The sequence below is a fragment of the Variovorax sp. 278MFTsu5.1 genome, assembly GCF_048305045.1.
In the GTDB taxonomy this organism is placed as follows: Bacteria; Pseudomonadota; Gammaproteobacteria; order Burkholderiales; family Burkholderiaceae_C; genus Variovorax; species Variovorax guangxiensis.
Genome location: NZ_CP157622.1, coordinates 6,657,119 through 6,713,197, shown reverse-complemented (window position 1 = coordinate 6,713,197; position 56,079 = coordinate 6,657,119). Strand labels below are relative to the sequence as shown.

52 protein-coding genes (1 of these 52 running past the window's edge) are annotated in these 56,079 nt (G+C 65.6%); 30 read left to right on the top strand and 22 right to left on the bottom strand.

Going from position 1 to position 56,079, the window contains the following annotated elements:
* Positions 1-13 precede the first annotated feature (13 nt).
* On the bottom strand, positions 14-499 hold the full coding sequence (locus ABL844_RS31350) for a MarR family winged helix-turn-helix transcriptional regulator (protein ID WP_126021025.1): 486 nt from the start codon (positions 497-499) through the stop codon (positions 14-16).
* Between the two features lie 146 nt (positions 500-645).
* On the opposite strand from ABL844_RS31350, the gene recA reads away from it, so the two are divergent.
* The 3 genes from recA to ABL844_RS31335 are packed head-to-tail and all read left to right on the top strand — an operon-like array spanning position 646 to position 2,668.
* Positions 646-1,749, top strand: a complete 1,104-nt coding sequence (recA, locus tag ABL844_RS31345) for a recombinase RecA (RefSeq protein WP_184639288.1) — start codon at positions 646-648, stop codon at positions 1,747-1,749.
* Between the two features lie 42 nt (positions 1,750-1,791).
* Entirely contained in the window at positions 1,792-2,256 is a 465-nt protein-coding gene (gene recX, locus ABL844_RS31340; RefSeq protein WP_126021027.1) for a recombination regulator RecX, read from the top strand.
* Entirely contained in the window at positions 2,234-2,668 is a 435-nt protein-coding gene (locus ABL844_RS31335) for an SRPBCC family protein (RefSeq protein ID WP_418118488.1), read from the top strand. The genes recX and ABL844_RS31335 overlap by 23 nt, the downstream gene beginning before the upstream one ends.
* A 33-nt stretch (positions 2,669-2,701) precedes the next feature.
* Here the strand turns inward: ABL844_RS31335 and ABL844_RS31330 are convergent, their stop codons facing one another.
* A complete protein-coding gene (locus ABL844_RS31330; protein WP_418130036.1) occupies positions 2,702-3,373 on the bottom strand; it encodes an RraA family protein in 672 nt (223 codons plus the stop codon).
* A 229-nt stretch (positions 3,374-3,602) separates the two neighbouring features.
* On the opposite strand from ABL844_RS31330, the gene ABL844_RS31325 reads away from it, so the two are divergent.
* Together ABL844_RS31325 and ABL844_RS31320 are read left to right on the top strand one after the other, a co-directional pair.
* On the top strand, positions 3,603-4,373 hold the full coding sequence (locus ABL844_RS31325; RefSeq protein WP_126021030.1) for an SDR family oxidoreductase: 771 nt from the start codon (positions 3,603-3,605) through the stop codon (positions 4,371-4,373).
* A 10-nt stretch (positions 4,374-4,383) separates the two neighbouring features.
* Positions 4,384-5,250 carry an IclR family transcriptional regulator gene (locus tag ABL844_RS31320; protein WP_418130035.1) on the top strand — a complete coding sequence of 289 codons (867 nt, stop codon included), beginning with the start codon at positions 4,384-4,386 and terminating at the stop codon, positions 5,248-5,250.
* A gap of 7 nt (positions 5,251-5,257) precedes the next feature.
* On the opposite strand, the gene yiaA is transcribed toward ABL844_RS31320, so the two are convergent.
* Positions 5,258-5,698, bottom strand: coding sequence for an inner membrane protein YiaA (gene yiaA, locus ABL844_RS31315; protein WP_126021032.1), 441 nt, complete (start codon positions 5,696-5,698; stop codon positions 5,258-5,260).
* 141 nt (positions 5,699-5,839) lie between these two features.
* On the opposite strand from yiaA, the gene ABL844_RS31310 reads away from it, so the two are divergent.
* The gene (locus ABL844_RS31310) at positions 5,840-6,583 is read left to right on the top strand and encodes a hypothetical protein (RefSeq protein WP_418118485.1); all 744 of its coding nucleotides are present in this window, start codon (positions 5,840-5,842) and stop codon (positions 6,581-6,583) included.
* 31 nt (positions 6,584-6,614) lie between these two features.
* Here ABL844_RS31310 and argC read toward each other — a convergent pair whose 3' ends face one another.
* A complete protein-coding gene (argC, locus tag ABL844_RS31305; RefSeq protein ID WP_418130034.1) occupies positions 6,615-7,538 on the bottom strand; it encodes an N-acetyl-gamma-glutamyl-phosphate reductase in 924 nt (307 codons plus the stop codon).
* Between the two features lie 217 nt (positions 7,539-7,755).
* Here argC and sucC point away from each other — a divergent pair, with 217 nt between their 5' ends.
* The 9 genes from sucC (at position 7,756) to ABL844_RS31260 (ending at position 17,218) form a co-directional block, all read left to right on the top strand.
* Positions 7,756-8,922: an ADP-forming succinate--CoA ligase subunit beta gene (gene sucC, locus ABL844_RS31300; protein ID WP_019653821.1), complete on the top strand. Its 1,167-nt coding sequence runs from the start codon at positions 7,756-7,758 to the stop codon at positions 8,920-8,922.
* Between the two features lie 10 nt (positions 8,923-8,932).
* On the top strand, positions 8,933-9,826 hold the full coding sequence (gene sucD / locus ABL844_RS31295; protein WP_126021035.1) for a succinate--CoA ligase subunit alpha: 894 nt from the start codon (positions 8,933-8,935) through the stop codon (positions 9,824-9,826).
* 120 nt (positions 9,827-9,946) lie between these two features.
* Complete coding sequence (locus ABL844_RS31290) at positions 9,947-10,633, top strand: TerC family protein (RefSeq protein WP_418130033.1); 687 nt, start codon at positions 9,947-9,949, stop codon at positions 10,631-10,633.
* Positions 10,634-10,661: 28 nt separating this feature from the next.
* Positions 10,662-11,471: a Stp1/IreP family PP2C-type Ser/Thr phosphatase gene (locus ABL844_RS31285; protein WP_418130032.1), complete on the top strand. Its 810-nt coding sequence runs from the start codon at positions 10,662-10,664 to the stop codon at positions 11,469-11,471.
* A gap of 72 nt (positions 11,472-11,543) precedes the next feature.
* Positions 11,544-12,197 carry an FHA domain-containing protein gene (locus ABL844_RS31280; RefSeq protein ID WP_126021038.1) on the top strand — a complete coding sequence of 218 codons (654 nt, stop codon included), beginning with the start codon at positions 11,544-11,546 and terminating at the stop codon, positions 12,195-12,197.
* Between the two features lie 51 nt (positions 12,198-12,248).
* Complete coding sequence (locus tag ABL844_RS31275) at positions 12,249-14,507, top strand: CHASE2 domain-containing protein (protein ID WP_418130031.1); 2,259 nt, start codon at positions 12,249-12,251, stop codon at positions 14,505-14,507.
* Between the two features lie 29 nt (positions 14,508-14,536).
* Positions 14,537-15,340 carry a 3',5'-cyclic-nucleotide phosphodiesterase gene (locus ABL844_RS31270; protein ID WP_184639304.1) on the top strand — a complete coding sequence of 268 codons (804 nt, stop codon included), beginning with the start codon at positions 14,537-14,539 and terminating at the stop codon, positions 15,338-15,340.
* Positions 15,341-15,552: 212 nt separating this feature from the next.
* Positions 15,553-16,053 carry a pilin gene (locus ABL844_RS31265; protein ID WP_418130030.1) on the top strand — a complete coding sequence of 167 codons (501 nt, stop codon included), beginning with the start codon at positions 15,553-15,555 and terminating at the stop codon, positions 16,051-16,053.
* A gap of 58 nt (positions 16,054-16,111) precedes the next feature.
* Positions 16,112-17,218 carry a hypothetical protein gene (locus ABL844_RS31260; RefSeq protein WP_418130029.1) on the top strand — a complete coding sequence of 369 codons (1,107 nt, stop codon included), beginning with the start codon at positions 16,112-16,114 and terminating at the stop codon, positions 17,216-17,218.
* A gap of 690 nt (positions 17,219-17,908) precedes the next feature.
* On the opposite strand, the gene ABL844_RS31255 is transcribed toward ABL844_RS31260, so the two are convergent.
* Positions 17,909-18,277: a hypothetical protein gene (locus tag ABL844_RS31255; RefSeq protein ID WP_418130028.1), complete on the bottom strand. Its 369-nt coding sequence runs from the start codon at positions 18,275-18,277 to the stop codon at positions 17,909-17,911.
* A 437-nt stretch (positions 18,278-18,714) separates the two neighbouring features.
* Here ABL844_RS31255 and ABL844_RS31250 point away from each other — a divergent pair, with 437 nt between their 5' ends.
* The 7 genes from ABL844_RS31250 (at position 18,715) to ABL844_RS31220 (ending at position 28,606) form a co-directional block, all read left to right on the top strand.
* Positions 18,715-19,203, top strand: a complete 489-nt coding sequence (locus ABL844_RS31250; protein ID WP_418130027.1) for a GspH/FimT family pseudopilin — start codon at positions 18,715-18,717, stop codon at positions 19,201-19,203.
* Positions 19,204-19,274: 71 nt separating this feature from the next.
* The gene (gene pilV, locus ABL844_RS31245) at positions 19,275-19,766 is read left to right on the top strand and encodes a type IV pilus modification protein PilV (protein ID WP_418130026.1); all 492 of its coding nucleotides are present in this window, start codon (positions 19,275-19,277) and stop codon (positions 19,764-19,766) included.
* Positions 19,767-19,770: 4 nt separating this feature from the next.
* Positions 19,771-20,628 carry a PilW family protein gene (locus ABL844_RS31240; protein WP_418130025.1) on the top strand — a complete coding sequence of 286 codons (858 nt, stop codon included), beginning with the start codon at positions 19,771-19,773 and terminating at the stop codon, positions 20,626-20,628.
* A gap of 68 nt (positions 20,629-20,696) precedes the next feature.
* The gene (locus tag ABL844_RS31235; protein ID WP_418130024.1) at positions 20,697-21,197 is read left to right on the top strand and encodes a pilus assembly PilX family protein; all 501 of its coding nucleotides are present in this window, start codon (positions 20,697-20,699) and stop codon (positions 21,195-21,197) included.
* 15 nt (positions 21,198-21,212) lie between these two features.
* Positions 21,213-26,195, top strand: a complete 4,983-nt coding sequence (locus ABL844_RS31230; RefSeq protein WP_418130023.1) for a PilC/PilY family type IV pilus protein — start codon at positions 21,213-21,215, stop codon at positions 26,193-26,195.
* A 104-nt stretch (positions 26,196-26,299) separates the two neighbouring features.
* Positions 26,300-26,725, top strand: a complete 426-nt coding sequence (locus ABL844_RS31225) for a type IV pilin protein (RefSeq protein ID WP_418130022.1) — start codon at positions 26,300-26,302, stop codon at positions 26,723-26,725.
* 552 nt (positions 26,726-27,277) lie between these two features.
* Positions 27,278-28,606 carry a PglL family O-oligosaccharyltransferase gene (locus ABL844_RS31220; protein ID WP_418130021.1) on the top strand — a complete coding sequence of 443 codons (1,329 nt, stop codon included), beginning with the start codon at positions 27,278-27,280 and terminating at the stop codon, positions 28,604-28,606.
* A 59-nt stretch (positions 28,607-28,665) separates the two neighbouring features.
* Here the strand turns inward: ABL844_RS31220 and ABL844_RS31215 are convergent, their stop codons facing one another.
* The 7 genes from ABL844_RS31215 to moaC all read right to left on the bottom strand — a co-directional run bounded on the left by ABL844_RS31215 (position 28,666) and on the right by moaC (position 37,294).
* Entirely contained in the window at positions 28,666-29,244 is a 579-nt protein-coding gene (locus ABL844_RS31215) for a GspH/FimT family pseudopilin (protein ID WP_418130020.1), read from the bottom strand.
* Positions 29,241-29,720, bottom strand: a complete 480-nt coding sequence (locus ABL844_RS31210; RefSeq protein ID WP_418130019.1) for a type IV pilin protein — start codon at positions 29,718-29,720, stop codon at positions 29,241-29,243. Before ABL844_RS31210 ends, ABL844_RS31215 begins: the two co-directional genes overlap by 4 nt.
* A 2-nt stretch (positions 29,721-29,722) precedes the next feature.
* Positions 29,723-34,090: a pilus assembly protein gene (locus tag ABL844_RS31205; protein ID WP_418130018.1), complete on the bottom strand. Its 4,368-nt coding sequence runs from the start codon at positions 34,088-34,090 to the stop codon at positions 29,723-29,725.
* Positions 34,091-34,105: 15 nt separating this feature from the next.
* Positions 34,106-34,720, bottom strand: coding sequence for a pilus assembly PilX family protein (locus tag ABL844_RS31200; RefSeq protein ID WP_418130017.1), 615 nt, complete (start codon positions 34,718-34,720; stop codon positions 34,106-34,108).
* The gene (locus tag ABL844_RS31195) at positions 34,721-35,749 is read right to left on the bottom strand and encodes a PilW family protein (protein ID WP_418130016.1); all 1,029 of its coding nucleotides are present in this window, start codon (positions 35,747-35,749) and stop codon (positions 34,721-34,723) included.
* The gene (pilV, locus tag ABL844_RS31190; protein ID WP_418130015.1) at positions 35,746-36,342 is read right to left on the bottom strand and encodes a type IV pilus modification protein PilV; all 597 of its coding nucleotides are present in this window, start codon (positions 36,340-36,342) and stop codon (positions 35,746-35,748) included. Before pilV (ABL844_RS31190) ends, ABL844_RS31195 begins: the two co-directional genes overlap by 4 nt.
* Before the next feature lie 460 nt (positions 36,343-36,802).
* Positions 36,803-37,294 carry a cyclic pyranopterin monophosphate synthase MoaC gene (gene moaC / locus ABL844_RS31185; RefSeq protein ID WP_126021053.1) on the bottom strand — a complete coding sequence of 164 codons (492 nt, stop codon included), beginning with the start codon at positions 37,292-37,294 and terminating at the stop codon, positions 36,803-36,805.
* Between the two features lie 54 nt (positions 37,295-37,348).
* Here moaC and ABL844_RS31180 point away from each other — a divergent pair, with 54 nt between their 5' ends.
* The gene (locus tag ABL844_RS31180; protein WP_418130014.1) at positions 37,349-38,914 is read left to right on the top strand and encodes a M48 family metalloprotease; all 1,566 of its coding nucleotides are present in this window, start codon (positions 37,349-37,351) and stop codon (positions 38,912-38,914) included.
* A gap of 19 nt (positions 38,915-38,933) precedes the next feature.
* Here the strand turns inward: ABL844_RS31180 and ABL844_RS31175 are convergent, their stop codons facing one another.
* From ABL844_RS31175 to ABL844_RS31165, 3 genes are all read right to left on the bottom strand, one after another.
* Complete coding sequence (locus tag ABL844_RS31175; RefSeq protein ID WP_126021055.1) at positions 38,934-39,287, bottom strand: phage holin family protein; 354 nt, start codon at positions 39,285-39,287, stop codon at positions 38,934-38,936.
* A 97-nt stretch (positions 39,288-39,384) separates the two neighbouring features.
* Positions 39,385-39,849, bottom strand: coding sequence for a hypothetical protein (locus ABL844_RS31170; protein ID WP_369660365.1), 465 nt, complete (start codon positions 39,847-39,849; stop codon positions 39,385-39,387).
* An 85-nt stretch (positions 39,850-39,934) separates the two neighbouring features.
* On the bottom strand, positions 39,935-40,684 hold the full coding sequence (locus ABL844_RS31165) for a TerC family protein (RefSeq protein WP_126021057.1): 750 nt from the start codon (positions 40,682-40,684) through the stop codon (positions 39,935-39,937).
* A gap of 499 nt (positions 40,685-41,183) precedes the next feature.
* Here ABL844_RS31165 and ABL844_RS31160 point away from each other — a divergent pair, with 499 nt between their 5' ends.
* Complete coding sequence (locus ABL844_RS31160) at positions 41,184-41,666, top strand: DUF3717 domain-containing protein (protein WP_184639356.1); 483 nt, start codon at positions 41,184-41,186, stop codon at positions 41,664-41,666.
* A 2-nt stretch (positions 41,667-41,668) separates the two neighbouring features.
* Positions 41,669-41,974 (top strand): putative signal transducing protein, encoded by a 306-nt coding sequence (locus tag ABL844_RS31155; protein WP_369660367.1) that lies wholly within the window; start codon positions 41,669-41,671, stop codon positions 41,972-41,974.
* 15 nt (positions 41,975-41,989) lie between these two features.
* On the opposite strand, the gene ABL844_RS31150 is transcribed toward ABL844_RS31155, so the two are convergent.
* The 4 genes from ABL844_RS31150 to purB all read right to left on the bottom strand — a co-directional run bounded on the left by ABL844_RS31150 (position 41,990) and on the right by purB (position 47,496).
* Entirely contained in the window at positions 41,990-42,550 is a 561-nt protein-coding gene (locus ABL844_RS31150; RefSeq protein ID WP_369660368.1) for a YaeQ family protein, read from the bottom strand.
* Positions 42,551-42,600: 50 nt separating this feature from the next.
* Positions 42,601-44,739: a TonB-dependent receptor family protein gene (locus tag ABL844_RS31145; protein WP_418130013.1), complete on the bottom strand. Its 2,139-nt coding sequence runs from the start codon at positions 44,737-44,739 to the stop codon at positions 42,601-42,603.
* A gap of 97 nt (positions 44,740-44,836) precedes the next feature.
* A complete protein-coding gene (locus tag ABL844_RS31140) occupies positions 44,837-45,985 on the bottom strand; it encodes a PepSY-associated TM helix domain-containing protein (protein ID WP_418130012.1) in 1,149 nt (382 codons plus the stop codon).
* Positions 45,986-46,116: 131 nt separating this feature from the next.
* Complete coding sequence (purB, locus tag ABL844_RS31135; protein ID WP_126021062.1) at positions 46,117-47,496, bottom strand: adenylosuccinate lyase; 1,380 nt, start codon at positions 47,494-47,496, stop codon at positions 46,117-46,119.
* Positions 47,497-47,626: 130 nt separating this feature from the next.
* On the opposite strand from purB, the gene ABL844_RS31130 reads away from it, so the two are divergent.
* Positions 47,627-48,238, top strand: coding sequence for a glutathione S-transferase N-terminal domain-containing protein (locus ABL844_RS31130; protein WP_126021063.1), 612 nt, complete (start codon positions 47,627-47,629; stop codon positions 48,236-48,238).
* Positions 48,239-48,764: 526 nt separating this feature from the next.
* On the opposite strand, the gene ABL844_RS31125 is transcribed toward ABL844_RS31130, so the two are convergent.
* Positions 48,765-49,379, bottom strand: a complete 615-nt coding sequence (locus ABL844_RS31125) for a glutathione peroxidase (protein ID WP_184639364.1) — start codon at positions 49,377-49,379, stop codon at positions 48,765-48,767.
* Positions 49,380-49,508: 129 nt separating this feature from the next.
* Here ABL844_RS31125 and ABL844_RS31120 point away from each other — a divergent pair, with 129 nt between their 5' ends.
* The 3 genes from ABL844_RS31120 to ABL844_RS31110 all read left to right on the top strand — a co-directional run bounded on the left by ABL844_RS31120 (position 49,509) and on the right by ABL844_RS31110 (position 51,903).
* Positions 49,509-50,366: a ferritin gene (locus tag ABL844_RS31120; RefSeq protein ID WP_093195975.1), complete on the top strand. Its 858-nt coding sequence runs from the start codon at positions 49,509-49,511 to the stop codon at positions 50,364-50,366.
* Positions 50,367-50,460: 94 nt separating this feature from the next.
* Entirely contained in the window at positions 50,461-51,351 is an 891-nt protein-coding gene (locus ABL844_RS31115; RefSeq protein WP_418130011.1) for an RNA polymerase sigma-70 factor, read from the top strand.
* Between the two features lie 90 nt (positions 51,352-51,441).
* The gene (locus ABL844_RS31110; RefSeq protein WP_126021066.1) at positions 51,442-51,903 is read left to right on the top strand and encodes a carboxymuconolactone decarboxylase family protein; all 462 of its coding nucleotides are present in this window, start codon (positions 51,442-51,444) and stop codon (positions 51,901-51,903) included.
* Positions 51,904-51,906: 3 nt separating this feature from the next.
* Here the strand turns inward: ABL844_RS31110 and ABL844_RS31105 are convergent, their stop codons facing one another.
* Entirely contained in the window at positions 51,907-53,070 is a 1,164-nt protein-coding gene (locus ABL844_RS31105; RefSeq protein ID WP_418130010.1) for a septal ring lytic transglycosylase RlpA family protein, read from the bottom strand.
* Positions 53,063-55,876, bottom strand: a complete 2,814-nt coding sequence (gene glnE / locus ABL844_RS31100) for a bifunctional [glutamate--ammonia ligase]-adenylyl-L-tyrosine phosphorylase/[glutamate--ammonia-ligase] adenylyltransferase (protein WP_418123362.1) — start codon at positions 55,874-55,876, stop codon at positions 53,063-53,065. Before glnE ends, ABL844_RS31105 begins: the two co-directional genes overlap by 8 nt.
* A gap of 25 nt (positions 55,877-55,901) precedes the next feature.
* On the opposite strand from glnE, the gene ABL844_RS31095 reads away from it, so the two are divergent.
* Positions 55,902-56,079, top strand: partial view of a YhdP family protein gene (locus tag ABL844_RS31095; protein ID WP_418130009.1) — the 5' end (the start) only. It continues 4,022 nt past the right edge of the window; only the first 178 of its 4,200 coding nucleotides appear in the window; it begins with the start codon at positions 55,902-55,904; its stop codon lies beyond the right edge, outside the window.

The following is a 56,079-nucleotide window of genomic DNA, read 5'->3' as shown; positions in this document are numbered from 1 at the left end:
TCTTCGCAGGAGTCTAGCCCGCCGTATAGGCTTCGAGTCCGATGGTTACCACGGTGGCGATCTCGTCGCCCACGCTGCTCCTGAACTCCTTCTCGGCCTGCGTCACCGCGCCGCGGAAGGCGTCCAACCAGGCGAGCCCGTCGGCGGTGAAGAGCACGCGCCGCGCCCGCGCGTCCAGCGGATCGGGCCCGCGCGTGACCAGCCCCCAGGCCTCGCACTGGTCGACCAGCGCGCCCATCGCCTGCTTGGTCATGCCGGCGCGCTCGGCCAGTTCGGTGAGGCGCGAGCCCTCGCGCGACAGGTGCCGCGTGATGTGGATGTGCGCCGCGCTCACCTGCGCGCGCGCCGCGAGGTTCGACAGGGCCAGCGGCACTTCGACGTCGTGCGCCATCAGCTCCAGCACGCGCTCGTCGAAGCGGCGCATGGCGTGGCCCAGCAGGCGGCCCAGGTGGGTCTGGCGCCAGGCGTCCTGGTCGGCGGGAAAGGGGGCTTCGGCCATGGCGCCGAATGGTAAAGCAAACTGACCAAAAAACAGGTTTACGCCGAGGAATCAGCCCCTACACTACTGTTCAAGCATCCAGCCTGTAGTTAAACGCAGATGGATGGTGTCACAGACAAGCCATTGATCTTCAAGGAGTTTTTCACATGGACGCAGCAGTCAAGGGTTCGAACATCGGCGCCAACAGCGAGAAGGCCAAAGCCCTGCAGGCCGCGCTGGCCCAGATCGAAAAGCAGTTCGGCAAGGGCACCATCATGCGGCTGGGCGAGGGCGAGGCGCTGGAGGACATCCAGGTGGTCTCTACCGGCTCGCTGGGCCTGGACATCGCCCTGGGCGTCGGCGGCCTGCCGCGCGGCCGCGTCGTCGAAATCTACGGCCCTGAATCCTCGGGCAAGACCACCCTCACGCTGCAGGTCATCGCCGCCATGCAGAAGCAGGCCGGCACCTGCGCCTTCGTCGACGCCGAACACGCCCTCGACGTGCAATACGCCCAGAAGCTCGGCGTGAACCTGTCGGACCTGCTGATCAGCCAGCCCGACACCGGCGAGCAGGCGCTCGAGATCGTCGATTCGCTGGTGCGCTCGGGCGCCGTCGACCTGATCGTGGTCGACTCGGTCGCCGCGCTCACGCCCAAGGCCGAAATCGAAGGCGAGATGGGCGACTCGCTGCCCGGCCTGCAGGCCCGCCTGATGAGCCAGGCGCTGCGCAAGCTCACCGCCACGATCAAGAAGACCAACTGCATGGTCATCTTCATCAACCAGATCCGCATGAAGATCGGCGTGATGTTCGGCTCGCCCGAAACCACCACCGGCGGCAACGCGCTGAAGTTCTACGCCTCGGTGCGCCTGGACATCCGCCGCATCGGCACCATCAAGAAGGGCGACGAGGCCATCGGCAACGAAACCAAGGTGAAGGTGGTGAAGAACAAGGTCTCGCCTCCGTTCAAGACGGCCGAGTTCGACATCCTGTTCGGCGAGGGCATCAGCCGCGAGGGCGAGATCATCGACATGGGCGTGAACGCCAAGATCATCGACAAGTCGGGCGCCTGGTACGCCTACAACGGCGAGAAGATCGGCCAGGGCCGCGACAACGCCCGCGAGTTCCTGCGCGAGAACCCCTCGCTGTCGCGCGAGATCGAGAACAAGGTGCGCGAGTCGCTGGGCGTGCCGCTGCTGGCCGCCGATGCCGACGACGTCGCCGAGAAGCCGCAGAAGGCGGCCAAGGCCGACAAGGCAGAGAAGGGCGAGTAACCAGTCAGGGCGCGGCTCTCGGGGCCGCGCCGGCGACCCCGCATGGCATTCGACGCCCCATCCCTCAAAGGCCGCGCGCTGCGCCTGCTGAGCCAGCGCGAGCATTCGCGCGCAGAGCTGGAGCGCAAGCTGGCGAAGCACGAGGAAGAGCCCGGCACGCTGGCGAAGGCGCTCGATGAACTGGAGGCCAAGGACTTCATCAGCGAGCCGCGCGTGGTGGCTTCGGTGCTGCACCAGCGCGCGGCCAGTTCGGGCGCGCTGCGGGTGAGGCAGGAACTGCAGGCCAGGGGTATCGCGCCCCAAGCCGTCGCCGAGGCGGTGGCCAGCCTGCAGGAAACAGAGGTCGAGCGCGCCACGGCCGTCTGGCGCCGCCGATTCGACGCTCCGCCCGCCGATGCGAAGGAGCGCGCGAAGCAGATGCGATTCCTGATGGCGCGCGGCTTCTCCGGCGCCGTCGTCTCCAAGGTGCTCAGGAGCGATTTCGATGAAGCAGCACAAGAACAGTGAAGAGGGCGCGGCGCAGTCCCGCGTCATCACGCAGCGCGTCGCTTGCGAGTGGCGTCGCGCCTATGTGCTGGCGGCCGATCCGAGGCGGCTTCCCGAATGGGCCAGTGGCCTCGCGAAAAGCGCGCTGGTACCGCACGGCGACCACTGGATCGTGCGCACGCCCGAGAGCGGCGAGGCCCGCATGCGCTTCGCGCCGCGCAACGACTTCGGCGTGCTCGACCACTGGGTGGCGCCCGAGGGCGTGCCCGAGGTCTACCTGCCGTTGCGCGTGATCGGCGTCGCGCCGGATGCCTGCGAGCTGCAGTTCACGCTGCTGCGCCAGCCGCACATGGACGACGCGGCCTTCGAGCGCGATGCGCAGTGGATCGCCCGCGACCTGCGGACCCTGCGCGACCTGCTCGAGGCAGATTGACTGTCCGATCGCAGGCGCGGCAGCCGGCGGCGCTCAGAACTTGCGGTATTTCAGGTAGGCCTCCTGCGGGTCGGTGCCCGCGAGGATGGCGGTGCGCACGAGGTTCTCGCGGCCCATCATGTGCTCGGCCTCGGCAATGATGGACTCGGCTTGCGCGAGCGGCAGGCGGATCACGCCATCGGTGTCGGCCAGCAGCAGGTCGCCCGGGTTCACCGTGACCTCGCCGATGCGCACCGGCACCTCCATCGCCTCGGGCAGCCAGTAGCCCACGATGTCGCGCGGCGTGAAGTAGCGGTGCCACACCTGGAAGCCCTGCCGGATGATGAATTCGGCGTCGCGCACGCCGCCGTCGGCGATCACGCCCAGCACGCCCTTGCGGCCCAGCGTCTCGGCCGAGAGTTCGCCCATGTGCGAGACGGTCGAGTCGTTCGGCTGGATCACCGCGATGTGGCCCGGCCTGGCGCGCGAGAGAAAGCCGGTCCACGCCATCAGCGTCTCGTGCGGATCGGCCGCGGGGTCGACGCGGCCGTTCACCGTGAAGGCCGGCCCGCAGAGTTTCTGGCCGGGGATCAGCGGACGCAGCGTGGGCGGCAGCGTGAAGTCGCGCAGCCCCGCGGCGCGCATCACGTCATGAAGGACGCCGGTGTAGCAGGCCTGCAGGCGGGCGAGCTGGGAGGCCGGCGGCGTGTCGGGAGTCTGGGCCATGTGTGAATCCTGTTTTCTTTATAAAAACACTTTTCACGAATGAGATTAACGATCGGGCCAATGGTAAAGGCTGGGGTTTGCGCGAGTTCGCGGGTAATCACTGAGTCAGGAGTCGGCGAATAGGGGTTGTGACGGGGACGGCGATGCACCCGACTCGCGTATATTTGATTTCATCAGTGAAATTCATATTTCACATGTACGCAGCAACTCCCAACCAAAGGACCTCCCAGTGACTTCACGCGTTCAAGGAAAGAACATCCTCGTTACCGCAGCCGGCAAGGGCATCGGACGCGCCAGCGCGCTGGCGCTGGCCCGCGAAGGCGGCACCGTGTGGGCCACCGACGTGGACACGGCGGCGCTGGCCGAGCTCGCCGAGCTGGCCCGCGAAGAGGGCCTGGCAAGCCTGAAGACCGCCACGCTCGACGTGCGCGACACCGCCGCGGTGCAGGCCTTCGCCCAGGCCACGGGGCGGCTGGACGTGCTCTTCAACTGCGCCGGCTACGTACACGCCGGCAACATCCTGGCCTGCGAGGAGGCGGACTGGGACTTCAGCATGGATCTCAACGCGAAGTCCATGTACCGCACCATCCGCGCCTTCCTGCCCGCCATGCTGGAGCGCGGCGGCTCGATCATCAACATGGCCTCGGCTGCCTCCAGCGTGAAGGGCGTGCCCAACCGCTTCGTCTACGGCGCCTCGAAGGCGGCAGTCATCGGGCTGACCAAGGCGGTGGCGGCCGACTTCATCCAGCAGGGCGTGCGCTGCAACGCCATCTGCCCGGGCACTGTCGAGTCGCCCTCGCTGCGCGACCGCATCGCGGCCCAGGCAGAGCAGGCCGGCACCGACGAGGCCGCGGTGCGCGCCGCCTTCGTGGCGCGCCAGCCCCTGGGGCGCGTCGGCAAGCCGGAGGAGATCGCCGCGCTGGTGGTGTATTTGGCTTCCGACGAGTCGGCCTTCACCACCGGTGCGATCCATATGATCGACGGTGGATGGTCGAACTGAACGGGGAAAGATGAAGCGAGCAGCAACGGCGCCGGAAGAAGAGCAGCAAGGGCCGCAAGGGCAGGACGGCCTCGAGGAGGCCGTGACGGAAGGCGAGGGCGCGCTGCGCTATGCCGCACCGGCCCTGGAGAAGGGGCTGGACATCCTGGAGGCGCTGGCCGACAGCCCCTCCGGCTACACGCTCAACGAGCTCGCCCAGAAGGTCGGGCGCAAGGTCAGCGAGATCTTCCGCATGGCGGTGACGCTGCAGCGCCGCGGCTTCGTGCAGGTCGACGAGAACGACCGCTACACGCTCACGCTGCGCATGTTCGAGCTGGCGCACCGCCAGCCGCCGCTCAAGAGCTTGGTGAGCGCGGCGCTGCCGCTGCTGCGCGAGCTGGCCAACCGGGCGCGGCAGTCGTGCCATCTCGCCATGTACCAGGGCGGGCGCGTGGTGGTCATCGCGCAGGTCGAGAGCCCGGAGCGCTGGTCCTTCGGGCTGAAGGTGGGCGTGGTGATGGGGCTGACCGACACTTCCTCGGGCCACGTGCTGCTGGCCTTTCGCGACGAGATCGACCGGGCCCGCATGCTGCGCGCCCACATCGGCGTGGAAGGCGAGCTCGACATGGACCCCGGCCAGCTCTTCTCCATCCTGCAGGAGGTGCGCGAGCGCGGCTACTCGGCCATGCCGAGCAAGCAGACGCGCGGCATCACCAACATCGCGTTTCCGGTGATGGGCGCGGCCGACCATGCGATCGCGTCGATCAACGTGCCGTACATCGAGCGCATCGACCAGAAGTCGGCGCCCGACGTCACGCAGGTGCGCGAGATCGTGGGCAACATCGCCGCGCGCCTTTCGGCGCTGATGGGCGCCAGCGGCTACAACGACAACGAATAGCGGGGGCTCAGTTCGGGTCGGGAGCTTCGTCGAGCGGGGAGGGCGTCTCGCTCTTGTGCGCGGCGATGTCGCGCACGTTCTTCTGCACCGCCACCGCGCCGAACAGGCTCAGCAGGAAGGCCATCGCGTAGAAGCCTTTTTCGCTGGAAGCGAGCGTGGCGTTGAAGAGGCCGATGGCCAGCAGGGCCACCGACAGCAGCAGCGAGACCCAGCACAGGCCGTAGTAGATGCCGGTGACGGAGATGCCCTCGAGGCGGTCGCGTACGGTCTTCTGCAGCGACACGGCGGAGAAGAGGCCGTACATCAGCACGGTGAAGTAGTAGCCCTTCTCGTTGAGCTGCATCGAGGCGTTCCACAGCCCGATCAGGTAGACGACGGCGCCGATGAAAAGCGCGGCCCAGGAAGCGGCGACGAATGCCGCGGTCGGTTTCTGGAATCTGACGGCCATGGGATTCTCCTCGTATGGTTTGCGCGCGATTATGGTGGAGCGGCGCCGGTGGCATGATCCGCGCCGGGCCGGCGTCTGCGCAGCAGAAGCAATCGCACGAGGCGGCCGTCAGCATCAACAACAATGGAGGAGTCTTCCCATATGTCGTCGTCGACCGACCCCGCGGCCCAGCAGTCGCTCGTGCGCACCGGTGCCAAGGCCGGGCTGTCCTTCGCCGGTTCAGTGATCAAGGGCGGCCTGCTCGGCGTCTTCCTGGGCGGCGGTGTTTTTTTCTTCTACCTGAGCCAGCTGCAGGGGCCGGGCAACGTGGCTGCGCGCGCGGGTGGAGTCGGCGCAGTGCTCGCTCTCGTCACCTCGCCTCCGCTGCTGGTGGCGCTGCTGCTGCTGTTCTTCGTGGTCGTCTACGTGGCGCTGGGTGTGCAGCAAGGGCGTGCTCGTGCGATGCAGCACCTGGTGGCGGCACGCGGCGAGGCTGTGTCGCAACGGCTGGGCGGCGCGATCGCGAGCCGCATCGAGGCCATGCCGAAGGCGCACGGCGCCTTGCATCGCGTGGCCGACTGGCTGTCGGTCGACGCGCTGAGCAAGCAGCTCGCGCCGGTGCTGGGCGAAGGCAAGGCGGTGCGCACGGTCGTGGCTTTCGTGATCGACAGGCTGCCGCTGAGCGAGATGCTGGCCGAATGGCAGCGCAGCCGCGCGGAGAGCGGAAATGAACTGGTGGCGGGCGAGGGCGGTTCGGCACCGCAGGACCCGGCACTGCGCGCGCTGCTCACGCGGCGCATCCACGAGACGCTTCAGGACATGGCCGCGCCCTCGCGCAAGCCGCTGTACATCGCACTGGGCGCGCACGCGGCCCTGCTGGGCGTGGGGCTCTGGCTGGTGAGCTGACCGGCCGGAAGGCCGGTGCGAGGCGTGGGGCTCAGAGCCCCAGCATCAGCTTCAGGTTCTGCACCGCGGCGCCACTGGCGCCCTTGCCGAGGTTGTCGAGGCGGGCGATCACCACGGCATGGCGATGGTCCTCGTTCGGGAACACGCGGATCTCGAGCTTGTTGGTGTCGTTGAGCGCCAGCGCCTCGAGCTTGCCGTCCTCGGTGGGCGGCAGCACCTTCACGAACTGCTCGGGCGTGTTGCTGCGCGCGTAGTGTGCGGCCAGCGCGTCCTGCAGGTCGCCGGCCTTGGGCTTGCCCGGCAGCAGGTCGAGGTGCAGCGGCAACTGCACCAGCATGCCCTGCTTGAAATTGCCCACCGACGGGATGAAGACCGGCCGGCGCGTGAGGCCGGTGTAAGTCATGATTTCGGGGATGTGCTTGTGCTTCAGGCCCAGCGCGTAGATCTCGAAGGCCGGGGCTTCCCCCTTCTCGTAGGCCTCGATCATGGTGCGGCCGCCGCCCGAGTAGCCGCTCACGGAAGGCAGCGAGATGGGGAAGTCGGCCGGCAGGATGCCCGCGTCGACCAACGGGCGCACCATGGCGATAGCGCCGGTGGCGTAGCAGCCGGGGTTGCCCACGCGCTCGGCCTTGGCCACGGCCTGCCAGTGGCCTTCGGTGAGTTCGGGGAAGCCGAACACCCAATCGGGGGCGATGCGGTGCGCCGTGGAGGCGTCGATGATCTTGGGCTTGGCGCCGGGCAGCTGGTCGATCAGCGCGACCGACTCGCGCGCGGCGTCGTCATGCAGGCACAGAACCACCAAGTCGACGCCGGCCATCAGTTCGCGCTTGGCGGCGGTGTCCTTTCGCAGCTCGGGGGCGATGCTCACGAGTTCGACCTGCGGCATCGCCTGCAGACGTTCGCGGATCTGGAGGCCGGTGGTGCCGGCTTCGCCGTCGATGAAAACCTTGGCCATGGTGGAAGTGCCCCTGGGTAGCTGAAAGAGAAGTACGGTAGGTACGTATTGCCCGCAACCACACTCACAGTATTGGTGCGGCGCACCATGATACAGTCCGCGGTTGTTCGCCGCCCCCAGCCGTCAGGCTGCCGTCGCCCGCGGACAACAGAGCATAGACCCTCTCCAGCCCAGATCTCCCGATTTCTCAACTTCCTCCTTCCGAGAGACATCCCTCATGAAGATTCACGAGTACCAAGGCAAGGAAATCCTTGCCAAGTTCGGCGTGCCGGTGCCGCGCGGCATCCCGGCCTACACGGTCCAGGAGGCGGTTGAAGCCGCCCAGAAGCTTGGAGGCCCGGTCTGGGTCGTCAAGGCCCAGATCCACGCGGGTGGCCGCGGCAAGGGCGGCGGCGTGAAGGTCGCCAAGTCCATCGAGGACGTCAAGAAGCTCGCCGGCGAGATCCTGGGCATGCAGCTCAAGACCCACCAGACCGGCCCCGAAGGCCAGAAGGTCCGCCGCCTGTACATCGAGGACGGCGCCGACATCCAGAAGGAATACTACGTTTCGGCCGTGACCGACCGCGCCACCCAGAAGGTGGCCTTCATCGCTTCCAGCGAAGGCGGCATGGACATCGAGGAAGTGGCCCACTCCTCGCCCGAGAAGATCATCACCGTGTTCGCCGACCCGGCCCAGGGCCTGACCGACGAACAGGCCAAGCAGATCGCCGACGGCATCGGCATCCCGGCCGACTCCACCGCCCAGGCCGTGGACATCTTCAAGAAGCTCTACACCTGCTACATGGAGACGGACGCCTCGCTGGTCGAGATCAACCCGCTCAACCGTGACAGCAAGGGCAACATCATCGCCCTGGACGCCAAGTTCAACTTCGACAGCAACGCGCTGTTCCGCCACCCCGAGATCGTCGCTCTGCGCGACCTCGACGAGGAAGACGCGGCCGAAGTGGAAGCCTCGAAGTTCGACCTCGCCTACATCTCGCTGGACGGCAACATCGGCTGCCTGGTGAACGGTGCCGGCCTGGCCATGGCCACCATGGACACCATCAAGCTGTTCGGCGGCGAGCCGGCCAACTTCCTGGACGTGGGCGGCGGCGCCACCCCCGAGAAGGTCACCGAGGCCTTCAAGATCATGCTGAAGAACAAGAACGTGGAAGCCATCCTCGTGAACATCTTCGGCGGCATCATGAAGTGCGACACCATCGCCACCGGCGTGATCGCAGCCTGCAAGGCCGTGAACCTGCAAGTGCCGCTGGTCGTGCGCATGAAGGGCACCAACGAAGTCGAAGGCAAGAAGCTGCTGGCCGAATCGGGCCTGCCGATCATCAGCGCCGACACCATGGCGGAAGCGGCCCAGAAGGTCGTGGCAGCAGTCAAGAAGGCCTAAGGAACAAGTCATGTCGATCTACATCAACAAAGACACCAAAGTCATCACGCAGGGCATCACCGGCAAGACCGGCCAGTTCCACACCGAGAAGTGCCAGGAATACGCGAACGGCAAGAACGCCTTCGTGGCCGGCGTGAACCCGAAGAAGGCCGGCGAGTCGATCTTCAACATCCCGATCTTCGGCTCGGTCAAGGAAGCCGCCCAGCAGACGGGCGCCACCGTCTCGGTGATCTACGTGCCGCCGGCAGGCGCCGCGGCCGCCATCTGGGAAGCGGTGGAAGCCGACCTCGACATGGCGATCTGCATCACCGAAGGCATTCCGGTGCGCGACATGCTCGAAGTTCGCAACAAGATGAAGGCCAAGGAAGCCGCCGGCGGCAAGAAGACGCTGCTGCTGGGCCCCAACTGCCCCGGCCTGATCACGCCCGACGAGATCAAGATCGGCATCATGCCCGGCCACATCCACCGCAAGGGCCGCATCGGCGTGGTCTCGCGCTCCGGCACGCTGACATACGAAGCAGTGGCTCAGCTGACGGAAATCGGCCTGGGCCAATCGTCGGCAGTCGGCATCGGCGGCGACCCGATCAACGGCCTGAAGCACATCGACGTGATGAAGGCCTTCAACGATGATCCGGACACCGACGCCGTCATCATGATCGGCGAAATCGGCGGCCCCGACGAGGCCGACGCTGCCCGCTGGTGCAAGGACAACATGAAGAAGCCGGTCGTCGGCTTCATCGCCGGTGTCACCGCCCCTCCCGGCAAGCGCATGGGCCACGCCGGCGCGCTGATCTCGGGCGGCGCCGACACGGCCGAAGCCAAGCTGTCCATCATGGAAGAATGCGGCTTCACCGTGACGCGCAACTTCTCGGAACTGGCCAAGCTGCTCAAGGCCAAGCTGTAAAGAGACGGCTCCGCGACACCGGCCGCAGAGCCGGGTCATGAGAGGACCACGCAGAAACAAAAAAGCGCCCGCACTGGATTGCGGGCGCTTTTTTCAATAAAACACAGTGGGATCAGAGACATGGAATTTCTTCAAAGCACAGATTTCTGGATAGGTCTGCTCAAGATCATCTGGATCAACATCATCCTGTCGGGGGACAACGCGGTGGTGATCGCCATGGCGGCGCGCTCGCTGCCGCCCGCCCAACAGAAAAAGGCCGTGCTCTTCGGCTCGGGCGCGGCCGTGGTGCTGCGGATCGTGCTCACGGTGGTGGCGGCCAAGCTGCTCGCCCTGCCCTACCTGCAGATCATCGGCGGCATGCTGCTGCTGTGGATCGGCCTGCAGCTGCTGGGCGAGGAAGACGAGGGCGACGGCGAGTCCAAGGAATACGGCAGCATGATGGCGGCCGTGCGCACCATCCTGCTGGCCGACCTGGTGATGAGCCTGGACAACGTGATCGCCGTGGCGGCCGCGGCACAAGGCAGCATGGTGTTGCTGATTCTTGGCCTGGCGATCAGTATTCCCTTGGTGATTTTCGGCAGCACGCTCATGATCAAGCTCATGGAACGTTTCCCGATCATCGTGATGCTGGGCGCCGCGCTGATCGGCTGGGTCGGCGGCGAAACCATCGTGCAGGACGCCATCCTGCGCGACACGCTGGCGGCCAACCCCTGGCTGCACTACGCGGCCGCGGCTGCCGGTGCCGTGTTCGTGGTGGCCATCGGCCGTCTCCTGCAACGGCGTGCGCACGCCGCTGCACAACACTGAGCCCAAGAGAGATCGGCGCTGACAGACCATGGCGAGTGTCGGCGTCTCCCTTTTCTCCACTCGCCCTTCGCTGACCTGGGAATTCGCCTTCCTGACCGACGTCGGGCGGACGCGCTCCCACAACGAGGACGCGGTGCACGTCGACCCCGCCCTCGGCCTGGCCCTGCTGGCCGACGGCATGGGCGGCTACAAGGGCGGCGAGGTGGCCAGCGCCATGGCCGTGTCGCTGTTGCACGGCAGCTTCGGGCGCTGGTTCGCCCACGCCGGCATGCAGGCGCCGGCCCGCGTGGTCCGGCGGGCGCTGCAGGCCGCCACCGACGAGGCCAACGGCGCAATCCTGCATGAAGGCACCACCAACCCCGAGCTGCAGGGCATGGGAACGACCCTGGTGCTGGCGGCGTTCCGGCCGCAGCGGGTCGTGGTCGGCCACATCGGCGACTCGCGCTGCTACCGCCTGCGCAACAACAAGCTGGAACTGCTGACCCGCGACCATTCCCTGCGCCAGCAGCAGCTCGACGCCGGCGCCATCACCGCCGAGGAGGCGCTGAATTCGCCCACCCGCAACCTCGTGACGCGCGCCGTCGGCGTGGAGGCCCAAGTCTTGCTGGAAATGCACGAACACAGCGCAAGACCCGGCGATCTCTATATGCTTTGCTCCGACGGGCTCAGCGAGATGGTTTCGGATGAGCAGCTTTTCACGCTTCTAGGACACGATGTCGGGCTTCAGAAAAAAGCATCACTTTTGGTTGCGGCAGCCAATGACAATGGCGGACGGGACAACATCTCCGTTGTCCTGGCCAGCGCGAGCGTTGCGGAAACGCCGCGCTCGGGCAGCTAGCAGGTTCCGCAGGCAGCGGCCCTGCGGCCTGCCTGCCGTCGTCATTCATGCTTTGGATTCGGGGAGTCGGCAATGCCGAAGATGATCATTTCGGTCGATGGCGTTGTCATCGGGCAGGTTGCGCTCGCCAAGGAGCGCACGACGCTGGGACGCCGTGCCTACAACGACATCGTGATCGACAATCTGGCGGTCAGCGGCGAGCACGCCGTACTGCACATGACTGGCGGCGAAGTCGAAATTGAAGATCTCAACAGCACCAACGGCACCTACGTCAACGCGCTCGCCGTCCAGCGGCAGGCGCTCAAGGACAACGATGTCATCGAGGTCGGAGGCTGCCGCATCCATTTCCGCGCGCGCAGCAACCTCGACACCGGTGCCGGCTCGATCCGCACCGCCTCGGGCGAATACCCGTCGGGCGCGATGCCGCTGTCTTCGGCTCCCACGGAATCCGGCGCGCTGGTCGAGCTCGGCATTCCGGTGCTGCGCGTGCTCTCCGGCGCCAACGAAGGGCAGGACGTGGGCTTGCAGAAGGTGGTCACCACCGTCGGCAAGCCCGGCGTTGCCGTGGCGGTGGTCACTCGCCGGCGCCAGGGCTACGTGGCGGCGGGTGTCGAAGGCAACGTCACGCTCAACGGCCTGCAGCTGGGGGCCGAGGCCGTCGCGCTGCAGGAGCGCGACGTGCTCGAGCTGGGCGATGCCACGCGCATGCAGTTCGTGCGCATCTGAGGCGCTTTCCCTCTTGGCTCGCCGCGGCCGCGCCTTCACGGACCGGGCGCCGTGAGAGAAGAACTGCGGCGGCACTGGCCGCGCATTGCGATCACGCTGCTGCCGGTGTTGCTGGCGCTGGCGCATGCCACCGGCGCCTGGCGGCTAACCGCTCTTGAACGTCTTGACCAGCTGATCTACGACGTCCGCCTGCGTGCCACCATGCCGGGCACGCCCGATGCGCGGGTGGTGATCGTCGACGTCGACGATGCCAGCCTCGCACGGCAGGGCCAGTGGCCCTGGGCCCGAGACAAGATCGCCCGCCTGACCACCGAGCTGATGACCCGCCAGCAGGCGGCCGTGCTCGGCTTCGACGTCATGTTCCTCGAGCCCGACCGCAGTTCGGGCCTCGACAGGCTGAGGGAAATCATGGGTGGCCCGCTGGGCAAGGTGCCCGGCCTGGCCGCCGAGGTCGAGCGGCTGGCGCCCTCGCTCGACCACGACGCCACGCTTGCCGCCGCGCTGAGCGGCCGGCGCGTGGCGCTGGGCTACTACTTCACGCGCACGGAAGCGCCGAGCGCCAAGGGGCAGCTGCCTGCGGCGCCCCTGCTGCCGGCCGGTGCTTTCCCGCAGGGCGGTACCTACGCCACGGGCTGGAACGGCTTCGGTGCCAGCCTGCCCGAACTGGCGAAGGCGGCGCCGGTCGCGGGCTTCCTGAACACGCTGGTCGGCATCAACGGCGATGGCGTCATCCGCAGCGTGCCGCTCATCGCGCGCTACGACGGCGACAAGGCGCAGCCGGGCTACTACGAGTCGCTGGGGCTTGCGGTCTACCGCCTCGCGAACGGATCGCCGCCGGTGCAGCCGGCCTTCGCGCCGGGCGGCGGCAATGCGCCCCAGCTCGAATCGCTGAGGGTAGGGCGGCTGCGCATTCCGGTCGACGGCACGGGCAGCATGCAGGTGCCGTTTCGCGGCCAGGGCGGCGCGGACGGCGGATCGTTCCGCTACGTGCCGGCCGCCGACGTGCTCGAAGGCAGACTCGCGCCAGGCGAGCTGAAGGACAGGATCGTGCTCGTGGGCGCCACCGCGCCGGGGCTGCAGGACCTGCGCGCCACGCCGGTCGAAGCCGCGTTCCCGGGCGTGGAAGTGCATGCAAACATCGTCTCCGCGCTGCTCGACCGGCGCCTGCTGAGCGTGCCCGACTACGCGCCGGGCTACGAGGTGCTGCTCGTCGCCGTGACCGGCCTCCTGCTGGCCTTCGGGATGTCTCTGCTGTCAGCGCCGCGCGCCCTGCTGCTCGCCGCCGGCGCGATCGCGGCGCTGATCGGGCTGAACGTGTGGCTCTACGTGGGCTCCAGCCTCGTGCTGCCGCTGGCGTCTGTGCTGGCGATGGCGGCCCTGGCCTTCGCGTTCAACATGAGCTGGGGCTACTTCGTCGAATCGCGCGCGCGGCGCGGCCTGGTGCGGCTCTTCGGCACCTACGTGCCGCCCCAGCTCGTCAACGAAATGATGGAGCACCCCGGCCGCTACAGCATGCGCGCAGAGAGCAAGCCCATGACCGTGATGTTCTGCGACATGCGCGACTTCACGCGCCTGTCGGAACAGATGGCGCCGGCCGAGCTGCAGGCCTTTCTCAACACCGTCTTCAGCCGGCTCACCAACGTCATCAGCGCCCACCGCGGCACCGTCGACAAGTACATGGGCGACTGCGTCATGGCCTTCTGGGGCGCGCCCATCGACACGCCCGACCACGCCACGCTCGCCGTGCGGGCCGCGCTCGACATGGCCGATGCCGTGCACGACATCAACCGCCTCCATCGCGCCAGCGGCCGGCCCGAGATCAGCGTAGGCATCGGCATCAACAGCGGCGTGATGAGCGTGGGCGACATGGGATCGACCGCGCGGCGCAGCTATACCGTGGTCGGCGATGCGGTCAACCTCGCGTCTCGCCTCGAGGGCCTGAGCGGACACTACGGCGTTGAAGTGGTCGCGAGCGGCGCGACGCGCGAGCTGGCGCCGGGCTTCGTCTGGCAGGAGCTCGACAGCGTGCGGGTCAAGGGAAAAGCACAGGCCGTTGCCGTTTTTACGCCCTTGTCCGCAAGCACGCCCGAAGCGCAGCAGCAGACGCGGCAGCTGCTCGAACGCTGGGGCGAAGTGCTGGCTGCATACCGTCGCCAGGACTGGGCCATGGGCCGAAACTTGCTGGCTCCCCTGCTCGCCGCGGATGCGAAAAAAGTCCTTTACCAGCTCTACGCCCAGCGTTTAGCCTCGATGGCGTTGCGACCGCAAGACCCGAACTGGGACGGCGCGACCCGGTTCGAGACCAAATGACGACAGACACATAAAAGGGGTCTTTCACAATGCAGGTTCGTGTGCTGGGTTGCTCGGGCGCCATCGCCAAAGACTGCCGCACCACCTCGTTCCTGGTCGACACGGACCTGCTCGTCGATGCGGGCACCGGTGTCGGAGACCTCACGCTCGATGAAATGGCCTGCATCGACGACGTCGTGCTCACGCACAGCCACCTCGACCACATCGCAGCGCTCCCCCTGATGCTCGACGCCATCGGCAGCCGCCGCACGCAGCCGTTGCGCGTGCACGCGCTGCGGGACACCATCGACGCGCTGCGCACGCACGTGTTCAACAACGTCATCTGGCCGGACTTCGAGAGCATTCCCAGCCAGGAGGCGCCGTTCGTGAGCTTTCACGACATCGCGGTGGGCCAGCAGCTGCCGCTGGGCAGCCGCGAGCCCAAGGTGGTCGAAGTGCTGCCCGCGTTCCACACCGTGCCGGCCTGCGGCTTCGCCGTGCGACGGGCCGAGGGCGGCGCCCACTGGGTGTTCAGCGGAGACACCGAGCGCAACGCGCCCTTCTGGGAGCGCGTGAACGAGCTCGACGTGGCGATGCTCGTGATCGAAACGGCATTCAGCAGCCGCGAGCAGGCACTGGCCGAGCGCAGCCTGCACCTGTCGCCCGCCGTTCTGGCCGGTGAACTCGCCCACATCGCGCCGGACAAGCAGTACCCGATCTACATCACCCACACCAAGCCCGCCGAGACCGACGAGATCATGAGCCAGATCGAAGCCTTGGTGACCGAGCACGCGGCAGGCATGGGGCAGCGGGACATTCGCTGGCTGAAGGTGGATGGTGTCCTGACTTTCTGACCCCCGGTCAGTGGGCGCACTGGCATGACAAATTTGTCACGAAGTGTCGCATCTTGAGGCAAGTTGTGTCACGTGGTGTAACGCCAAAGTGGCTCCAGGTGACGTGTTCGGTCGGTAGGAGGGCCTGGAGACGGGTGGCACGGATGCTGCGGAAGGTACTTCGCTCCGGGCAGGTTCCCGGGCGTAACAACCAACCTACCTGGAGTTCCTAAATGAACGTTCGTACCGTTGCCCGCCGCGCTCAGGCCGGCTTTACCCTTATCGAACTGATGATCGTTGTGGCGATCATTGGTATCTTGGCTGCTGTGGCTCTGCCGGCGTACAACGACTACGTGACTCGTGCGCAAGTTGCGGAACCTGTTGAGTTGCTGGGCGGCTTGAAGGCGCCACTGGCGGAGTTCGGTTCCAATCAAAATGCTTGGCCTACTTTGGTTCAAACCGATGGAACCAATACGCAAGTGGTCGCTGCAACCTCGATCGCAGCAAACCTGACGGGCAAATACTCGACTCTGGCTACCGCCATCACGGGAACTTATCCGGCCGGAACGCTGACTGCGACCATGCGCTCTAATTCGCGTGCGACTGGTACGGTCGTTTTCAATACTACTGACGGCGGCGCGAACTGGAGTTGCAACAGCGGAACGGTCGCAAACAAGTTCCTTCCTCAAGCTTGCCGTGAGGCAAGTGCTGGCACCGCTACACCTGCACCGTAATTGCATCGGAAACAAAAAAAGAGGCGTAAGCCTCTTTTTTTTTGTCTTAGGAGATTCAATGCAAATCGCCAATAAAAATCCGAGCCCCGCAAGAGTGGGCGACATAGCCTTGCTAGGCGGATTTTCGTTGCTTGTGTGGTTGATTTTTCGATCGATTGAGCTCGAGGCTAAAGAGGTTTTGATTTTGGCGTCCGTAATGATGCTGCTGGCTAATTTTGTGAATCATCCTCATTTTATGTATTCGTATCAAATGTTTTTCGAAATTTGGCCCGAAATAAAAAAGGAGAAGTGGGTCGCGTACAAAATCAGATGGTTGACTGCGGCAATAGTCATTCCATTGGTTCTGATTGTTCTGCTCAGCTTGTCCGTTTACCTCTCGTTGAAAGGGGATTTTTCACTCTTGCAATTCAGCTTAGGTCTGTACGCAATTTTAGTTGGATGGCATTACGTAAAGCAAGCTTTTGGAATGGCGCTCCTTGATGCTGCGCAAAGGAAGGTTTATTGGTCAGTCAAATTGCGCCGCATACTTCTTTGGAATTCATATATAAGCTGGATGGCTGCTTTGGTTATTTCGGCAGGTGCTTTGGGTAGGGGCGATTTTTGGGGTGTGAGATTCCCAGTCTTTAAACCTCTTCTGAATGGCTATTGGACGGCGATGGCAGCCGCGATAGCCATTGCTTCAGCTGCGTGGACATTAATGGCTATATGGCGTCAGATTTTGCTCTGGCGAAATGCAAACACCAGCATCTCAAATATGCCGCTCGCGGGGGTAATTGGGTACTTGGTCGGAATTTATCTCTGGACTATGCTGGCGTGGCTTGATAATAAGTTCATTTTGGTTATTCCATTTTTTCATTCTTTGCAATATTTGGCCATAGTTTCAAAGTATCAAAAAGGTAAAAATAGGGCGGGATCAGGCGTGGTTCGCCCATTGTCAAAAAGCTTTTTGAATTACTTCAGGATGATGGTTTTTGGTGTTGCGGCGTTCTGGGTTATCCCGGGTGTATTGGATTATTGTAAAGAGGGGAAGATTAACTATTTTTCTAGCGGAGTCTTTGTTTTTACTGCCGCGATCTGGGTGTTTATAAATATTCATCACTATTTTATCGATAGCGTGATTTGGAAAAAAGAGAATCCATTGATGAAGAAATATATTTTTTCTTAATGGCGAGTTCCAATTTTAGGTCAGCAGCTTGTATGCCATCGCGTACGTGCAACGCGATTTCAAGCCACCGCCTGGGCCCAGGTATTGCAAGTCGAACGTTTATGGGAAGCTGCAACATCGTTGCGAGGTCAATTCACGAAACCCCAAAAATCCTCGCAGTTGGCGGCGATGAGCACACCCGAAACTCCAAGCTCAGAAGCGAACACACTTATTTTGAGTGGTGCGCATTGTGAATAGGCGTGAGAACGGGCTAGTCTATGTGGCTTGACCGCGCTTCTTGAGCTCTGATGCGACCGTCGTTCCGCCCGCTTTTGGTCATGAGATCCAGATGAGGGTGTCGTTAATACGTTGAGTCGATGCCATAGACTTGACTTTGGCCCGAAGGGCTGCGGGCATCCTCACCGGTGAGCAGCGAGGAGAACGCCACGAACCATTGAAAGCTGTCGGGCTCGCCGCTATACGCAGTCCGATACCGCTCTGGACGGCCCAGGTCGAGGTGCCTGCTGGGCGAATCATTAGAAACGACAGTGCCGTCCACGAGGTCGGAGGCAGCTGTAAGTGCACTGAGCGTCTAGGCATCGTGTCGTCTGCTGGCTTGAAGGCAGTGACGGCTCTATCGATGACCGTATAGAAGCTTTGCGCGGCGCGGGAATGATTTCCCCGGGTCGAGGAACTGATCAGTGCCGACTATCACGAGATGATGAGTTGGGCTCTCGGAGCTGTGGCTCCATCGGTGAAGGGGGCGATCTTGGTCGGGGCCGGATCGGCGTGATCGTGTCCGCGGCCGCGGACACGTCGAAGCGCCAGAGCCGGCCATTGAGGTCCACCCACGTAAATCGCGTCGGCCGTCCCGTCGGTCGGGTCGGAGATGAGGCCGTCGCTCGCCACGATGGTCTCATCGGTCATCGCGGCCGGATCGGTCATATCGATGGCATAGAAGCTGTTGCAGCCTCTTGCCGAGGCCGCCGAGCAGCAGCGAATGCCAGTCCGAGCTCGGGGAGCGCGAAAGTTTCCGCCGGCTTGGTCGAAGTCGACGGCCACCACTTCGGGGTGTTGCATCGACGTAGTACTTGTGCAGGTAGTTCGAGTTGCCCAACTGGGCCAAGCCGTCCGCAGCAGGGGTGGCCGGGGCGCTGGATTGTTGGATCCGTTGAAGAGTGCGTTCGGTACACAGACAAACTGTTCGAGGCCCGCGTTGGCGCGGGTTAGCTCGCTGCGGAGCGCACGAAGCACGCCGTCGTTTGCGGCGGCTGGACCATCGTGGAGCGCGGGGCCTTAGCCGTCTTGAAGGCGGCGTAGCCCCGATTGACCGCGTCCGAATAGTTTGAGGCGGGTGGGCCGACGGGTTTCTCCTTCGTGAGTTCGCATTTCTGACAAGCGGTCACTCAAAGATGGCGAGCGGTCTTCGTGTTGTTAACACTTGACGGTACAAACGTTACCTATAGAGACGAAGTTCAACCAAATTTGACATTTAAGACCCAAGCCGCTGGCGCTCAATGAAAAAACTCGCTCTGTCACCGCAAAAGCAGAAAGGCTTCACCCTGATCGAGGCGATGGTTGTCGTTGCCTTGGTGGCCATCTTGGCCGCGCTTGCGATGCCGTCGTTCACCAACATGATTGCCAATCAGCGTGTGAATTCCGCGGCCCAGGAACTGCTGACTCTGCTCCAGTTCGCCCGTGCAGAGGGCGTTTACAAACGCACGGAAAGCACCGTCACCGCGACGGGGCAGAAATGGGAAGCGAAGGTTGGAAACGCGGTGCTGCGCAGCGCCACGTTGTCCGATGTCGTCAGCGTCGAGCCCAGTTCCTCGGGCGGCGTGATCTTCGATGTCTCGGGCCAGGCTCGGCCTGCTTCCGGTGGCGCCAGCACTTACACGGTATCGGTCTCCGCTGCCAAAGCATCGCGCGTGCAGTGCGTCAGCGTGACACGCGCAGGCTTGGTTCGGATGCTGCCAAGCGTGGCGGTTGGGCAATCCTGCTCTTGAGCTTCGGTACTTTTGTCACGGCTCTTCCCATGTACGTACCTAATTCCTCATCGTCATCCCGACAGGCGGGCTTGAGTCTCATCGAAGTTCTCATGGCGGTCCTGCTCGTAAGCATCGGCCTGCTTGGCGCTGCGGGCATGCATGTGCGGGCTATCCAGTTCACCACCGACACCGAGCGGCGGCAGATGGCATCGATGATCGCCGCCGAATTGATGGAGACGATGCGTGGCGACACGCTCACCATTCTTCAGGCCAATGGCACGCCCAAGTCAGATCTGGGTGGGTATGCGAAAGCTGCTGGCGCCGAACTGAGCGCCGTCACCGCAAGCGATTGCCAGCCATTGGCTGCAGTCCCAGCCAAGCGGTTGGGCTGCTGGGGCATGCGTGCCAAGCAACTCATGCCCGAACTGCCGGATGCGCTTGTCACGAGCAACTTTGTCGTCGGCCTTGACGCGACAAGTGGCGTGATCTCGGTCACCGTAGCCTGGCCGGTCAAGAAGGGCGAATGTCTGGACGGAACTGACAATGATTTCTGCTCGTACATATTGCGATCGAGGCTCTGAGCCCATGTTGCTTGCATCTCCTCAGACGCACGTCCGTGTCCTTCGCCGCTCTCGCGCGGCCGAGCAGGGTATCTCGCTGGTCGAGCTCATGGTGGCGGTGGCCGTAGGCCTTGTCGTCATTCTGATCGCCACCACGATCTACATCGAGGGGGCGCGCAACTTCGGTTTTCGTACCAGCCAGAGCGAAAACCTCGGCAACAGCCGCTATGCGCTCGGAACCTTGGACGACGAGTTCACGAAGGCCGGTTATCGGCGCGATCCAACGCAGCCCATGGATGAAGCCTTCCCGGCCGATGCCAGTGCTCATCCCAATGGCTGCAAGTTCGCCGTGGGCCAGGCGATCTATGCCGTCGATGCAAGCACCTTGTGCATCCGCTATCAAGCGCGCGACAACAATGAAAAGGACTGCGCAGGATCCGCAGCGGGCATTGCCGGACTGGGCGCTTATGAAGCGCCACCCGCGCCTGCCTTGGGCGCGGGCCTTTTCGTCGAAAAGTATTTTCTTGGCCAGGGCGCGCTGGCCTGCCAGGCCGGCAGCCAAGCCGAAACCAAGCAGGAAGTGGCGGCCGGCGTGCGCGACGTGCTTTTCGAGTTCGGCGTCGGCAAGGGCAGTGACTCGTTCGCCGAGCGGCGCGTCGAGCAGTTCAAGACCGGAACCCTTGGCGCTGATGACGTCATTCGTTCCTTGCGTTATGCCGTCCTTTTGGCGAGTACGACCGAAAGGGTCACTGGAGGCATGGAGTCATCCGTCTGTGATCGCTGGGAACGCGCTGGCGGCGCTCGTGCCAGTTGCGACACCACCAAGGGGCAACTCTACCAATTGGCCAGCGGCTCCCTTACGTTGAGAAACCTGATGCCATGAGCGTGCCACGTCACCCCCTGCCTCCTTCGCCACGTTCGCGTCAGCGCGGAGCGGCTCTGTTCGTTGCGATGATCATGATGCTGCTGGTGCTCGTGCTGGCCGTGGTGGGCATGCGCACCGTCACTCTGGAATCGCGCATCGCCGGCAACATGCTCGAAAGCCAGCGTCTGCAGGAAACGGCGGACGGCGCGCTGCGGGAAGGGGAGCGTGCCATCCAGAAGTACGGCCTGTCGCTGTCCAAGTGTGCGGATGGCGCCGCCAGCCCCTATGACGGCGTCAAGCCTTGTTTCGTCTCGGAGGCCCGTACCGATCCTCTTGGACTGAGCACCACGTTTACCTCCAAGGTTGCTGCCACCGGTTTCACCGGCCCCTACGGCTATTGGTATCCGCGCTACATCTCCACTGTCTGCCCCAAGGGCTCGAGCGCGACATCCGCCCTCGAAGCTGCAACCACCGGATGCACCGAGTTTTACGAACTCAACGCCCAGGCTACCGGCGAAAGCAGCGTGCAAGCCTGCGGTCCGCAGGCGTTCTGTCTGCGTTCCACGGTCAATCTCTTCATCAAATAGTCGAGGAGGGCTGCAATGGCTCGCTCCACACGTTCAACGAATCGCCTCATATTCCGTACCTTCCACGCCGTAGGCCTGCTTGCGGCCGGAGCCGCGCTGCTTTTCGGCCAGCACCTTGCGACCGCGCAAGACGCCGGAGACACGGGCCTCGCACAAACGCCGCTGTTCGTGAGCGAAAGCAATCCGCCGCTGAACATGCTCGTGATGGGTCGCGATCACAAGCTCTACTACGAGGCTTACAACGACGCGTCCGATCTGAACGGCGACGGTGTGATCGACGTCGGCTACAAGCCCGACCAGATCGACTACTACGGCTACTTCAACAACAACGCCTGCTACACATACGCCGACGACAAGTTCACGCCCGTTGCGGCTGCCACGGGTGCCAAGAAGAAGATCTGTGCCGGCGGTACACGTTGGAGCGGTGACTTCCTGAACTACCTCGCTACGTCGCGGATGGATGCCATGCGCCGGGTGCTCTATGGTGGAACGCGCGTGACGGACACCACCAGCAGTACCGTTCTGCAGGCGGCCTATGTGCCTCGCGATGCGCATGCCTGGGGCAAGGCTTACGATCCCGCGCGTGATGGCGCCGTCTACAACATCAGCGACTACGCACCGCTGGCGCAGCCGGCAAGCGGCACCCGCCACCTTTTTGCCGTGACCACGCTGGGTGAAACCGGAGACAACGCGATCCCTCGCCTGAGGGTTCTGAACGACTCCAAATTCCAGATCTGGGACTGGGTATCCAAGGAGGGGACCGCAGGGCAGGACGTCTGTTTGGGCGGGGTGGCATGCGCGGCGGATGGGGGCTCGGTGTTCGAGATGTTGCCCAGTAGCGCATACCGGAACCTGACCATCATGACGTGGAAGAAGACGAACAATGCGGGCACTCCGGGGAACGGGACGCAGATGACCAAGTTCTTCAACGATAACGGCACGAATGTCAACCGTTGCGGAACAAGCACGATCAGCCTGATCGATACTACCGGCGGAAACAACAATCCGTTCGCCGGCACCAACGGCTGCACTCACGACAACTACCTGACCGAGATCTCGGGCGAGATCTACATTCCGACGTCGGGGGCCTATACCTTTGCCGTCGATGGAGACGACGCCGTGGAGGCCACCATCGATGGCACAGCCTGGGGCTGGTATGGCGGCCACGGCGCGGACCGCAGCCAGAACGGCTTGCAGAGCCACTCCAAAGACTTCAATTTCGCCACGGCAGGCTGGAAGACTGTAAGGTTTCGCCATGTCGAAGGAAGTGGGGACGACAACTGGGGACTGGCCTTGAAAATAACGCGGCCCGCCAGCGCGATCACGACCCGCAAGATCCGGGTCGAGGCCTGTTCCAGCACTGACGCGGCCCTGCGTGAAGCCAGTTGCAAGTCATATCCGAACAGCGGCGGCACGGCCATCTACAAGCCGACTGGCCTGCTGCACGATTTCGGCGAAAACAACAAGATGTACTTCGGCCTGCTCTCGGGCTCGTATCAGAAGAACATCGCGGGTGGCATTCTGCGGCGCAACATGAGCAGCTTTGCCGACGAGGTCAATCCGCAAACTGGCGTGTTCCAGACGGGTGTCGCGGGCGTCGTTGCCAACATCGACCGCTTGCGCCTGATCGGCTTCAACGGCAGTCAGTACAACGACTGCGGGTGGATCGTCGACGGCCCCATCAGCGGCAAGACCGATCCATCGATGTGTTCGATGTGGGGTAACCCCGTGGGCGAGATGATGTTCGAGACGATGCGCTATTTCGGCGGAGCCACCAGCGCGCACAGCCAGTACGACTACGGCAGCGGAGCCAAGGACAGCGTGGATCCGCTGAATCTTTCCAAGCCCGACTGGATATCGCCCTATGCGGCAAAGCCCAACGGCGGTGGCTACCAGCACTGCGCGCGCCCGGTGATGACGGTCCTCAGCGACATCAATCCTTCGTACGACACGAAGATGCCGGGCAGTCGCTACCAGTCCATCGCGCTCAACGCTGACGCATTGACCGGCTTTAATGTCGCCAACGAGGTGAGTGCCATTGGCGCGGCCGAGGGCATACACGGCAAGAGCTTCTTCATCGGCCAGTCGAATTCGACCAATGCCAATGGCGCGCCGTCGGTGAAGACGGTCGACGATCTCTCCTGGGTACGCGGACTATCGCCCCAGGAGCCAAGCAAGGAGGGTAGTTACTACTCTGCGGGCGTATCCCGTTTCGGCGCCAACAATGCCGTTTTCGGCAACGCCAGGGGTAAGAACCGTTTGATGACCTACTCGGTGGCCATCGCCTCCCCTCTGCCGCAGATTCGCTTCCCGGTGGGCAATGGCCGGTTCGTGACGATTTCCCCCTTCGCCAAGTCCGTGACTGGCTTCAACATCGATCCCACGCGCTTCGCGCCGACCGACCAGATCGTGGATTACTATGTGGACCGGATCGCCAACACCGGCACGGCAGACCAGAACAGCAGCATCAACGAGGGGCGGCCCTATGCCGAGTTCCGCATCAACTATGAAGATGTGGAGCAGGGCGCCGACCACGACATGGATGCCATCTCGCGCTACGTCGTTTCGTTGCAGGCCAACGGCACTGTGAAGGTCGACATGCTGTCCGAATATGCGGCGGGCAGCATCGGTCAGCACATGGGCTATGTGATCTCCGGCACCACGCAGGACGGCATGTACCTCGAGGTGCGCGACAAGGACACGGGTTCCGTGTACTACGCGCTGAACACGCCTCCCAACCGCGCGCCGGGCTATTGTGTGGGAAGAGCCTCCGATTCGGAGTGCGCGTCGCTGCCGCTCTCGGCCAGCCGGACCTTCACGCCCAGCACCAACAGCACCTCCGGCAGCTTCCTCAAGGACCCTCTCTGGTACGCCGCCAAGTACGGCATGCCGGGGCGCGATCCAGCCTCGGTTGTGGGCGACCCGGACAACTATTTCCTGGTCACGAACGCCACCACGCTGAAGGCGCAGATGACCAAGGCGTTCAACGACATCCTGCAAAACACCAATTCCGTGACGGCGGTCTCGGTCGATGTGCCTGGTGGCACGATCGCGGCTGGAGCCGACATCTACCGCACCCGTTTCGAGGCCGACGGCTGGGTGGGTGACGTCATCCGCGAAAGGCTCACCGAAAACGCCACTACCGGACTGAACTATGTGCGGCAGTGGAGCGCTGCGGAGCAACTGGCTGCGCGCGACAAGACCACCCGCAAGATTCTGTACGCGGGCGCCGGTAGCACCACGCCGACCCTGCGCCCCTTCACGTTCGCGGGTATCAATGCGCAGACGGCCGATGCTGCATGGCTCACTGCGCTTAACCTGGATCCCGCCACAGGCCGGGCCGACGGCAAGGCCGAGCAGCGTATCGGCTTCCTGCGTGGCGAGACCAACGTGCTTCGCGTTCGCAAGAACCTGCCGAATGGCACCAGCCCCAACGTGCTGGGCGACATCGTGAACTCGTCGCCGCTGCGCGTGAAGGGCGCGCTCTATCGTGCGGGTGCCGCAGATCCGCTGGAAGGCACCGGCAGCAACTACGCGGCCTTCGCCACCGGTCAGGCGAGCCAGCCAGAGATGATCTACGTCGGCGCCAACGACGGGATGTTCCACGCCTTCCGTGCCGACAACGGCGCGGAGGAGTTCGCCTTCATTCCCACTGCGTTGCGCGGCAACCTGAACACGCTCACAGTGCCCGATTACGGTAAGAAGGACGGGACGCCCCATCGCTACTACGTCGACGGCTCCCCTGTTGCCTCGGATGTGTATTTCGGCTCGGCCTGGCACAAGGTGGTGATCGGCAGCCTGGGTGCCGGCGGCAGGCAGGTGTTCGCTCTCGACGTCACCAATCCCACTTCGCCTCAGCTGCTGTGGGAGTTCGGTTCCGATCAGAATTCCAACATGGGCAGCTCGCTTCCGCAGCCGACCATCGCCCGCCTCAATGATCCTGCAACCGGCAAAGGCAAATGGGTTGCCTTGGTGCCGAGTGGCTATCAAGGGGGCAACAGCACTGCGGGCGGTGGCGGTGCCAGCCTGTTCGTCCTGGACATCTCCAACGGCAGCGTGCTGCGGCGCTTCGATCTGGATGGCGGCATGACGGCCGCCGAGCTGACGGCCTCGATGCCCCTGGGCAACGGCCTGTCGCGACTGACCGCCGTGGACAACAACCGAGACGGCAAGGTGGATCTGGCGTACGCAGGCGACCTGGCCGGCAACGTCTGGCGCTTCGACATGAGCAGCGGTGATATTTCGGCGTGGACGGTGCAGAAGTTCTACACCGCCAAAGATGCGGACGGCAAGCGCCAAGCCATTACAGCAGCTCCCTACGTGATTCAGCACCCCACGGGATTGGGCGATCTGGTGATCTTCGGCACCGGCCGCCTGCTGACGGCCAGCGACAAGAGCAACGCGCAGAAGCAGACCGCGTATGGCATCTGGGATCGCTACAGCGCAAGGGGTGCGACTGCCCCTACGCCACTTCCGACGGCGTCCAAGGGGCGCACGGATCTGCAGGCCCAGACGTTCGAGGAACTGGTGGCCGGCTCGGGCAATTTCTCGCTGACGAACAACACGGTGCTCTGGTACAAGACCAATGCCACCGGTAAGCGGGACAGCGATGTCGAGAAATGGGGCTGGATGGTGGATCTGCCGCGCAATGGGGAGAAGATGGTCTACGACATGACGTTGTATGGACGGGGGTTGTTCCTTACGTCGGTGCGTACGTCGGAAGACCCTTGTGCGGCAGGCATGAGTGGCACGATCTACGGCATCGATCCGAATGGCGGCGGCCGCACTGACTATGTCGTGTTCGACATGAACGGCGACGGCGTTTTCACTGCCGCTGACTCGATCGCTGGCGGCCAGGTCAATGGCACGGAAACCGGCGCCGGCAGGCAGACCATTCGCGGGGAGCGGATTTTCGACCCCACCGCGAATGCCGAAAAGCGGGTCAATCACGGTCTGCAGTTTGGCCGCCAGAGCTGGCGCAAGCAACCGCCGAACTGATGTTTCACGTTCGCTCGGTTGCAAGGAAGAGGGCGGAGGCGTCGCCTGACGCCGCTCGCGCTCGCTGCAAATGGCGGGCAGCAGAGCTTTTGAAGGAGAAACAAGTGCGCAATGCTGAAAAGGGCTTCACCCTGATCGAGCTGATGATCACAGTGGCCATCGTCGCCATCCTGGCGGCCATTGCGTATCCGTCATATACGGAATACGCGATGCGGTCCCGGCGAGTGGAGGGACAGAACCTGCTCAGCGATGCAGCTGCACGCCAGGAGCGTTGGAGGGCGCAGAACGGGAGTTACACGACTGACGCGGACAAGCTGAAGCTTCCGTATGGCGCTGCGTCGCAAAACGGCTACTACACGCTGGTTTTGAGTGCAGCCGCAGATGGCAGCGACGGTGGCTATACGTTGAAGGCCCAGCGTTCGGGGGTGCAGGCTTCGGACCGCAAGTGCGGCGACTTCACCTTGGATGCAAAAGGTACCAAGGGGATCGCGGCCAATACCCCGGGTACGCCTGCGGATTGCTGGCGTTAGTCAGCGCGCTGTTCCCGCAATAGTTCGCGCCGGCTTCGATCTGCAGCCCTCCGGCGCGTCTTGCATGGGAGGCTGCAGCGTATCTGCGACTACGGCGCACGTTTTGTCGGTCCGACGAAATGTCTCGCCGACGGTAGGGCTGAAGGAAAAGGCAGCTCATGCCTGAATGGATGTCTGTTGCCGGATCGGCATATGTCCGCGTACCGCGTGCGCTGCACAATTCCGCCGATGCAACGGTTCCGCGCGGCAATGATCGCCCTCCCTTTTCTGTCTCCATGGGTGGCCGGCCCATCTGTCAGTGCCTGGCAGATGCTTTGTGCATGGGCCTGCATCGCACTCCTGCTGTTCTCGTACAGCGGCCGAGGAGGAGCGCTCGACCACCGTGCACTGTGCTGGTTGATGATCTGCGCTGGCTGTACCGCCGTGTTTCATGGGGTCACGGGGGGCTCCTGGGTGCCTGCGTGCACTGCGGTGGTGGTAGTAGCGGTTGCGGCGCTGGCAGGTGCGCGCATGTCGGGCGCCGCCTCGTGTGTGGTCGGATTAGCTTGGGGAGTGCTCTCCGCCGGCCTCGTCAGCGCCGTTCTGGGCCTGCTCCAGTACTACGGACTTGCCGACCCCCTCGTCCCCTGGACCACTTCCCCGGCGCTGGGGCAGGCCTACGGCAACCTTCGACAGCGCAACCAGTTCGCGACCCTGATCAGCATGGCTTGGTGCGCAGCCCTGTGGCTATATGCCACCAGCGATGCAATTCACGTCCGGCGGCGTTTGATGGCGGCGGCCGGGCTCCTGCTGGTCGCGGCGGCAGCGTCGACCTCGCGCACCGGTCTGCTGCAATTGTTGTCGATCATCGCCGTGGCGACTTTCATCGCCATGCGGGAAAGGCGAGGCGCGCCGCAACGCAGCGCTACCACCTATCGCCTGCCGGATCCGAAGTGGCTGCTCGCCACCATCCCCCTCTACTTCACCATCGCCTGGCTCCTCCCCCAGTTGGCCACCGGCGGCGACGGCCCTGTAGAAAGCATGCTCCAACGCCTGCAAACCGGCGCCCCCCAGGACCACAGCCGCCTGATCCTGTGGCGCAACGTGCTCGCGCTGATCGCCCAGCACCCCTGGGCGGGCTGGGGATGGGGCGAGCTCAGCTTCGCCCACTACAGCACCCATTACGACGGCGCCCGGTTCGTCGAGATTCTCGACAACGCGCACAACCTCCCGCTGCATCTGGCGGTGGAGTTGGGCATTCCCGCCGCCGTGCTGATCTGCGGCGGCTTTCTCTGGATGGTGCTGGCCGCGCGGCCCTGGCGGGAGCGGGACCCTGCGCGCCTGATGGCCTGGGGCATGCTGGGTGCGATCGTGCTGCACAGCCTGCTCGAATATCCGCTCTGGTATGGACCGTTCCAGCTGGTGTTCGGACTGTGCCTCGGCATTCTTTGGCCGGGCGCGGGCGGCGTTGCGGTCCGGCCTGCGCTGTCATCCCTGGCGGCGGGCGTCATGCTGGCGGTCGTGGGGCTCGCCAGCTGGGACTACGTCCGCGTCAGCCAGATCTACCTGTCACCCGACGAACGGCTTTCCGCGTACAGGGAGGACACGCTCGCCAAGGTGCGGGGCACGTGGTTCTTCGGGCGCCAGGCCGAGTTCGCGGAACTGACGCTGACCACCGTGACGCCCGCGAATGCCGCCGAGATGCACTCGCTCGCGCAGCGGGTGATTCATTTCTCGCCGGAGCCGCGCGTCATCGTCAAGCTGATCGAAAGCGCCGAACTGCTGGGGCGCGAGAGTGAAGCCAGGGCGCAGGCAGAGCGTTTCAGCGACGCTTTTCCACAGGAGTTCGCCCGCTGGCTGAAGGAGGCCGATCGCGGTCCGGAGCAGCTGCCGCCGCCATAGAGCAAGACCGGCGAGCCGGCCCGATCGAGGTGCCGCGCACGCTCGCGGCCGTCAATCGATCACTCGCTCGCCGACGTCGTGCACGTCGTATCCGTCGCGGGTTGGCAGACCCTTGCTCGCCCCGTCTTTGCGATCACCACGATGCGGGTCTGCCGGGTCTTCGTCGCGTCCGGGATGTCGTTGCGTTCGATCTTCAGCGTGGCGGACTGGAAGGTCGAATCGCTGGTCTGCGTGTAGCCCGAAGGGTTGAACATGATGTACGCAGGGCTGCTCTTCGCCGTACCCTGGCCTGTCGCCGAGAAGTAGGCGGGCAGCGCATCCTGCCGCGTGATGAGGATGTCCGAATCATCGAGCTTCCGGTTGTTGTCGGTGTCGACGAAGACGGTCCAGCCGGTCGCCCAGTCGTTGTCCGCGCGCGGCACGACGACCGCCTGCCTGCCTCGCTTCATCGCCTCTCCCCTGGCCGCATTCAAGGCCGCGATGAACGAGTTCGCCGCCGAGGTGAGCTGGGAGTTGCGGTGAAAGGCGACGAAGCTCGGCACGCCGACCATCATCAGGATTGCGGCGACGGCTATCGTCACCATCAATTCGATCAGGGTGAAGCCCTTTTCCCGAGGAGGCAGCTTACGGGCGTTCATGGCCAGCAGACCCGGAAGTTCGTGCTCGCGGCCGTACCCGTGCAGCCCTTGGCGCCCGTGCTGCCGAGGGTCAGCGAACCGGCTGCGGCGTCCGTGCGGGTGGGTGTGGCGGTGAGCAGCACGCAATCGGTGAGCGCCTGGTCGCCGCATTTGGCCGCGGAAAGCCAGTAGGCCGGGGCGGAGGCGTTGTCTCCCGAATGGACCTTGAAGGTGCTCGAGGCACTGGCCGGCGTCGTGGCGCCGCTCGTGGCGTCGGTGTTGAACGCCAGGTATGCGTTGCGCTGCGTCATGTATCTCTCCTGCTGCTGCATCAACTCCAGCAGCGCAGTCCGCGCCTGTGCCCGCCGGCCCTTCAGAACCGCCTCCGTGTACGACGGATAGGCGATGGCCGCCAGGATCCCGATCACGGCCACGACGATCATCAGCTCGATCAGCGTGAATCCGCGCACCGCGGCGCGCTTCGTTGTGTTGTTCATGCTCACGATCCGCGCTTCAGATCCAGGTAGTTGTTGATCTGCCGCCAGCTCAGCCGCCCTCCGATGAGGGTGACCGTCACCTGTCCGCTGCCGTCGGTGCCGTCTCCGACGTTGTCGATGCCGCCGGAGCCTTGCGAAATCGCCTGGCTCGTGATCCGTCTCGCGCGCTGGCCCGTGCCGTTGCTGATGGCGGCGACCGTGCTGGCCACCTCGATCACCAGCGGCTCTCCCGTGATGCCGACCGTCGATGCGCTCCGCGTTCCGATTCCCGTGTCCACGTTGACGATGTAGGCGTTGCCGCCGCCTCCACTCGCGCCGCAGGAACTCGAGTCGCCCGCGGCCGCCGGGATCAGGCTGGCGAATACGAGCGTGTCGCCGCGCAGCGTCGCCGCGCTCACCTGCCGTTCGGAACTCGCGTAGTCCATGTACCAGCCCGAGCTCACGCTCGATGCTGTCGTCAGGTCGCTCGTGGCGCGGCCCCAGGTGAAGCCGGGCACCGTGATAGCGCCCTTGGAGTCGATGGTGGCCGCTCTCAGCCGGGCACGCCCGCTGATGGCGCCGGAGCCGTTCGGCGTCGCATCGGGAGTGGCCGTGCCGTCGTCGTAGATCACGTAGAACGAGTTCTGCGCCGTCGACGAGCGGTCGTCCATCTCGAGGTACTTGCCGGTGCCGAAGGCCACCAGAATGGCCCTGGGGTCATTCGCCGCGGTCACCAGCGTGGGCGCCATGCTGATGGGCTGCACCTTGCCTTCGCTGTCCTTGGCGACGAAGAGCGGGTAAGGGGCGTTGTCGCTGGCCTTCTTGAAGGCCGACAGGTTCGCCATGTTCCACCGGGAGGTGCCGTGGCTGCGGAAGTCGAGCTTCCACATGTTGCCGTGCAGGTCTCCCACGAAGATCTGGGCCACTTCGCGATTGCCGCCGGTGGCGATGGCTGCCTTGAAGTTGAGCACGCCGGTGGGCTTGGTCACGGCCAACGTAGCGTCGTAGGGCAGTTCCACCTTGTAGTAGTTGGTGCCGAGTTTCCAGGCCGTTTCCGGCGCCTTCGACAGATCGAGCAGGAAGATGGCGGGATGGCCGGTGCTGAATTTGTTGTCCGAGTTGGCCTTGGTGTAGTTGTTCACCCCGCTGGCGACCACCGCGAACCACTTGTAGGTGGCGGTCGTTGCCGTCGGTGCGCTGGTGCGCATCTTCAGGATCTGCGGCTGCCCGACGACGAATCCCATGTCGACGTCGTCGTCCGCCGTGAACTCCCACATCACCTTCGATGCGTCGAAGGCCGTCGGGTCGGTGACGTCCAGTGCGAAGACGCCGCGCCCGCCTGCACCGGTGCCGGAAACCAGCACCGTCTTCCAGTCGGCCGAAGTGCCGGCGGAGCCCACCTGCGCTTCGGCCACCACCGGCGGGCCGTCCACATAGCTCTGATGGTGGGACACGTAGTTCACGTCGGTCAGCGCGGCCAGCCTGGGCGACATCCAGCTGGGGATGTAGCCGAACAGTTCATCGCCGGTGCCGGCGTTGAAGGCGTGCAGCATGCCGTCGTTGGCGCCCACGAAGACAGCAGGAGTGCGGCCGAGGTTTGCCGTCCGGAAGGCGGCGTACGAGGTCGAGTTGATGTTGTTGGCGGGTGCGCCCGAATACACCACGCTCGAATTGATGATGTCTCCCAGCAGCTTCCTGTTGCGCCGGCGGAATTGCGAGCCTTCGAGGGCGTTGCTTCCGCGCAGGTAGCTCACTCGGTCGGAGCCCAGCGAGTCGGCCCTGGTCGAGGGCGTGAGCTTGCCCAGGTCGGCCCTTTGCGCGTCGGTCAGCGAGTCCCACAGGAACGGACTGGCCTTGGGCACGGCATTGCCCGCACGCCCGATCACGATGTTGCGTGAAGTTGCAGGCGCGGAGAGCGCAGCCAGGCGGCTCGAGGCCGACCACGTCGGGGTGGGCGAGATGCTGGCCTTGCCATCGCTGATCGTGATCGCCTGCGAAAACAGGTCGCCGCTCCAGTCGCTGGTGTCGAACGCACCCTGGTAGACGGCGTTGCTCGTCTGCAGCGACTTCGACTGCACCGCGCTGCCGGCAATGCTTCGCGCGGAGGTCGATGCGCGGCTGAAGATGCTGTCGAACGCGCTCAGCACGCTGCGGGCACTGCTTTGCAGATAGTAGGTGCTGGCCTCGCCGGGCCGGGCACTGTCCTGCCAGACGTTGTCATCGGCCGTGCCGTCCTGGCGCTGGAAGGGGTTGCCGAAGGTGTTGAAGGGCTTGCGGCCTGGGTTGGAGGGGTCCGACTCGAAACCACCGTACTTCGCCGCAGTGAAGAACTGGTTTCTGTTGCGCCGGGTATTGGCGTCTTTCTGATTGCCGTGTTCGTTCACGTCGAAGAAGAAGCTCTTCACGCGCAGGCCGGGGCGCTGCATGCTGGGTTGCGCAGTCCAGTCCGTGCCGCGGATGTCGTGCGTATGGGCCCAGTATGAGTGCCCGATGATCGAGTGGGTGCGTACATCAGCGTTGGGAGCAGGGTTGCCTTTCGTCTCTCGTTTCTTGCCCTGCCCGTCGAGGTATTCCTTGGCCGTTCCCTTCTCGAAGGCGATGACCGTCTTCGTCCAGTCGTCGACGTTTGGATGGTTCAGTGCCGGATCGGGTTTGGGAAAGCGATAGTCGCCGTCGTGCGTGTTGATGTCGCCGATGACCACGATGTTGCTCTTGAGGCAGGCGTAGTTGCTGGAGCTGGTGCGCCCATCCCCGTAGGGATCGCTCCAGGTGGTGAATACCGGATAGCCGTCGTACATGGCCGTCGTCATCTTGCTGACGGCGTCTTCGCTCGGCTGCAGCCCCTGCAAATAGCGAAGGGACTCGTAGTAGAGCTCGCTGACCGGGTCGTACACCTTGTAGCGGCCCGCCACCGGCCCGGTGCGACCGAACTTGTTGAGGTAGTTGATGACCCCGCTCACGCCGAAGGTGGCATTGGTGCCCGACAGCGTTCTGCCGTCCGGATTGGCCGCGAATACGCCCGTGGTGGCGTCCCATTCGGCTGCCGCGTTGCCGCCGGTGGGCGTGTTCTCGATGCCGTTGATGTCGAAGGTCTTGGCGCCGACGTACTTCATGGGCGCGCGCAGCACGCCGCCATATCGTCCGCCTTTGGCGCTGTACGTCTGCTCCATCAGGTAGCCGAAGGCAGCCAGGCGCAATCTGTCGCTGTACTTCTGCACGGTACCGGTCGGCTTGTAGTTGCCGCTCGGGTACTTGGTGCAGAAGCTGTAGTCGCGCACGTCGGCCAGGTCGCCGGCGCTGGTCTTCTCGCAAACCCTCACGCGGGAGTAGAAGAAGCCATCGCCGTTGAGGTCATGGGCCGGCCTCGCGGTGGAGCCGGCGGGGGCCGTGTAGCAAGCTTTGGCAACGCCCGGCGCGGGGTCGGTGAATACGGCGTTGCTGCAGGAGGTGCCGCCCGTGAACCGGCCGACCATCCAGGTGTTGCCGGCTCCGTACCAGACCTCCCTCGTATCGGAGAAGTCGCAGTTGGCGTCCTCGTTGGCGCAACTGGACGACGCGACGTAGGCAGGCTTGTCGCCGTGGAAGGGAAACGGCGCTGTCGACGTGCTGGCGCTCAGGCTGTAGCTGCCCGTGGCAGTGCAGCTGCCGCCCAGGGCGGTACCGAAGTAGATGCGGTTCAAGGTGTTCGCCACCCAGATGTCGCTGGCGCCGGCCGCGGCGATCATCCGCTGCGGCACCGCGCCCCAGTACCTGCCACTGCCACCGCCGTCGCGCAGCAGCTTCTTCGAGGGAAAGTTGGTCGTGTTCCACATGCAGGTGGGGTTTCCGTTGGGAAGCACCGCGCGCTGCAGGATGGTCAGGTCGCTCGTGTCGATGTAGCGGTCGCCGCCCGAGAGGGCCAGGCGCAGCATGTCGATGGCCGAGCTGCTGGCCCAGTTCAGGAAGTTGCCGCTGAAGCCGTCCTCGCACATGCGGTCCGTGCGCGTGCTGGACTGGATGCGGTCGAAGCGCTTGTAGTCGGAGGCCTTGAGGCCCGCTGCAGGCGTTTCGTTCGGCGCGTCGTTGTACGCATAGCAGGCATTCGCGTCGTAGTAGCCGATGTACTCGTTCAGGTTGCTGTACGTGTTGTCGGAGGTACCGCCGGCCGTGTACTGCGCTCCGACGGTCGGGAACTCCACCGACAGTGCCAGCGTGATGGTGGGCTTGTCTCCGGAGGTGGTCGCATACAGTGGCTCGCTCGCCAGCGCGATGGGCCTGATGTCGGGTGCCGTCGTGCGGCTGCCCGCGATCGACACCGCGAGCAAGGCCGCCGCCGCCAGTGGGAGCGAAAGCTGCGCGAGCATGCGCGGCCGCTTGAACCAGGGCCTTGGATGGGAAGAGAACGTTGTCATGGAAGGCTGCTCGCGTCAGTCGCGATAGATGATCTGGACGACGCCATGGATGTCGGCCCGGGGGCCGAAGCCCATGGCCGTCACGCGGAAGATGTATCTGGCGGAACCGCCCGAGGCGTCGCGGTTGGCCGGGTCTTCGATCGGTTCGATGACATAGCGCGGCGCCTTGGCCGGCTGGATGCCGTTGTCGCCCGCGGGGAAGCTGCGGCCGGTGAACTCGCCGTAGGCGGTGGTCTTGGCGCCGGTGGTCGCGGTGAAGTCCACCGCCAGCCAGGCGGGCTTGCCGGTGGTTTCGAGGGCGCACAGGCCCTTGCTGTTGCCTGAGTTGCCGCAACCGCTGACGAAGGCGTTGGTGTTGGCCATGTCGGTGAACACGGCACGCCGGCTGGAGGCAGCGGGGCCGTGGATGTCGAACTCGGCATCCATCAGCGCCGCTTCGGCCGACTGCCAGGCGACCTGCATGTCCCGGTCGTTGCGAGCGCTGCGCTCGCCCATGGTGGCGATCTGCGCCGCGCCCGCGCCGAGGATGGAGACGATCACCAGCAGGAGCAGAACGACGATCAGCGAGGCGCCAGCCTGGCGGTTGGGGCGACTGGGGCGGCCAGGGCGGCTGAAGAGGGCATGCTTCATTCAGAGCCCCTGGTCGTTGCGCAGGTGGATCGTGAAGGTCATGGCCTGGCGCAACCGTCCGTCGGGCGTCGGCTGGAAGGTGGTGCCGGCGTCGTCGCCGACTGCGAAGGCGCTGCCGCGTTGACCTTTATCACTGCCTTTTGCGACGCCGAGCGGATGGAAAGTCTGCGTCTCCATGTCCTGCGCGGCACCCTTGGCACTGCGCAACACCATGCCGATGCGCAGGCTGCGCACCCGGCGCCAATTCGCAAGGGTTGCGGCGGCATCGTCATCGACTTCCATCTGGTCGGCCCGCAGATAGGCGTTCGGAACATCGGGTACCGCAGCATTCTTCGCAGGACCCTGGCCTGCGGCGACGCCATCGACGCCGTACAGCACCTGGAAGTTCTCGACGCCTTGCACGATGGGCGCGGACTTCCACGCACTCGTCGCCGCGTCGTAGTAGGTGCAAAGCAGCGACGGCTCGCCCTGGCTCTGCCCCACCGAGAAGATGCTGGCCATGCGCGTGTACCGCGCACCCGCCTCGCTGATGTTCGGCGCCGTCGAGGGCGCGTTGCCGGCGCAGTCGATCATGGACTTGTCGGCCCCGGTGTCCGCGGTGAGCGCGAAGGTCTGCGCCACCTGGTAGCGCAGGATGAGCACGTCGCTGCCCGCGCCGGCTTCCCTGCTCGGCCATTCGCTGGATGCGGCCAGCGGATCGGAGAGGTCGACCTTGGCGTTGTTGAACCCCATGACGCTGGGCGCCGGGTTGCTCGCGGCGGACTTCGGGCGTGTCGCCGCGAAGAACACATCCTTGTAGCCGGCCTGCACGCCGATGCGCTGGATCATGTCCGCCGCGAACCGCCCGTTGTCACGCAGCTGCGAAGCCGCATCGACCGTGGTGAATCCACGTTGCGCCACCGACAGGGCCGATACCGCTGCCAGCACGACCACCAGGCCCACGGCCATGGCCACGAGCAGTTCGACAAGCGTGAGGCCGCGAACGGCGCGGCGGGACGAGGAGAAGGCGGGAAGGGAGGAGGCGATCAAAGCGTGCTCCCCGGCGTCACCGCCAGCACCACGGAAGGCCGGTCCGACGCCTTCCAGACGTTCGTGTCGCCACTCTTCAGGGATGGCCGGCTCCAGCCGATCTTGACCAGGATCGGATCGCTGCTATCGGAGGAGGTGCAGCTCCACTGTGCCGTGCCGTCAGATGCAAAGGGCGCGGTGTCGCGGCAGATACGGACACTTGCGCCCGGCAGCGCGTCGTCCACCCGTGCCAGCCAGTCGGTCAGTTCGGCTTGCGCAACTTTCTCCGGCGTGTTGCACGAGCTTCCGACCGAAAGGCAATAGGACGCGCTCGGGGCCACCAACGGGTTCGACAACTTGCCAGTCAGATAAGGATTGTTTGTGGCGAGCAGCGCCTGGTCCTTGTTGCCCCGCATCATTTCCGCCAGCTCGCGGGCCAGCACCACCGCCATCGACTGCAGGCGGGCATCGCGATTGGCCTGCAGCGACGCCGCCTGCAGCGCGACCATGCCCAGCAGCCCGAAGGACAGCACGACGATCGACACGAGCACCTCGATCAGCGTGAAACCCGCAACGCGGCCGGCATTTCTTGCTTGACGGGAAAAGGAGTTCATCGATCGGGAAGCGATTTGTTAACAAAAGAGATCTTCATCGTGTTAACTGCTGTTAACTTTGTCTAAAATTGTTTATGAATGATGCGGCACGCGAGTCGTGATCGGTGCGCCGCTCGTCGGGCTATGGCAACCGTCAGGAGACATTCGTTGTCGATCCGTTGTCGGACTCGACGGATTTGGGGGGCGGCGCTGTGCCGCAGGCATCGCTGATACCTGCTCGCGACGCGAGTGGATGAAGGGAAGGGGGCGTGCTGCACAGCACATGCTGTGCAGCGGCTCAGGGACGATCGGCGTTTCAGCCGACTTGCGGCCTCTGCCTGCCCGGGCAGGTCAGGCGCAAGCGCAGCAGACGTGCGGCTTGGCCGGGGCGGTCATTTGTTGTGGCTGGCGCGATGCCACTCGGTCGAGGACGACGTGTCCTGGCCGCGGGACGGAATGCTTCGGGGGAGGCTTCGTCGAGCTACTCGGAGGCTCCCGCCACCCAGCTCCCCGACTTCCCCCCGTGCTTCTCCAGCACATGCACGTCGGTGATCCGCATGCCGCGGTCCACCGCCTTGCACATGTCGTAGATCGTCAGGAGCGCCACCTGGACGGCCGTCAGCGCCTCCATCTCCACGCCCGTCGGCCCCACGGTCTCGACGGTCGCCGTGCAGACCACCTGGGGCGCGCTTCCCGCATCGGCCAGCGCGAAGGCCACGGCCACGCGGGTCAGCGCCAGCGGATGGCACAGCGGAATCAGGTCGCTGGTCTTTTTCGCCGCCTGGATGCCCGCGATGCGCGCGATGCCCAGAACGTCGCCCTTCTTCGCCGTGCCGGACTCGATCAGCGCGAGCGTCGCCGCCTGCATCTCGATGCGGCCCGTGGCGACGGCCACGCGGTGGGTTGCGGGCTTGGCGGCGACGTCGACCATGTGGGCCTGGCCCTGGGCGTCGAAATGGGTGAGGGTGCTCATGGGTGAACGATCAGGTTGGAGGTGCATCATACGAGCCCGAGCCACAGACGAGGAATGCCGCGCTTGACTCCCCAACCCCACTCCAGAAGCCAGCCGAGGCCCACCCTGCAAACCTTGTGTGCTAGCGTTTTGATAGCCTCCCAAGTGCTGCTGCCGGTGCCCGCGCTGGCGCAGATCCAGCAGGTGCTCCCCGGCATGGGCGACGGCGGCGAGATGACCGCCAGCGCCGAGCGCCATCTGGGCGACCAGATCGCCCGCGAGCTCTACCGCGACACCGACTACATCGACGACCCGGTGATCGCCGCCTACGTGCAGGACATCTGGCAGCGCCTGCTGGTCGCCGCCCGCGCGCGCGGCGAACTCACGCCGGAGCTCGACGAGCGCTTCGCCTGGACGATCCTGCTGGGCCGCGACCGCAACATCAATGCCTTCGCGCTGCCGGGCGGCTACCTCGGGCTCAACCTCGGGCTGGTGGCGGTGGTCGGCAGCCGCGACGAGCTGGCCACAGTGCTGGGGCACGAGCTCTCGCACGTCACGCAGCGCCACATCTCGCGGATCATGACGAAGCAGGGCCGGCAGATGCCGCTGATGATCGCCGGCCTGATCCTCGGGATGATCGCCGCCGGCAAGAGCCGCAACGGCGATGCCGGGCAGGCCATGATCATGGGCAGCCAGGCGATGTTCGCGCAGAACCAGCTGAACTTCTCGCGCGACATGGAGCGCGAGGCCGACCGCATCGGCTTCGGCGTGATGACGCAGGCCGGCTTCGCGCCGCAGGGCGCCGCCACGATGTTCGAGAAGCTGCAGTACGCCTCGCGCCTCAACGACAACGGCTCCTATCCTTATCTGCGCAGCCACCCGCTTACGACCGAGCGCATCTCCGACATGCAGGGCCGCTTCCAGTTCAACATGGATACGGTGCCGCCGCAGCCGCTGGCCATGGACCACGCGATGATCGCCTCGCGCGCCCGCGTGCTCACCCGCCCCGGCGTCGACGTGCTGCGGCTATGGATCGACTCGGCCTCCAGCGGTGAATTCGCGAAGAGCTCGCCGGCGCAGCAGGCGGGCACGCTGTACGCGGCGGCGCTGTCGGCAAAGGAGATGCGCGACTACAAGACCGCGCGCGCCCTGGCCGAGCGCCTTGCCGCGCGCGTGGCGGACGACCCTGCCGCGGCAAAGCAGGCACGCTGGCTCGGCGCGGAGATCGAGCTTGCCGCGGGTGCGGCGCCCAAGGCGGCGGCGCTGCTGGACGCCAGGTCGAAGGAGCGGCCCGAGATGCTGCTGTCGGCGGAGGCCGCCACGGCGATGCGCCAGCCAGCGCCGATGATTCCCGTGCTGCGCGACTGGGTCGCCGCCAACCCGCGCGACGCGACGGTCTGGCGCGCGCTCGGCAACCTCTATGGCGCGCAGAACGACACGCTGCGCGCGGTGCGCGCCGACGCCGAGGCGAACGTGGCGATCCTCGACTACCCCGCGGCGCGCGACCGCTTCAAGGCCGCGCAGGAGATCGTCCGCCAGTCCAAGGTGGTCGATCACTACGAGGCGTCGATCATCGACACCCGCGCTCGTGCGGTGGAGGTGCTGGTGAAGGAGCAGGCGGCGGAACCGCCGCTCAAGTGACTCGAGCGCTCCCGGGCGCTCAGCGTTTGGAGAGCAGTCCGCCCAGCGCGGACTCGATCAGCAGCCCCAGCACCGAATACAGCAGCGAGCCGATCAGCGCGGCCAGGAAGCCGTTGACGTGGAAGCCGCCCAGCAGGCCGGAGGCGGCCCAGAACAGCAGCGCGTTGATGACGAACAGGAAGAGCCCCAGGGTGACGATGGTGACGGGCAGCGTCAGTATCACCAGCACGGGCCGCACGATCATGTTGAGCAGGCCGATGACCGCCGCGGCGATCAGCGCGGAGCCGAAGCTGTTGACCTGGACGCCGCTGTAGAGATAGGCGACCGCCAGCAGCGCCACGGCGCTGAGCAGCCATTTGAGGATGATGCGCATGGCGGCAGGATACCCCACCAGGCCCCGCAAAAGACAACGAGCCCCGGTGCGTTGCCGCGCCGGGGCTCGTCGATTTGGGAAGCTGCTTCCTGCGGTCTTACTCGGCCAGCTCGTTCGCCAGCACCAGCAGCGCGCCCATGCCCATCACCGCGCCGGGAAATGCCCAGCCCGACTGGTGCGGCGGCGTCTGGTCCGGCGTCACCGGCTCCAGGTCGACGCCGACCTTCGGACGACGCGCATCGACCACGTGGGCGGCCGAATGCTCGCGCTTGAGCTGCGCCGTGAGTTCGGCCAGCGGGCCCTTGGCCAGCACCGCCGTCACCTGCCCGCCGTTGCGCTCCAGCAGCGGCGTCATCTGCGCCTGCACCTTGCTGAACCACTTGGCGCGCCAGTTCTCGCGGGCGCTGTGGCTCACCCACTTGCTGATGCGATGCGTCATGCGCGGAGCGCAGGCCACGAGCACCCAATGGCGCGCCACGACGCTGTTGGCATCCGGCGCCAGTTCGGCGAACTGCTCGCAGGCGTAGGTGGCGTCGTCGACGTAAAGAATGATCTTTTCCATGGCGTGCTCCTTCAGGTAGTTAGAGTGACAGAGACTGGGTTGGACAGGAAGTTCGTTCGCGGTCGGGGGCAATGACCACCGGCGCTCAGCCGGTCGTCACCGCCGGTTCCTCATGCTTGTTGCGGGCGTGGCGCGCGGCCACCCACTTGCCGATCACCAGCACCAGCAGCGCGCCGAGGACGCCGGCTGCGTACTTGATCACGTCGGTCTGCGGCACCTTCGGCACCCAGGTCCAGGCGGCGGTGTTCGCCAGGGCCGGGTCGGACACGGCCATCGTGCCGGCGATCCAGCCGAGCAGCATGCCGCCGGCGGTGATGATCATCGGGAAGCGGTCCATCAGCTTGATGACCAGCTGGCTGCCCCAGACGATGATCGGGATGCTCACGAGCAGGCCGAAGATCACGAGCGGCATCTGGTGGCTGTCGCCGGCGCCCTGGGCGGCACCTGCAATGGCGATCACGTTGTCGACGCTCATCACGAGGTCGGCCACGATCACGGTCTTGACGGCGCCCCACAGCTTGTCGCTGCCGGCGATGTTGCCGTGCGCGTCGTCGTGTTCGGGAGCCAGCAGCTTCACGCCGATCCACAGCAGCAGGATCGCGCCCACCAGCTTCAGGAACGGAATGGCCAGGAGGGTCAGAGCGAAGAAGATCAGGATCACGCGCAGCGCGATCGCACCCGCGGTACCCCACAGGATGCCTTGCGTGCGCTGGGCCGGCGGGAGCTTGCGGCAGGCCAGCGCGATCACCACGGCGTTGTCGCCGCCCAGCAGGATGTCGATCATGATGATCTGACCGACTGCGACCCAGAACTCCGGGGTCATGAACATTTCCATAGCTTTCCTCTTTTGTCTTCGCGCCCCTGCCTCTCCCTTCAGGGGTGACGACGGAAGGCGCATGTCTATGCGTTTCGATTCATCCCGTGCGGGGCGGGTCGAAAGCGAGGAATGAAGGCCGGGTGATTCCGGGGACTTGCGAACGCTTCGACCAAACCTGCACAGGTTCAAATCGAAGGTCTTGCTCGACAGCGTGCGCGCGAAAAATAGAGCGCGTACGTTGCCCGGCAGGCCGGAAGTGTTTTGCTTCGTATTGACGACCTGACGATTCGCGCCGTCGTGGCCGACAGCGCTCGGGAGCTACTCCCCTTCGTGCGGCGGATTAGAGCATCCAAGCTCCAGGTGGCGCAATCGAAAGTTTTCAGAAATTTAAAGAGAACCGCTTCGAAGTGCGCATGAATGCAAGGTGTGATGCTCTTGTTTTCATAGCGATCATGTCCCTTTGATGCTTCGGGACATTGCCGGACTATGATCGCCGTCCGCTGCTTCTTCACGCTCCATGGCCGCCATACACATCACCGACATCGAGGCCGCCATCAACTACTGGCGCGACAGGACTCCCTCGCCCGACGGCGTCACGCTGGGTCCCGAATTGCGGGCGCTGGCCGAGGTCTATGCGCTCATGGTCTTCCACCACGAGGACGAGGTCGACGAGGTCGGCTTTCCGCAGAAGGCCTGGGCCGCCTGGATGGCCTGGTACGACAGCACGCCCGACACGCCCTGCATCGCCATCTGCTCCACCAGCCAGGGCGACGACGAGTGCAAGGGCTGCGGCCGCAGCTTCGACGAAGTGCAGTTCTGGCCCGGCATGTCGCCCGTCGAGAAGCGCGCCACATGGCGCCGCATCACCATGGAAGACTCGGCCTGGCGCTTCAACCGCTATGCCGAGCGCGCACGCGAGGCGGAGCGCGATCCGTCCTCGTCTGCGTCGGCCGACGAGCCCGAGTTCGATCCCGACGACGAGAAGAACTGGGCCCCCTGACCATGCGCCGCCTCGCGCAAGCTCCCAATCTCGCGATCGCGACCGTGTGGGCGCATGCCCTGCGCGAGGAGGGCGTGGCCGCCACCGTGCAGCGCGAATTCCTCGGTGCGGTGATGGGCCAGCTGCCGCCCGACCAGTGCCTGCCCGAGATCTGGATCGACGACGAGAACCAGTTCGATCTTGCCAAGCGACTGCTGCACGAGTTGCAGCACCGTCCGCAGCGCAGCTGGCGCTGCGTGTGCGGCGAGCAGGTCGAGGGCGGCTTCGAGCAGTGCTGGCAGTGCGGCCAGATGATGCCGGCCGCCTGAGTCTGGCTGCGGCGCTTACTTCCAGCGCGCCAGTTCGATGTCGACGCTGTTGACGCCATCGCCCAGCGTCAGCGTGTTTTCCTGGATCGTCGCCTGCAGCTGCATGCTGCGCTGCGCGAGCGCGGCCAGCGCCTGCGAGGCAGTGGTCGGCACGCGGTACACCTTGAGGTTCTGCGGCCGCGTGAGCTTGTTCTCGATGCCGCGCCACCAGATCTCGGCCGCGTGGTTGAAGGCGTAGACGATCACCTCGTCGGCCTTGTTGCAGGCCTTGATGATGGGCTTGTCTTCGGGCTGGCCGACCTCGATCCAGAGCTTGACCTCGCCTGTGAAGTCGCGCAGCCACACGTCGGGCTCCTCGACGTTCGACAGGCCGGCGCCGAAGGCCAGCGTGCCGTCGCCGTTGCACACGTCCTGCAGCTGGTGGGCGTTGAGCGCGAGCGCGACGAGCCGGATCATCATCCGCTCGTCGGTCTCGCTGGGGTGGCGCGCCAGGGTCAGCGCGTGGTCGGCGTAGTAGCCGTGATCGATGTCGGCCACCGCGAGGGTGGCCTTGAAGATGGTGGATTTGAGGGCCATGGGTGCGCGAGTTTAGGCCCGGCGCCCGCCGGCACCCCTCGGGCGAAGCCTCAGAACGCCACCGAGGCCTGCAGGTAGACCGTGCGGGGCTGCCCCACGTACTTGCCGCCGTTGTTGTCCACCGAGCGGTTGAAGTAGCGGCGGTCGAAGAGGTTCTTCACGCCCACGGCGAGCTTCAGGTTGCTCATCGACGGCCCGAAGTCGTAGGCCGCGCGCAGGTTCATCGTGGCATAGCCGGGAATGTCGCCCAGCCGGCCGGTGGCGTCTTCCAGCGTGACGTACCTTGCGCCGTCGTCAGGCGAGCCCGGCGAGCGCTGCTTCGACTGCGCGTAGATGTCGGCGTTGAAGGTCCACGGCCCGCGCTCGTAGCGCGCGCCCAGCGTCGCCACCTGGCGCGAGTAGAAGGGCAGGTCGCGCCCGGCGAAGGCGCCGGCCTTCGAGATGGCCTGCGTGTAGGTGTACGTGCCCGACACCGACAGCCCCTTGAGCGATTCGCTCAGCGTGCCGAGGTCGTAGCGCAGCGCCGATTCCAGCCCGCGGTGACGCGTCGCGCCCAGGTCGGTCCACTGGCCGACGTCGCCGGTGATGGAGCGCGCCAGCAGCAGCTCCTTGTCGAAGTTGATGTTGAACAGCGTGAGCTCGCCGCTCCAGGCCTCGCCCTTGTAGTGCGTGCCGATCTCGTAGGTCTTGGCCTTCTCTGGGTGCAGCCCGGTGGTCGACTGCGCGAGCTGCGCGTACTGCTGCGGCCCGAACGACACGCCCGCGTTCGCGAACACCGACCAGCGGTCGCTCATGCGATAGAGCACCGACAGCGTGGGCAGCCATTCGTCCGAATCGATCTTCGGATAGATCGCGCTTGTGGCCCGGCCGTTCGTGATGGTGTAGACGTCGTTGAACGAGCGGATCGACTCGTGCCGCACGCCGGGCGTGATCGTCCAGTTGCCGAAGTCGATGCGGTCGTCGAAGTAGAACGCATGCGCGGTCGTGCCGCCCTTGCTGGTCTGGTAGGCGGGGTTGGCCAGGCCGAAGGCGTTGAAGCCCGGGCGCGGCTGGTAGTAGGCGCTGCGCGTCGCGACTTCCGATGCCTCTTCCTTCAGGTAGCGGTAGCCGACGCTGACTTCCTGCACCACGCTGCCCGAATCGATCAGGCGCGAGTAGCGCGGCTCGACCGCGAAGGTCTTGTAGTTGCGCGGCGCGGAGGTGAGGCGCCGGCGGCCATTGTTCGCGCCGGTGCCTTCCTGCTCGAGGAAGCTGCTGCGGTACGAGTCCGTGTAGTAGGTCAGCATCTCGAACTTGTTCACGCCGTCGTTGTGCGTGTACTTCACCGAGCCGTCGGTGCGGCGGCCGGTGAACTCGTCGAAGGGGCGGTCCGACTGGAAGGGATTGGCCGCGAACTGCGCCGTCGTCAGGCCGCCGGGCATGCGGCCCTTGCCCTCGAAGTGGTGCAGCGTGATGGCGACGTCGTCGGTCTTCGAGATGCGGTAGGCACCCTTGAGCATCAGGTCGTCGATGCTGGTGCGGTCGTTGCTCTGGCGGAAGCCGTCGCCGTGCGTGCCCGAGTACAGCAGCGCCAGGCCCAGTCCGTTCTCGTTGGTGCCGCCGATGAAGAGATTGGGCGTGGTCTTTGTGCCGCCGCCGTGGCCGGCGCTTTCGACGCCCACGCTCACCTCGCCGGAGAACCGTTTCGGGATCGCGCGCGACACGAAGTTGATGATGCCGCCCACGTTCTGTGGGCCGTAGCGCACCGAGCCCGCGCCGCGCACCACGTCGACGGCTTCGAGGTTGCCCAGCGACAGCGGCGCCAGCGACAGCTGCGGCTGGCCGTAGGGCGCGTAGGCCAGCGGCACGCCGTCCAGCAGCACGGTGGAGCGCGGCGACAGGCGCGAGGTCAGGCCGCGCACGCCCACGTTCAGCGAGATGTCGCTGCCGCCGGTGCCGTTGCTCTCCTGCACCTGCACGCCGGGCATCTGCCGCAGCACGTCGCGCACGTTGGAGGAGCCGCTTTCCTGGATCTGCTTGCGCTCGATGATGCTGCGCGCGCCGGGGTGCTCGAGCACCTTGGTTTCGCTGGGGCTGCCCAGCCAGTCGCCGGTGACGGTGATGGTTTCCAGCGACTTGGCCGCGTCGGCTGCTGCTGCTGGCTCGGCCTCGGCGGCGAAGCCCTGCAGGCTCAGGGGAAGCAGCGCCATCGCGATGGCTGTGCGTTTGTGCGTGAACGACAAGGGAGATCCCTCCTACGGGTTTTCTGATGATGAAGAAGCAAGGTCGTGCGCGGCGTGGAGCCGCTCAGGGCGCGGTCGTGCCTCGGGAAAGCGTGTCGTCGCCGCGGGCGGCGCTCGCCATGGCGCGTCGGCGCCACCAGAGCCAGACGCCGCTCAGGCCCAGGCCGCCGAGCGCGAGGCCGAGCAGGGCAGTGACCGCCTCGTGCAGCGGCCCGCCGAGCTCGCCGGTGTGCAGCGGATAGATCACCGCCACCGCGCCGTTGCCGGCGTCGAGGTCCTGCCACTTGCGCGCGGCGAGCACCTCGCCGGTCACCGGGTTCAGCCACACCGAGCCGATGCCGTTCGGATGCGGATCGTCCGGCAGGCGCAAGCGCACGCGCATCGGCCGGCCGGCCTTGGCAGGCACTTGTATGAAGCCGATGGGCTGGCCGGGGTAGACCTGCTGTGCGCGCGCCACGAGCTCGTCCAGCGGCAGGAGTGGGCCGGCCGCCGCACCCTTGGGGATCACCGGCGCCTTGACGGGCTGCTGGCCCATCGCGCTGGAGATGAAGTTGCCCAGCGGCCGCCACGCCATGTACGCGCCCGTGGCCACCGACACCGCGATCAGCAGGCCGAGCACCGCGCCGCCGGTGCGGTGCAGGTCGAACAATCCGCGCAGCAGCCCGCGGTCGAGCACGATGCGCAGCGACGGCGGCCAGCGCACCGGCCACCACAGCACGATGCCCGTGACCAGCAGGAACAGGTAGGCCAGCGCGGCGAAGGCGAGCACGCCCTTGCCGGTGTCGTCCAGCAGCAGGCTGCTGTGCAGCTCGAAGAGGATGTTGTAGGCGCCCTCGTGCGTGCCCCGGCGTCCCTGCTCGGCGCCGGTGGCGGGGTCGAGGTAGAGCGTGCCTTCCCATTTGCCGCGCACCCGCACCTGCAGCGTGTCGGTGGGCTTGCGCGGCGGGCGCAGCGTGAAGTCGGCGTCGGTTCCGAACTCGGCCGCGAGGCGCTGGCGCAGGGCCTCCAGCGGCAGCACGGCATTGGTGGCGTCGCCGGCCGGGGCCGAACGCGCCGAATGGGCGATGAAGAAATCGGGATGTGCCCAGCGGTCGAGCGGCAGTCCCACCACCAGCATGGCGCCGAGCAGTGCGGTGAGTGCGAGGATCAGACCGAGCGTGAGGCCGATCCAGCGATGGACCTTGAGCCAGAGGCGTCTCAGAGGGGCGCGCATGACCAACAGAGGGGCGGCGGGCCCCTCGCAGAATGTTGCTGGCTGGCGCCCGGCGGGGCGTTGGCTGGAAAAGGATAACCACCGACGCAAAACAGCCGCCTTCAGGCGGCTGTTGCATCGATACAGGACGCTTAAATTCTACTGGCGAGTTCCGCCGCCTTGCCCACGTAGCTGGCGGGAGTCATCGCCAGCAGGCGGGCCTTTTCGGCTTCCGGGATGTCCAGCGAGCGGATCAGCCCGTGCAGCGCCTCGGCGGTCACGGTCTTGCCGCGCGTCACTTCCTTGAGCTGCTCGTAGGCGCCCTGCACGCCGAAGCGGCGCATCACCGTCTGGATCGGCTCGGCCAGCACTTCCCACGAGGCGTCGAGGTCGGCGGCCAGCGCTTCATCGTTCAGCTCGAGCTTGCCAAGGCCGGTGGCCAGGCTCGCATAGGCCAGCGTGGCGTACCCGAAGCCCACGCCGATGTTGCGCAGCACCGTGCTGTCGGTCAGGTCGCGCTGCCAGCGGCTGATCGGCAGCTTCTCGCTCAGGTGGCGCAGCACCGCGTTGGCCAGGCCCAGGTTGCCCTCGGCGTTCTCGAAGTCGATCGGGTTGACCTTGTGCGGCATCGTCGAGGAGCCGATCTCGCCCTTCTTCAGGCGCTGCTTGAAGTAGCCAAGGCTCACGTAGCCCCAGATGTCGCGCGAGAAGTCGATCAGGATCGTGTTGGCGCGGGCCACCGCGTCGAACAGCTCGGCCATGTAGTCGTGCGGCTCGATCTGGATGCTGTAGGGCTGGAAGCTCAGGCCCAGGCCCAGCGGCGCGGGCGTTTCCACGACCTTGCGGCTGAAGGCTTCCCAGTCGAAGTCGGGCCAGGCGGCCAGGTGGGCGTTGTAGTTGCCGACCGCGCCGTTCATCTTGCCCAGCAGCTTCACGGCGGCGATCTGCTCGCGGGCCTTCGACAGGCGCACCGTCACGTTGGCGATTTCCTTGCCCACGGTGGTGGGGCTGGCGGTCTGGCCGTGCGTGCGCGAGAGCATCGACACGCCGGCGAACTGGTGCGCCATCTCGCGCAGCTTGGCGATCAGGCCGTCGATGGCCGGCAGTACCACCTTGTCGCGCGCGGCCTGGATCTGCAGGGCGTGGCTGGTGTTGTTGATGTCCTCGCTGGTGCAGGCGAAGTGCACGAACTCGGCGGCCGCGAGCAGCTCGGGACGGGCCTCGAACTTCGACTTGATCCAGTACTCGACCGCCTTCACGTCGTGGTTGGTGGTCTTCTCGATTTCCTTGATGGCCAGCGCGTCGGCCTCGGAGAAATGGGACACCAGGCCCATCAGGTACTTGCGCGCGCCGCCGGTCAGCGGCTTGAATTCGGCGAAACCGCAGTCGGACAGCGCAATGAACCACGCCACCTCGACTTGCACGCGCCGGTGCATATAGCCCTGCTCGCTCATCAGCGGACGCAGCGCCGCGAGTTTGGCCGCGTAGCGACCGTCAAGGGGGGAAAGGGCGGAAACGGTGGAAAAGCTCATGCCTCAATTTTAGGCGGCCGCCGCCCGGTGGGGCCGGCGCGACGCTTTGGGGTCGATTCGGGCTCTGGTTTTCCCGTTCACCTAAAATGACTATTAACAAACGTCATCAATACATAGGGAGAGAGCCTTCATGAAACTGATCGGATCCGCCGCCAGCCCCTACGTGCGCAAGGTGCGCGTGGTGCTGGCCGAGAAGCGGCTCGATTACCAGTTCGTGATCGAAGACGTCTGGGCTGCCGACACCACCATCTCCAACTCCAACCCCCTGGGCAAGGTCCCCTGCCTGATCATGGAAGGCGGCGAGGCGATGTTCGACTCCCGCGTGATCGTCGAATACCTGGACACCCTGTCGCCCGTAGGCAAGCTGATTCCACAGCAGGGCCGCGAGCGCGCAGAGGTCAAGACCTGGGAGGCGCTGGCCGACGGCGTCATGGACGCCGGCGTGCTCTGGCGCCTGGAAGCCACCTGGGCCGGCCGCAGCGACGGCGAGCGCAGCGCCGCCTGGATCGAGCGCCAGCGCGCCAAGGTCGAGGACGGCATCGCCGCCATGGCCAAGGGCCTGGGCGACAAGCCCTTCTGCAGCGGCATCCACCTGAGCCTGTCGGACATCGCCGTGGGCTGCACGCTGGGCTGGCTGGACCTGCGCTTCCCCGAGATCGACTGGCGCAAGGACTACGGCAACCTCGCGAAGCTTTTCGACAAGCTGATGCTGCGGCCCAGCTTCATCGACACCAAGCCCTGAGCTCGCAGGGCCCCACGAAAGGCGCCGCGAGGCGCCTTTTTTGCTTTTAGCGATCGCGCAGCGTGTATCGGCCTGGCGTCGGCGCAGGACGTCCCAGCCGGGAGCTTCGCCTCGGGCTCGTCCTGCCGGCGGGTGGAGATCGTCGTTTTCGGCCATGACCGGATCACGCGCAATGGCGTAAACCGGATTCAAAGGGGAACGAGCAGAGAGGGTGCGCGGACCGGGTTCTCGCTGTCGCGCCACCCTGGCCCGGCCCGAATACAAAAATGCTGCGAGGCGCCCCGACGCGAAGGAGGGAGGGAGGGAGGAGGAGAAGAATCGCCTCGGGATTTCGACCAGACGGCAAGCGCCCGGAAGACCTCGCAACATGAAAACCGCGGGGCAGAAAGTCAGTAGTCAGTCACTGCCCACGCGATTTAGGAGCGCGGCATCGGCGGCACGGTTCCCCTCTGGTTTGTAAACGTTTGTTCCCGGCGACCGACTGGGATGGCGCAAAAATCGACCGGTCGGTAAAAACTGCTGGCGGTCAGTTCGGCCCGAGTTGCTTCTCGATGACGCTCACGAACCCGTTCTCGTCCGGCGCCGTCATGCTCGACCACGCCTGCACGACCTTGCCGTCGCGCCCGATCAGGTACTTGTAGAAATTCCACTTCGGCGTGGTGCCGGAGGCCTGTGCGAGCTGCTTGAACAGCGGATTCGCGTCGGTGCCGCGCACCGAGGACTTGGCGAACATCGGGAATTTCACGCCGAAGGTGCTTTCGCAGAAATCGGCGATTTCCTTGTTGGAGCCCGATTCCTGGGCGAAATCGTTCGACGGGAAGCCCAGCACCACCAGGCCGCGGGAGCGGTACTTCATGTCCAGCGACTCCAGGCCCTTGTACTGCGGCGTGAAGCCGCAGAAGCTGGCCGTATTGACCACCAGGACCACCTTGCCGGAGTACTGGCACAGGGACTGGGGTTTTTCATCCTGCAGCCGCGGGAAGGTGTGTTGCAGGATCGCCGGGCATCCCGCAGCCTCTGCCGGAGCGGGCGCGGCGGCTGCCGTCTGGGCGTGGGCCGGAACGGTCGAAACGAGGCTCGCCACGAGGGAAACCGCAGGGGCGCAACGCCACAGCATCGACAATCGGAAGGGGGTTCGCATGGCGGGCTCCTGAATCAAAAAGGGATGTGCGCATCCGTGCCGCGACGGCGCGCGTATCCGCATCATCGCGCTTCTGTCATGGGCGCGCCAAACGGGCCGATTAAAATCGACGGCCTTAGAAAGATATAGATGCTCTATCCGGAACTCTTCAGACAACTCGAATCCGTCCGCTGGGACATGGACAAGGACATTCCCTGGCAGTCGTTCGACGCCTCCTTGCTGTCGGAAGAGCAGGCGCAGACCATCAAGATGAATGCCATCACCGAGTGGGCGGCACTGCCGGCCACCGAGATGTTCCTGCGCGACAACCGCCACGATAGCGACTTTTCCGCTTTCATGTCGATCTGGTTCTTCGAGGAGCAGAAGCACTCGCTGGTGCTCATGGAGTACCTGAAGCGCTTCAGCCCCAAGCACGCGCCCACCGAGGAAGAGCTGCACGAAGTGCGCTTCGACTTCGACCCGGCCCCGCCGCTGGAAACCCTCATGCTGCACTTCTGCGGCGAGATCCGCCTCAACCACTGGTACCGCCGTGCCGCCCAGTGGCACACCGAGCCGGTCATCAAGCACATCTACACCACGCTGAGCCAGGACGAAGCCCGCCACGGCGGCGCCTACCTGCGCTACATGAAGCGCGCCATGGAGAAGTTCGGCGACGAGGCCCGTGCCGCCTTCACCAAGGTCGGCGTCCTGATGGCCAGCGCCCGCCGCACGGCCCAGGCCCTGCACCCGACCAACCTGCACGTCAGCAAGGCGCACTTCCCGCGCGACACCGTGCAGAGCCGCATGCCCGACCCCGACTGGCTCGAGCACTGGCTCGACAAGCAGATCAAGTTCGACGCCGTCTGGGAAACCAAGGTCGGCGAGCGCATCCTGCACAACCTGAGCCTGCTGATGAACCGCAGCTTCAAGACCGTCCAGGAGCTGAACCGCTACCGCAAGGAACTGGCGGCCACCCTCGGCCCCAAGCCTGAATACCAGGGCGCATAAGCCCAGGCACCTAGACCAGAAAATGCCCCGCATGCCGGGGCGTTTTTTTGCAGAATCCATGTCACAAACCGGGGACGCTGGCCGTCTTTCCCGCATGGACGACGCAACCCTCACCTTCGACCGCCACCGCCCGCGCCTGCAGGGTATCGCCTACCGCATGCTCGGCTCCATGGCCGAGGCGGAAGAGGTCGTGCAGGACGCCTGGCTGCGCTGGCATGAAGCCGCCAGGGACACCCTCGACAGCGCCGAGGCCTGGCTCGTGACCGTGGTCACGCGCCTGTCGATCGACCGGCTGCGCGCCGCCAAGATCCAGCGCGAGCACTACATCGGCGCCTGGATGCCCGAGCCCACGCTGACCGGCCAGCCTGATTCGCCCGCCACGCCCGAACAGCTGCTCGAGCGCGTCGACAACATTTCCGTCGCCTTTCTCGCCATGCTGGAGCGCCTTGCGCCCGAGGCGCGCGCCGCCTTCCTGCTGCGCGAGGTGTTCGACGCCGACTACGGCGAGATCGCCCTCACCCTCGGCAAGACCGAGGCCGCCTGCCGCCAGATCGTGCACCGCGCCAAGCTCCAGGTGCAGGAAGGGCGCCCGCGCTTCACCGTGCCGCGCGAGACCCACGAGCGCCTGCTGCGCGCCTTCGCCGACGCTGCCGCGCGCGGCAGCCTGCACGAGCTGAAGGCGCTGATGTCCGAGGACGTCGAACTCATCGGCGACGGCGGCGGCAAGGTGCAGACCTTCAGCAAGATCCTGCGCGGCAGCCAGCGCCTCGCGCAGCTCTACTACTCGCTGTGGCGCCGCATGGGCCCGGCGGTGCGCATGGAGATCGTCGACATCAACGGCGAGCCCGGCATGCTGCGCTTTCTCGACGGCGAGCTCGAGTCGGCCCAGACCTTCGAGATCGAGAACGACCGCATCGTGCGCATCCGCGCGCAGCGCAACCCCGACAAGCTCGCGCGCATCGCTCAGATCTTTTCCTCGAAATAATTCGCGCGGCGTGTCACAGGGCGCCCGGCTCGCCCGTCTTCGGTAGGTAAGCAGATCGATTCCATCGCAACCCACCGGAGAAACCAAACCATGAACACCACCGCACGCCTGAACTGGTTCAAGCTCGTCCCGAAGTCCTTCGAGGCCATCCTCGGCGTCAACGCCACCATCGAATCGAGCACGCTCGGCAAGGTGCTGGTCGACTACGTCTACGCCCGCGTCTCGCAGATCAACGGCTGCGCCTACTGCCTCGACATGCACGTGCGCGACCTGCGCAAGCAGGGCGAGGAATGGCAGCGCATCAACAGCCTCGCCACCTGGCGCGAGGTGAGTTTCTTCAACGAGCGCGAACGCGCCGCGCTGGCATGGGCCGAGTCGCTCACGCGGCTGGCCGACCGCTACGACGCGCGCGAAGCCGAATTCGCGGCGCTCAAGGCCAACTTCAGCGACCTGGAAATTGCCGAGCTGTCGGTGGCGATCGCGCAGATCAACACCTGGAATCGCCTCAACGTCGCCAGCGGCGTGCCGGTGGCGGTCAAGCCGCTGCTCTGATTGCTACCGGCGCTCCACCACCATCGGCGAGATGTGCAGGCTCTCGCGCAACTGGGCGATGACTTCGCCCGCCGCGTTGCGCGAGGCAAAGGGCCCCGCCTGCAGCCGATGCGTTCCGGCTTCGCTGAACACGCGCAGCTGCGACGCCAGCGAAGGTACGCCGCGCGCGGCCTGGGTCAGCAGGCTCTGTGCACCATCCCGCTCGCGAAAAGCGCCGAGCTGAACCCAGAAGCCCGGCAGCGCCGCCGAGGGTTGCGCTGCGCTAGGAGAGGGTGACGCCGGCGCAGCCTGCAGCGGCGCCAGGTCATTGACCACGATGGCCTGCCGAGAGGGCGGAATCGATGGCGGCGACTGCGCCGATTCGGACTCTGCCCCGGGCGGCAGTGCAGCGGCCATCGGCGTCTGCGGCGCCACCGGCATCGTCGAAACCTGCGATGCATCGTTGCCCGCTGCTGCGACGGGCGCCGTCCATTCGGCTGGCACCTGCACCGGTTGTTGTGGCACGCGCGCCGACGGCACACGCACGGGCGCAGGAACAGCAGCCGGAACCGGAGCCGCCGCATACGCTGTCCCCGAATCGCGCCGCCATGCGCCCGTGCGGATGTCGTCGTTCGTGATCCGCTCGATCTCCACTGGCGCTACGCCGCGCAGCAGGTCGAGCTTGAGCGCGGCCGTGTAGCTCAGGTCGATGATGCGGCCGTCCACGAAGGGCCCGCGGTCGTTGACGCGCACGATCACCTCGCGCCCGTTGGCCGGATTGCGCACCCGAACGTAGCTCGGCAGCGGCAGCGTCTTGTGCGCGGCCGTCATGGCGTACATGTCGTAGGGCTCGCCGCTGGACGTGGACGCCGCGTGGAACTTGCGCCCGTACCACGAGGCCAGCCCCGATTCGCGGAACGGCCGGTCGTCGGTGATCGGCACATAGCCGCGGCCCAGCACCGTGTAGGGCTTGCTGGTGCCGCCCATGCTGCGGATGGGCTCGACGCGGGGCTCGGCGTCGGGCATGCTGGCGAGGTCGGGCGGAATGTTGGTGCCGGGGCCATCGCGGCCGCTTGCAACACCGCCGCCGCTGCGCGGGCCGCTGGCACAGCCCGCGAGAAGAACGGCGACGGCTACCGCGCACGCCGCCAGCGCGGTGGTGGCCGGGGAACGGGTTCCCTCAGCCAAATACCGCCTTCCAGAGCGCCAGCATGGCGTCGCGCTCGGCTGCCAGCGCGGGCGGCGTGACCTGCGTGGGCTCCTCGTTGAGGCGCGCGCGGTGCTGCACGCGGCGCAGCTCGCGGTAGGCGCGCGCCGCGCCACGGCCCACGCCCTCGGGCAGCAGCCCGGCCAGTTCGGCGCGCAGCAGCAGGGCGATGTTGCCCACGTTCGGAATCAGCTCGGGATGCTCGGCCGAGGACGACAGCACCAGGAACTGCACCGCGAACTCGGCATCGACCATGCCGCCCGGACTGTGCTTCACGTCGAAGCGGTCGGCCTTCACCGGCCGCGCGCCGCGCAGCTTGTTGCGCATCGCGATGATCTCGGCCTTCAGCGCCTCGCGGTCGCGCGGCGCCACCAGCACGGCCTCGCGCACCTGGTCGAATCGCGCGCCCAGTTCGGCGCCGTGGTCCTCGCTGCCCAGCACGAAGCGCGCGCGCGTCATGGCCTGGTGCTCCCAGGTCCACGCGGTGTTGCTGCCGCGGCCGAGCTGGTACTTTTCGTAGGCCTCGAAGCTGGTGGTCAGCAGGCCGGAGTTGCCGTTGGGCCGCAGGGCGGTGTCGATCTCGAAGAGGTCGCCCTCGCGGGTCTTCACCGTGAGCCAGTTGATGAGCTTGCGCACGTAGGCCGCATAGACCTCGCCGGCGCGCTCGTCGTCGTCGTCGTAGACGAACACGATGTCGAGGTCGCTGCCGTAGCCCAGCTCCTTTCCGCCCAGCTTGCCGTAGCCGATGATCGCGAACTGCGGCACCTCGCGATGCCGGTTGCGCACGTGCGGCCAGCACCAGCGGGCGGTCACGCGCAGCGTGGCGTCGGCCAGCGCGCTGAGGTCGTCGGCCACCTGCTCGACGGTGAGGCGGCCGTCCACGTCGCGCGCCAGCGTGCGGAACACCTCGGCGTGATGCGCATGGCGCAGCAGGTTCAGCAGCCGCTCCTCGTCGGCTTCGCCGGTACGGGTGAGCGATGCGTGGCGCGCGTCGAGTTCGCGCTCGAACTCGGCCGCGACGAAGCGGCCCGAGAGCATCTCGTCGCTCGCGAGCTCGTCGATCACGCCGGGGTGCTGCATCAGGTAGCGCGCGGGCCACTTGGCGGCGCCCAGCAGGCGCAGCAGGCGTTCCTGCACGGCGGGGCGCTCGACCAGCAGCGCCAGGTAGCTTTCGCGGCGCAGCAGCGGCTCGATCCAGTCGGCCCAGCGCATGGCAGCGTCGACATGGCGCGGGGTCTGGCCCGCGCCGTCGCCGTCGGGTTCCTTCAGCCACTGGCCGGTGCGCTGCACCAGCTGGCGCAGGCGCGCGCGGGTTTCCTCGCGCAGGGCCAGCACGCGGGGCTGCTCGCACCAGTCGCGGATGCGCTCGGCGAACACCGGGGGCAGGTCGCCGAGCAGGTCGGCCAGATCGGCGGGCGCGGCGGCCTTCTTGCCATTGCACTTGCCGTTGCAGGGCTTCTCGCCGCCCAGCAGCTTGTCGAACTCCTGCGCGACGAACTCGCGGTGCGTATCGAGCTGCTCGAGGAAGGGGCAGCAGCTGGGGTAGCCCATGCTCTGGGCGATCCAGCGCAGGTCGTCGTCGGACACCGGCAGCACGTGGGTCTGCTGGTCGTCGAGGTACTGGATGCGGTGCTCGACGCGGCGCAGGAACTCGTAGGCCGCGGCCAGCGAATCGGCCGTTTCCTGCGGCATGAGGTTGGCGCGCGCCAGGCGCTGCAGCGCGTCGAGCGTGGGCCGCGTGCGCAGCTCCGGAAACTGGCCGCCGCGCACCACCTGCAGCAACTGCACCGTGAATTCGATCTCGCGGATGCCGCCGCGCGAGAGCTTCACGTCGTTGGCGCGCTCCGGGCGTCCGGCGCTGCGGCGCGCCGACTGCTCGCGGATCTGCCGGTGCAGCACCCGCAGCGAATCGAACACGCTGTAGTCGAGATAGCGGCGGAACACGAAGGGCAGCACCGCGCCGCGCAGCCCCTGGGCCTGGCCTGCGAGCACGATGTCGCGCGGCGCGACCACGCGGCTCTTCATCCAGGCGAAGCGCTCCCACTCGCGTCCCTGCACCTGGAAATACTCTTCCAGCGCATCGAGCGAGACCACGCTCGGGCCCGAGTTGCCGTTGGGCCGCAGCGCCAGGTCGACGCGGAACACGAAGCCGTGCTCGGTGGTGTCGCCCACCAGCGCATAGATGCGTTTGACCGCCCGCGCGAAGTACTCCTGGTTGGCCAGCCGGCCGCGCCCGTCGGCATCGCCCTGGGTCTCGCCGTCGACGTCGTAGAGATAAATCAGGTCGATGTCGCTCGACACGTTGAGCTCGCGCGCGCCGAGCTTGCCCATGCCCACGATCCACAGCTGCGCGCGCTGGCCTTCGGGGCCCAGCGGGGCGCCGTGCGACGCGTCGAGTTCGCGGCAGGCCTCTTGGCACGCGATGTCGAGCGCCAGCTCTGCCAGCTCGGTGACGGCGGTGGTCACCACGGCCAGCGGGGCCTGCTCGTCGCAATCAAGAGTTACAAGCCGCTCCATCACGAGCTGCCGCACAATGCGCAGAGCGTCGCCGACGCCGTCCCCGCGCTGGCGCAGTGCCTCGTAGGCCACCGTCATCGATTCGCGCCGCGGCGCGCCAGGGGGAAGCAATGAAAGCTCGGCTGCATACCTGCGGCGCAGGCGCTGCACGAACCTCGAATACGAAGAGAAGGCGTCTTTCGGCGCCGAAGAATTGGGAGAAATGGTGTCTGGCAACTGGTTCACACCGATGCTGGTTTCCGTGGAACCCGTCTGAAAGCTGGCGGTCATAATTCCGGACACAGCGCGATCCTCAATGAACGACACGGCGTCTTCCCCTTCACGTCTGCTCAAAATCACCGCTGTGACGGCGCGCTGGCTGCTGGGTCTGTTGATCGCTGCATGGCTTCTGCTGGCGCTGTCGGTCGTTGTCCTACACGCGTGGATTGTGCCGCGAATCGGCGATTTCCGAGACGCGCTGGAGGCGCAGGCTA

What these genes read in the sequence shown, in the direction of transcription:
- ABL844_RS31270 (WP_184639304.1), top strand. Translation starts at nt 14,537, where the DNA reads ATGCAGGTTCGTGTGCTGGGTTGCTCGGGCGCCATCGCCAAAGACTGC.
- ABL844_RS31120 (WP_093195975.1), top strand. Translation starts at nt 49,509, where the DNA reads ATGCTCTATCCGGAACTCTTCAGACAACTCGAATCCGTCCGCTGGGAC.
- ABL844_RS31215 (WP_418130020.1), bottom strand. Translation starts at nt 29,244, where the DNA reads ATGAACGCCCGTAAGCTGCCTCCTCGGGAAAAGGGCTTCACCCTGATC.
- ABL844_RS31320 (WP_418130035.1), top strand. Translation starts at nt 4,384, where the DNA reads ATGAAGCGAGCAGCAACGGCGCCGGAAGAAGAGCAGCAAGGGCCGCAA.
- ABL844_RS31150 (WP_369660368.1), bottom strand. Translation starts at nt 42,550, where the DNA reads ATGGCCCTCAAATCCACCATCTTCAAGGCCACCCTCGCGGTGGCCGAC.
- ABL844_RS31280 (WP_126021038.1), top strand. Translation starts at nt 11,544, where the DNA reads ATGCCGAAGATGATCATTTCGGTCGATGGCGTTGTCATCGGGCAGGTT.
- ABL844_RS31250 (WP_418130027.1), top strand. Translation starts at nt 18,715, where the DNA reads ATGAAAAAACTCGCTCTGTCACCGCAAAAGCAGAAAGGCTTCACCCTG.
- ABL844_RS31160 (WP_184639356.1), top strand. Translation starts at nt 41,184, where the DNA reads ATGGCCGCCATACACATCACCGACATCGAGGCCGCCATCAACTACTGG.
- ABL844_RS31350 (WP_126021025.1), bottom strand. Translation starts at nt 499, where the DNA reads ATGGCCGAAGCCCCCTTTCCCGCCGACCAGGACGCCTGGCGCCAGACC.
- ABL844_RS31210 (WP_418130019.1), bottom strand. Translation starts at nt 29,720, where the DNA reads ATGAACAACACAACGAAGCGCGCCGCGGTGCGCGGATTCACGCTGATC.
- ABL844_RS31110 (WP_126021066.1), top strand. Translation starts at nt 51,442, where the DNA reads ATGAACACCACCGCACGCCTGAACTGGTTCAAGCTCGTCCCGAAGTCC.
- ABL844_RS31200 (WP_418130017.1), bottom strand. Translation starts at nt 34,720, where the DNA reads ATGAAGCATGCCCTCTTCAGCCGCCCTGGCCGCCCCAGTCGCCCCAAC.
- ABL844_RS31175 (WP_126021055.1), bottom strand. Translation starts at nt 39,287, where the DNA reads ATGCGCATCATCCTCAAATGGCTGCTCAGCGCCGTGGCGCTGCTGGCG.
- ABL844_RS31125 (WP_184639364.1), bottom strand. Translation starts at nt 49,379, where the DNA reads ATGCGAACCCCCTTCCGATTGTCGATGCTGTGGCGTTGCGCCCCTGCG.
- ABL844_RS31240 (WP_418130025.1), top strand. Translation starts at nt 19,771, where the DNA reads ATGTTGCTTGCATCTCCTCAGACGCACGTCCGTGTCCTTCGCCGCTCT.
- argC (WP_418130034.1), bottom strand. Translation starts at nt 7,538, where the DNA reads ATGGCCAAGGTTTTCATCGACGGCGAAGCCGGCACCACCGGCCTCCAG.
- recA (WP_184639288.1), top strand. Translation starts at nt 646, where the DNA reads ATGGACGCAGCAGTCAAGGGTTCGAACATCGGCGCCAACAGCGAGAAG.
- ABL844_RS31335 (WP_418118488.1), top strand. Translation starts at nt 2,234, where the DNA reads ATGAAGCAGCACAAGAACAGTGAAGAGGGCGCGGCGCAGTCCCGCGTC.
- ABL844_RS31170 (WP_369660365.1), bottom strand. Translation starts at nt 39,849, where the DNA reads ATGGAAAAGATCATTCTTTACGTCGACGACGCCACCTACGCCTGCGAG.
- yiaA (WP_126021032.1), bottom strand. Translation starts at nt 5,698, where the DNA reads ATGGCCGTCAGATTCCAGAAACCGACCGCGGCATTCGTCGCCGCTTCC.
- ABL844_RS31330 (WP_418130036.1), bottom strand. Translation starts at nt 3,373, where the DNA reads ATGGCCCAGACTCCCGACACGCCGCCGGCCTCCCAGCTCGCCCGCCTG.
- ABL844_RS31290 (WP_418130033.1), top strand. Translation starts at nt 9,947, where the DNA reads ATGGAATTTCTTCAAAGCACAGATTTCTGGATAGGTCTGCTCAAGATC.
- ABL844_RS31310 (WP_418118485.1), top strand. Translation starts at nt 5,840, where the DNA reads ATGTCGTCGTCGACCGACCCCGCGGCCCAGCAGTCGCTCGTGCGCACC.
- ABL844_RS31265 (WP_418130030.1), top strand. Translation starts at nt 15,553, where the DNA reads ATGAACGTTCGTACCGTTGCCCGCCGCGCTCAGGCCGGCTTTACCCTT.
- glnE (WP_418123362.1), bottom strand. Translation starts at nt 55,876, where the DNA reads ATGACCGCCAGCTTTCAGACGGGTTCCACGGAAACCAGCATCGGTGTG.
- ABL844_RS31115 (WP_418130011.1), top strand. Translation starts at nt 50,461, where the DNA reads ATGGACGACGCAACCCTCACCTTCGACCGCCACCGCCCGCGCCTGCAG.
- ABL844_RS31205 (WP_418130018.1), bottom strand. Translation starts at nt 34,090, where the DNA reads ATGACAACGTTCTCTTCCCATCCAAGGCCCTGGTTCAAGCGGCCGCGC.
- ABL844_RS31235 (WP_418130024.1), top strand. Translation starts at nt 20,697, where the DNA reads ATGATCATGATGCTGCTGGTGCTCGTGCTGGCCGTGGTGGGCATGCGC.
- pilV (WP_418130015.1), bottom strand. Translation starts at nt 36,342, where the DNA reads ATGAACTCCTTTTCCCGTCAAGCAAGAAATGCCGGCCGCGTTGCGGGT.
- ABL844_RS31165 (WP_126021057.1), bottom strand. Translation starts at nt 40,684, where the DNA reads ATGGAAATGTTCATGACCCCGGAGTTCTGGGTCGCAGTCGGTCAGATC.
- ABL844_RS31285 (WP_418130032.1), top strand. Translation starts at nt 10,662, where the DNA reads ATGGCGAGTGTCGGCGTCTCCCTTTTCTCCACTCGCCCTTCGCTGACC.
- ABL844_RS31230 (WP_418130023.1), top strand. Translation starts at nt 21,213, where the DNA reads ATGGCTCGCTCCACACGTTCAACGAATCGCCTCATATTCCGTACCTTC.
- recX (WP_126021027.1), top strand. Translation starts at nt 1,792, where the DNA reads ATGGCATTCGACGCCCCATCCCTCAAAGGCCGCGCGCTGCGCCTGCTG.
- sucC (WP_019653821.1), top strand. Translation starts at nt 7,756, where the DNA reads ATGAAGATTCACGAGTACCAAGGCAAGGAAATCCTTGCCAAGTTCGGC.
- sucD (WP_126021035.1), top strand. Translation starts at nt 8,933, where the DNA reads ATGTCGATCTACATCAACAAAGACACCAAAGTCATCACGCAGGGCATC.
- moaC (WP_126021053.1), bottom strand. Translation starts at nt 37,294, where the DNA reads ATGAGCACCCTCACCCATTTCGACGCCCAGGGCCAGGCCCACATGGTC.
- ABL844_RS31260 (WP_418130029.1), top strand. Translation starts at nt 16,112, where the DNA reads ATGCAAATCGCCAATAAAAATCCGAGCCCCGCAAGAGTGGGCGACATA.
- ABL844_RS31180 (WP_418130014.1), top strand. Translation starts at nt 37,349, where the DNA reads ATGCCGCGCTTGACTCCCCAACCCCACTCCAGAAGCCAGCCGAGGCCC.
- ABL844_RS31155 (WP_369660367.1), top strand. Translation starts at nt 41,669, where the DNA reads ATGCGCCGCCTCGCGCAAGCTCCCAATCTCGCGATCGCGACCGTGTGG.
- ABL844_RS31130 (WP_126021063.1), top strand. Translation starts at nt 47,627, where the DNA reads ATGAAACTGATCGGATCCGCCGCCAGCCCCTACGTGCGCAAGGTGCGC.
- purB (WP_126021062.1), bottom strand. Translation starts at nt 47,496, where the DNA reads ATGAGCTTTTCCACCGTTTCCGCCCTTTCCCCCCTTGACGGTCGCTAC.
- ABL844_RS31145 (WP_418130013.1), bottom strand. Translation starts at nt 44,739, where the DNA reads ATGGCGCTGCTTCCCCTGAGCCTGCAGGGCTTCGCCGCCGAGGCCGAG.
- ABL844_RS31140 (WP_418130012.1), bottom strand. Translation starts at nt 45,985, where the DNA reads ATGCGCGCCCCTCTGAGACGCCTCTGGCTCAAGGTCCATCGCTGGATC.
- ABL844_RS31255 (WP_418130028.1), bottom strand. Translation starts at nt 18,277, where the DNA reads ATGCAACACCCCGAAGTGGTGGCCGTCGACTTCGACCAAGCCGGCGGA.